Source organism: Streptomyces caatingaensis, assembly GCF_001187435.1.
Lineage (GTDB): Bacteria > Actinomycetota > Actinomycetes > Streptomycetales > Streptomycetaceae > Streptomyces > Streptomyces caatingaensis.
This window is the reverse complement of record NZ_LFXA01000012.1, coordinates 1-57,671: the sequence shown is the minus strand read 5'-3', so window position 1 is coordinate 57,671 and position 57,671 is coordinate 1. Positions and strand designations below refer to the sequence as shown.

The 57,671-nt window shown below is 74.1% G+C and carries 38 protein-coding genes and 1 pseudogene (1 of these 39 running past the window's edge); 24 read left to right on the top strand and 15 right to left on the bottom strand.

Annotated features, from left to right (window positions below):
* The 5 genes from AC230_RS19225 to AC230_RS19205 form a co-directional block, all read left to right on the top strand.
* Nucleotides 1-581, top strand: the 3' end of a protein-coding gene (locus AC230_RS19225; RefSeq protein ID WP_241833285.1) for an AMP-binding protein. 916 nt of this gene lie to the left of the window's left edge; 581 of the gene's 1,497 nt are visible here — the last part of the coding sequence; its start codon lies beyond the left edge, outside the window; the stop codon is at nt 579-581.
* Nucleotides 578-1,834: a type III PLP-dependent enzyme domain-containing protein gene (locus AC230_RS19220; protein ID WP_049717530.1), complete on the top strand. Its 1,257-nt coding sequence runs from the start codon at nt 578-580 to the stop codon at nt 1,832-1,834. The genes AC230_RS19225 and AC230_RS19220 overlap by 4 nt, the downstream gene beginning before the upstream one ends.
* A 65-nt stretch (nt 1,835-1,899) precedes the next feature.
* Complete coding sequence (locus AC230_RS19215) at nt 1,900-12,954, top strand: SDR family NAD(P)-dependent oxidoreductase (protein ID WP_422125607.1); 11,055 nt, start codon at nt 1,900-1,902, stop codon at nt 12,952-12,954.
* Between the two features lie 165 nt (nt 12,955-13,119).
* On the top strand, nt 13,120-14,286 hold the full coding sequence (locus tag AC230_RS30385; RefSeq protein ID WP_053161259.1) for a sensor histidine kinase: 1,167 nt from the start codon (nt 13,120-13,122) through the stop codon (nt 14,284-14,286).
* Between the two features lie 92 nt (nt 14,287-14,378).
* On the top strand, nt 14,379-15,092 hold the full coding sequence (locus tag AC230_RS19205) for a VC0807 family protein (protein WP_049717529.1): 714 nt from the start codon (nt 14,379-14,381) through the stop codon (nt 15,090-15,092).
* Nucleotides 15,093-15,164: 72 nt separating this feature from the next.
* Here AC230_RS19205 and htpG read toward each other — a convergent pair whose 3' ends face one another.
* Nucleotides 15,165-17,066: a molecular chaperone HtpG gene (htpG, locus tag AC230_RS19200; RefSeq protein ID WP_049717569.1), complete on the bottom strand. Its 1,902-nt coding sequence runs from the start codon at nt 17,064-17,066 to the stop codon at nt 15,165-15,167.
* Between the two features lie 298 nt (nt 17,067-17,364).
* Here htpG and AC230_RS19195 point away from each other — a divergent pair, with 298 nt between their 5' ends.
* Complete coding sequence (locus AC230_RS19195; protein ID WP_049717528.1) at nt 17,365-18,678, top strand: nucleotide sugar dehydrogenase; 1,314 nt, start codon at nt 17,365-17,367, stop codon at nt 18,676-18,678.
* Between the two features lie 22 nt (nt 18,679-18,700).
* Here AC230_RS19195 and AC230_RS19190 read toward each other — a convergent pair whose 3' ends face one another.
* Nucleotides 18,701-19,525 carry a universal stress protein gene (locus tag AC230_RS19190; protein WP_078871390.1) on the bottom strand — a complete coding sequence of 275 codons (825 nt, stop codon included), beginning with the start codon at nt 19,523-19,525 and terminating at the stop codon, nt 18,701-18,703.
* Between the two features lie 286 nt (nt 19,526-19,811).
* Between AC230_RS19190 and AC230_RS19185 the strand changes: the two genes are divergently transcribed.
* From AC230_RS19185 to AC230_RS19180, 3 genes are read left to right on the top strand one after another with little or no spacing between them, the layout of a single operon-like run.
* Nucleotides 19,812-20,012: a hypothetical protein gene (locus AC230_RS19185; RefSeq protein ID WP_049717568.1), complete on the top strand. Its 201-nt coding sequence runs from the start codon at nt 19,812-19,814 to the stop codon at nt 20,010-20,012.
* 36 nt (nt 20,013-20,048) lie between these two features.
* A complete protein-coding gene (locus tag AC230_RS33080; RefSeq protein ID WP_198535564.1) occupies nt 20,049-20,216 on the top strand; it encodes a hypothetical protein in 168 nt (55 codons plus the stop codon).
* A gap of 6 nt (nt 20,217-20,222) precedes the next feature.
* Entirely contained in the window at nt 20,223-20,435 is a 213-nt protein-coding gene (locus AC230_RS19180; protein ID WP_049717526.1) for a hypothetical protein, read from the top strand.
* A gap of 46 nt (nt 20,436-20,481) precedes the next feature.
* Here AC230_RS19180 and AC230_RS19175 read toward each other — a convergent pair whose 3' ends face one another.
* Together AC230_RS19175 and AC230_RS19170 are read right to left on the bottom strand one after the other, a co-directional pair.
* A complete protein-coding gene (locus AC230_RS19175; protein WP_241833284.1) occupies nt 20,482-21,486 on the bottom strand; it encodes a polysaccharide pyruvyl transferase family protein in 1,005 nt (334 codons plus the stop codon).
* Nucleotides 21,487-21,495: 9 nt separating this feature from the next.
* A complete protein-coding gene (locus tag AC230_RS19170; protein ID WP_049717525.1) occupies nt 21,496-21,897 on the bottom strand; it encodes a ChaB family protein in 402 nt (133 codons plus the stop codon).
* Nucleotides 21,898-22,172: 275 nt separating this feature from the next.
* Between AC230_RS19170 and AC230_RS19165 the strand changes: the two genes are divergently transcribed.
* Together AC230_RS19165 and AC230_RS19160 are read left to right on the top strand one after the other, a co-directional pair.
* Nucleotides 22,173-24,188: a hypothetical protein gene (locus AC230_RS19165; protein ID WP_157868606.1), complete on the top strand. Its 2,016-nt coding sequence runs from the start codon at nt 22,173-22,175 to the stop codon at nt 24,186-24,188.
* A gap of 57 nt (nt 24,189-24,245) precedes the next feature.
* Nucleotides 24,246-25,766: a type 1 periplasmic-binding domain-containing protein gene (locus tag AC230_RS19160; RefSeq protein ID WP_049717523.1), complete on the top strand. Its 1,521-nt coding sequence runs from the start codon at nt 24,246-24,248 to the stop codon at nt 25,764-25,766.
* Between the two features lie 8 nt (nt 25,767-25,774).
* Here the strand turns inward: AC230_RS19160 and AC230_RS19155 are convergent, their stop codons facing one another.
* The 5 genes from AC230_RS19155 to AC230_RS19135 are packed head-to-tail and all read right to left on the bottom strand — an operon-like array spanning nt 25,775 to nt 31,549.
* A complete protein-coding gene (locus AC230_RS19155; RefSeq protein WP_049717522.1) occupies nt 25,775-26,923 on the bottom strand; it encodes an MFS transporter in 1,149 nt (382 codons plus the stop codon).
* 38 nt (nt 26,924-26,961) lie between these two features.
* Nucleotides 26,962-28,044, bottom strand: a complete 1,083-nt coding sequence (locus AC230_RS19150; protein ID WP_078871388.1) for an FAD-dependent oxidoreductase — start codon at nt 28,042-28,044, stop codon at nt 26,962-26,964.
* 37 nt (nt 28,045-28,081) lie between these two features.
* Entirely contained in the window at nt 28,082-29,728 is a 1,647-nt protein-coding gene (locus AC230_RS19145) for a methionine--tRNA ligase (RefSeq protein ID WP_049717520.1), read from the bottom strand.
* Between the two features lie 45 nt (nt 29,729-29,773).
* Nucleotides 29,774-30,124, bottom strand: a complete 351-nt coding sequence (locus tag AC230_RS19140) for a cupin domain-containing protein (protein WP_049717519.1) — start codon at nt 30,122-30,124, stop codon at nt 29,774-29,776.
* 21 nt (nt 30,125-30,145) lie between these two features.
* Nucleotides 30,146-31,549, bottom strand: a complete 1,404-nt coding sequence (locus AC230_RS19135; RefSeq protein WP_078871387.1) for a lysine N(6)-hydroxylase/L-ornithine N(5)-oxygenase family protein — start codon at nt 31,547-31,549, stop codon at nt 30,146-30,148.
* 217 nt (nt 31,550-31,766) lie between these two features.
* Here AC230_RS19135 and AC230_RS19130 point away from each other — a divergent pair, with 217 nt between their 5' ends.
* The 3 genes from AC230_RS19130 to AC230_RS19120 all read left to right on the top strand — a co-directional run bounded on the left by AC230_RS19130 (nt 31,767) and on the right by AC230_RS19120 (nt 35,784).
* Nucleotides 31,767-32,462, top strand: coding sequence for a pyridoxamine 5'-phosphate oxidase family protein (locus tag AC230_RS19130; RefSeq protein ID WP_049717518.1), 696 nt, complete (start codon nt 31,767-31,769; stop codon nt 32,460-32,462).
* Nucleotides 32,463-32,536: 74 nt separating this feature from the next.
* Nucleotides 32,537-33,913: a diaminobutyrate--2-oxoglutarate transaminase family protein gene (locus tag AC230_RS19125; RefSeq protein WP_049717517.1), complete on the top strand. Its 1,377-nt coding sequence runs from the start codon at nt 32,537-32,539 to the stop codon at nt 33,911-33,913.
* Nucleotides 33,910-35,784, top strand: a complete 1,875-nt coding sequence (locus tag AC230_RS19120; RefSeq protein ID WP_422125606.1) for a pyridoxal phosphate-dependent decarboxylase family protein — start codon at nt 33,910-33,912, stop codon at nt 35,782-35,784. Before AC230_RS19125 ends, AC230_RS19120 begins: the two co-directional genes overlap by 4 nt.
* A gap of 180 nt (nt 35,785-35,964) precedes the next feature.
* Here the strand turns inward: AC230_RS19120 and AC230_RS19115 are convergent, their stop codons facing one another.
* Both AC230_RS19115 and AC230_RS19110 read right to left on the bottom strand, forming a co-directional pair.
* Nucleotides 35,965-36,402 (bottom strand): Hsp20/alpha crystallin family protein, encoded by a 438-nt coding sequence (locus AC230_RS19115; protein ID WP_049717516.1) that lies wholly within the window; start codon nt 36,400-36,402, stop codon nt 35,965-35,967.
* 243 nt (nt 36,403-36,645) lie between these two features.
* Nucleotides 36,646-36,984: a transposase gene (locus AC230_RS19110; RefSeq protein ID WP_049717564.1), complete on the bottom strand. Its 339-nt coding sequence runs from the start codon at nt 36,982-36,984 to the stop codon at nt 36,646-36,648.
* Between the two features lie 150 nt (nt 36,985-37,134).
* On the opposite strand from AC230_RS19110, the gene AC230_RS19105 reads away from it, so the two are divergent.
* From AC230_RS19105 to AC230_RS19090, 4 genes are all read left to right on the top strand, one after another.
* Nucleotides 37,135-38,037, top strand: coding sequence for an SDR family oxidoreductase (locus AC230_RS19105; protein ID WP_049717515.1), 903 nt, complete (start codon nt 37,135-37,137; stop codon nt 38,035-38,037).
* 584 nt (nt 38,038-38,621) lie between these two features.
* The gene (locus AC230_RS19100; protein WP_049717514.1) at nt 38,622-39,503 is read left to right on the top strand and encodes a TIGR03620 family F420-dependent LLM class oxidoreductase; all 882 of its coding nucleotides are present in this window, start codon (nt 38,622-38,624) and stop codon (nt 39,501-39,503) included.
* Between the two features lie 95 nt (nt 39,504-39,598).
* Entirely contained in the window at nt 39,599-39,793 is a 195-nt protein-coding gene (locus AC230_RS34560) for a hypothetical protein (RefSeq protein ID WP_049717513.1), read from the top strand.
* Between the two features lie 748 nt (nt 39,794-40,541).
* Nucleotides 40,542-43,196 (top strand): hypothetical protein, encoded by a 2,655-nt coding sequence (locus AC230_RS19090; RefSeq protein ID WP_198535563.1) that lies wholly within the window; start codon nt 40,542-40,544, stop codon nt 43,194-43,196.
* A gap of 48 nt (nt 43,197-43,244) precedes the next feature.
* On the opposite strand, the gene AC230_RS32655 is transcribed toward AC230_RS19090, so the two are convergent.
* Both AC230_RS32655 and AC230_RS19080 read right to left on the bottom strand, forming a co-directional pair.
* Complete coding sequence (locus AC230_RS32655; protein ID WP_157868604.1) at nt 43,245-43,430, bottom strand: hypothetical protein; 186 nt, start codon at nt 43,428-43,430, stop codon at nt 43,245-43,247.
* An 879-nt stretch (nt 43,431-44,309) separates the two neighbouring features.
* Nucleotides 44,310-44,813 (bottom strand): annotated as a pseudogene (locus tag AC230_RS19080) (dihydrofolate reductase family protein); the annotation flags it as partial.
* Nucleotides 44,814-45,034: 221 nt separating this feature from the next.
* Between AC230_RS19080 and AC230_RS32650 the strand changes: the two are divergent.
* The 4 genes from AC230_RS32650 to AC230_RS19065 all read left to right on the top strand — a co-directional run bounded on the left by AC230_RS32650 (nt 45,035) and on the right by AC230_RS19065 (nt 52,511).
* The gene (locus AC230_RS32650; protein WP_157868603.1) at nt 45,035-45,205 is read left to right on the top strand and encodes a hypothetical protein; all 171 of its coding nucleotides are present in this window, start codon (nt 45,035-45,037) and stop codon (nt 45,203-45,205) included.
* Nucleotides 45,206-45,920: 715 nt separating this feature from the next.
* Nucleotides 45,921-46,154, top strand: coding sequence for a DUF5988 family protein (locus tag AC230_RS19075; RefSeq protein ID WP_049717510.1), 234 nt, complete (start codon nt 45,921-45,923; stop codon nt 46,152-46,154).
* Between the two features lie 12 nt (nt 46,155-46,166).
* Complete coding sequence (locus tag AC230_RS19070) at nt 46,167-51,464, top strand: type I polyketide synthase (protein WP_277816917.1); 5,298 nt, start codon at nt 46,167-46,169, stop codon at nt 51,462-51,464.
* 66 nt (nt 51,465-51,530) lie between these two features.
* Entirely contained in the window at nt 51,531-52,511 is a 981-nt protein-coding gene (locus tag AC230_RS19065; protein WP_078871383.1) for a spirocyclase AveC family protein, read from the top strand.
* Nucleotides 52,512-52,857: 346 nt separating this feature from the next.
* Here the strand turns inward: AC230_RS19065 and AC230_RS19060 are convergent, their stop codons facing one another.
* Nucleotides 52,858-54,648, bottom strand: coding sequence for a hypothetical protein (locus tag AC230_RS19060; RefSeq protein WP_078870844.1), 1,791 nt, complete (start codon nt 54,646-54,648; stop codon nt 52,858-52,860).
* Nucleotides 54,649-54,727: 79 nt separating this feature from the next.
* Entirely contained in the window at nt 54,728-55,609 is an 882-nt protein-coding gene (locus AC230_RS19055) for a hypothetical protein (protein ID WP_241833283.1), read from the bottom strand.
* Nucleotides 55,610-55,696: 87 nt separating this feature from the next.
* On the opposite strand from AC230_RS19055, the gene AC230_RS33075 reads away from it, so the two are divergent.
* Together AC230_RS33075 and AC230_RS32645 are read left to right on the top strand one after the other, a co-directional pair.
* Nucleotides 55,697-56,227: a helix-turn-helix domain-containing protein gene (locus AC230_RS33075; RefSeq protein WP_206743349.1), complete on the top strand. Its 531-nt coding sequence runs from the start codon at nt 55,697-55,699 to the stop codon at nt 56,225-56,227.
* A gap of 887 nt (nt 56,228-57,114) precedes the next feature.
* Entirely contained in the window at nt 57,115-57,339 is a 225-nt protein-coding gene (locus AC230_RS32645) for a hypothetical protein (RefSeq protein ID WP_157868467.1), read from the top strand.
* The last annotated feature ends 332 nt before the right edge of the window (nt 57,340-57,671 follow it).

Sequence of the window (57,671 nt, the reverse complement as noted above, 5' to 3'; positions counted from 1 at the left end):
GCATCATGCCCCCCGACCAGGACCGGGAGCGGCCCGGCTCCGTCGGCCTGCCCCTGCCCGGCACCCGCGTGCTCATCCTCGACGAGGACGGCACCGAACTGCCGCCCGGCCGCACCGGCGAGATCGTGCCCGTCGGCCCGCACGTCATGGCCGGCTACTGGCGCGCCCCCGAGCTGACCGCCCGCACCTTCCGACCCGACCCCCGGACGGGCGAAACGCGCCTGCACACCCGGGACTTCGGGCACCTCGACGAGGACGGCTACCTCTACTTCGACGGCCGGCGCGACGACATGTTCAAGCGCAAGGGCATCCGGATGAGCACCATCGAGATCGAGGCCGCCGCCACCGACATCCCCGGCGTCCGCAACGCCGCCGCGCTCCAGCCCACCGAGGACCGCGACCTGGTGCTGTGCGTCGTCACCGACCTGGCCCCCGGCGTCGTCCTGCGGGAGCTGGCCAAGCGCCTGGAGGCCGCCAAGGTGCCCTCCGTCTGCCGCGTCCTCGACGCCTTCCCGCTCACCCCCAACGGCAAGACCGCCAAGGACCGGCTGGCCGCCCTCGTCGAGGAGGACCCCCGATGACCGGCACCCCCGCACAGCGCCCCACGGCCGCCGACCTCGCCCGCCGCTACGGCACCCCGCTGTACGTCTACGACCTCGACCGCGTCGTCGCCGCCCGGCGGGACCTGCGCGCCGCGCTGCCCGAGAGCTTCACCCTCTACTACTCCTTCAAGGCCAACCCGCACCCCGAACTCGCCCGCGCCCTGCGGGAGATACCCGACGGACCGTGCCGCGCCGAGGTGTGCTCCGAGGGCGAACTCGACTCCGCCCTCACCGCCGGCTTCCCCGCCGCCGAGATCCTCTACGGCGGCCCCGGCAAGACCGACGGCGAGATCACCCACGCCGTCGCCGCGGGCGTGCGCACCTTCTCCGTCGAGTCCCTGGGCGACCTGCGCCGCGTCGGCGCCGTCGCCCGCGAGCACGGCGTGACCGCCGACTGCCTGCTGCGCGTCAACGACACCTCCTCCGCGGGTGCCACCAGCCTCCGCATGACCGGCGCGCCCTCGCAGTTCGGCATCGACCGCGAGACCCTGGCGGAGCAGGCCGCCGAGCTCTCCGCCGTCCCCGGCACCCGCCTGGTGGGCCTGCACTTCTTCCCGCTGAGCAACGCCCGCGACGAGGACGGCCTCATCCGGGAGTTCCGGCAGAGCATCGCCACGGCCGCCGCCCTGCACACCGAACTCGGGCTGCCGCTGCGCGTCCTGGACCTCGGCGGCGGATTCGCCGCCCCCTACGCCGTCCCCGGCGAACGGCCCGTCTACGGCAGGCTGCGGGCGGCACTGGAGGACGCCCTCGACACCCACCTGCCGCGGTGGCGGACGGGGGAGATCCACCTCGCCTGCGAGTCCGGCCGCTACCTGGTCGGCGACTGCGGCGAGCTGGTCGTCGGCGTCACCAACGTCAAGGAGAGCCGCGGGAGGACCTTCGCCGTCGCCGACGGCGGCGTCAACACCCTCGGCGGCATGGCCGGCCTCGGCCGGCTGCTGCCGCTGGCCGTACGGCTCGACGAGGAGCCCGGCCGCGCGACGCGCACCGCCACCCTGGTGGGCCCGCTGTGCACCCCCGGCGACATCCTCGGCCGGGACGTCGAACTGCCCGACCCGGCCCCGGGGGACCTCGTCACCGTCCCCAACGTGGGCGCCTACGGCGCCACCGCGAGCCTGCTGCTGTTCCTCAGCCGCCCGGCGCCCGTCGAGGCGGTCGTCCGCGGCGCGGAGACCGTCTCCGTCACACGGCTCGTGGCCCAGCGCACGCCGGTCGGGCCCGGCAACTGACCACGCCCCGGGGCCACGCGCCCCCGGGGCCGATGAACCATGAACTGTCGCAGCAGGAGCGGTGAGTGCGGATGAGCGGGTCCGAAGGCGTCGTCGAGACCACGGCCGGCACGCGGGACGGGGCGACGGGCGAACAGCCCGCCGCCGCGGCCCGCCTGGCCGGACTGCCGGCGGTCGAGCAGGAACGGATCCTGTCCGTCCTGGTCGCCGCCGAGACCGCCGGGGTCCTCGCCGACCTCGCGCGGGAGGCCGGACGCGACGCGGGGGAGGCCCCCGGCGCGGACGAGGTGGCCGAACGGCCCGAACGTCCCTTCAAGGACCTCGGGTTCGACTCCCTGGCCTCCGTCGCCCTGCACCGCCGCCTCACCGCGGCCACCGGCGCCGACCTGCCCGTCACCGTCGTCTTCGACCACCCCACCCCCCGCGCCCTCGCCGCCCACCTGCGGACCGTGCTGACCGGCACCGGCACCGGCACCGGCACCGCCCCGGCAGCGGCGCCCGCCCCCGCGCCCCGGGCCGCCGACGAGGACGACCCGGTCGCGGTCATCGCCATGAGCTGCCGCTACCCCGGCGGCGTCACCAGCCCCGAGGAGCTGTGGCAGGTCGTCCACGAGGGCCGCGACGTCGTCTCCGGCTTCCCCACCGACCGCGGCTGGGACCTCGACGGACTCTTCGACGAGGACCCCGACAGGCCCGGCACCGCCTACGTCCGCCAGGGCGGATTCCTGCACGACGCCGGGCAGTTCGACGCCGCCTTCTTCGGGATCTCCCCGCGCGAGGCCCTGTCCATGGACCCGCAGCAGCGCCTCGCCCTGGAGACCGCCTGGGAGGCCTTCGAACGCGCCGGCATCGACCCCGCCACCGTGCGCGGCGGCCGGGTCGGCGTGTACGTCGGCGCCGAACCCCAGGAGTACGGGCCCCGGCTGCACGAGGCGCCCGAGGGCTACGAGGGCTACCTCCTGACCGGCAACGCCACCAGCGTCGTCTCCGGCCGCGTCGCCTACGCCCTCGGCCTGGAGGGCCCCGCCCTCACCGTCGACACCGCCTGCTCCGGCTCCCTCGTCGCCCTGCACCTGGCCGCCACCGCGCTGCGCCGCGGCGAGTGCTCGCTGGCCCTGGCCGGCGGCGTCTCCGTCATGTCCACCCCCGGCACCTTCGTCGCCTTCAGCCGGCAGCGGGGCCTGGCCCCCGACGGCCGCTGCAAGGCGTTCTCCGCCGACGCCGACGGCACCGGCTGGGCCGAGGGCGCCGGCATGCTCCTCCTGGAACGGCTCTCCGACGCGCGGAAGAACGGCCACCGCGTCCTCGCCGTCCTCCGCGGCTCCGCCGTCAACCAGGACGGCGCCAGCAACGGCCTCACCGCCCCCAACGGCCTCGCCCAGCAGCGCGTCATCCGCGCCGCCCTCGCCGACGCGGGCCTGACCGCCGGCCAGGTCGACGCCGTCGAGGCGCACGGCACCGGCACCCGGCTCGGCGACCCCATCGAGGCACAGGCCCTGCTCGCCACCTACGGCCAGGACCGCCCCGCCGACCGCCCCGTCCGCCTCGGCTCCATCAAATCCAACATCGGCCACGCCCAGGCCGCCGCCGGCGCCGCCGGCGTCATCAAGATGGTCATGGCGATGCGGCACCGGCTGCTGCCCCGCACCCTGCACGTGACCGCCCCGACCCCGCACGTCGCCTGGGACTCCGGCGCCGTCGCGCTCCTCGGCGAACCCGTCGCCTGGCCGCCCGCGGACGAACCCCGCCGCGCCGCCGTCTCGTCCTTCGGCATCAGCGGCACCAACGCCCACGCCATCCTGGAGGAGGCCCCCGCCGAGGCCCCCGCGGAGGCCGCCACCGAGCCCCCCGCCGCGGACGCCCTCGTCGCCTGGCCGCTCTCCGCCCACAGCGAACCCGCCCTGCGCGCCCAGGCGGAGCGCCTGCGCGCCCACCTCGCCCGGCACCCCGCCGCGCGCCCCGCCGACGTCGCCCACACCCTCGGCACCGGCCGCGCCGCCCTCGCCCACCGGGCCGTCGTCCTCGGCACCGGCACCGACGACCTCCTGACCGCCCTGGACGCCCTCGCCTCGGGCGGCTCCTCCCCCGCGCTCGTTACCGGCACCGCGGCCGCCGACGCCACGCTCGCCTTCCTCTTCACCGGCCAGGGCGCCCAGCGCCTGCGCATGGGCCGCGAACTGTACGCCGCCGAGCCCGTCTTCGCCCGCGCCTTCGACGCCGCCTGCGGACACCTCGACCTCCAGCTCGAACACCCGCTGCGCGACGTCGTGTTCGCCGCCGACGACAGCCCCCTCGCCGCCCTCCTCGACGACACCGGCTACGCCCAGCCCGCCCTCTTCGCCGTCGAGACCGCCCTGTTCCGCCTCCTGGAGTCCTGGGGCATACGCCCCGGCCTCCTCGCCGGGCACTCCGTCGGCGAGATCGCCGCCGCCCACGCCGCCGGCGTCCTCTCCCTCCAGGACGCCTGCCTCCTCGTCGCCGCCCGCGGCGTCCTCATGCGGGAACTCCCGCCCGGCGGCGCCATGATCGCCGTCCAGGCCGGCGAGGACGACGTGGCCCCCCTCCTCGCCGGCCGCGAGCAGGAGGTGACCGTCGCCGCCGTCAACGGCCCCCGGGCGCTGGTCCTCTCCGGCGACGAGGACGCCGTCACCGCCGTCGCCGACGCCCTCGCCGCCCTCGGCCGCAAGACCAAGCGCCTGCGCGTCTCCCACGCCTTCCACTCGCCGCGCATGGACGCCATGCTCACCGAGTTCCGGCAGATCGCCCAGGCCCTCGCCTACGCGCCGCCCACGATCCCGGTCGTCTCCACCGTCACCGGCACCCTGGCCGGCGAAGCCGAACTCTGCTCGCCCGACCACTGGGTCCGCCACGTCCGCGACGCCGTCCGCTTCGCCGACGGCGTGCGCACCCTCGAACAGCACGGCGTCCGCGCCTTCCTCGAACTCGGCCCCGACGGCGTCCTGACCGCCATGGCCCAGGACTGCCTGACGCCCCGTCACGCCGAACGCTCCCTCCTCGTCCCGGCGTTGCGCGCCGGACGGCCCGAACCGGCCGCCCTGCTCACCGCCGTGGCCCGGCTGCACACCCACGGCGTGCGCCCCGACTGGGCGGCCCTCCTCGCCCGGCACGCCCCCCGCACCGTCGACCTGCCCACCTACGCCTTCCAGCGCAGCCACTACTGGCTGACCGCCCCCGCCCGCACCGACGCCGGCGCCCTGGGCCTGGGCACCACCGCCCACCCGCTGCTCGCCGCGGCGGTCGCCCCGGCCGGCGGCGGACTCCTGCTCACCGGCCGGCTCTCCCTCCACTCCCACCCCTGGCTCGCCGACCACGCCGTCGACGGCGACGTCCTGCTGCCCGGCACGGCCTTCCTCGAACTCGCCGTCCACGCGGGCGACATGACGGGCTGCGGCCGCATCGAGGAGCTCACCCTCCAGGCCCCGCTGGTCCTGCCCGAGCGCGGCGCCGTCCGCGTCCAGGTCTCGGCGGGCGACCCCGACGACACCGGCCGCCGCGCCCTCGCCGTCCACTCCCGCCCCGCCGACGCCCCCGACGACGAACCGTGGACCGCCCACGCCGCGGGCTTCCTCCTCCCCGGCGCCGGGCCCGCCCCGGACGCCCCGGCCGGCTCCGCCGCCTGGCCGCCGCACGACGCCCGGCCCCTCGCCCTCGACGGCCTCTACGAGCGCCTCCGGGAGCAGGGTTACGGCTACGGGCCGCTGTTCCAGGGCCTGCGCGCCGCCTGGCGGCGCGGCGACGAGGTGTACGCCGAGGTCGCCCTCCCCGCGGACGCCTCCGGCCCCGGCGCCGACGCCTTCGGCCTGCACCCGGCCCTCCTCGACGCCGCCCTGCACGCCATCGGCCTCGACGAGGACCGCGGCCTCGAACTCCCCTTCGCCTGGACGGGGACGACCCTCCACGCGAGCGGCGCCGCGCACCTGCGCGTCCGCATCGCCCCCGCCGAGGGCGGTGCCGTCTCCCTGACCGCCACCGACCCCGCGGGCAGCCCCGTCGCCACCGTCGACGGCCTCGTCCTGCGGCCGCTGTCCCACCGGCCGGCCGGTGCCGCCCGCGACTCCCTCTTCGCCCTCACCCCCACCCCGGTCACCCTGCCCGCCGGGGACGCGCCCCTCCCGGTCCTCGTCACCGGCGACCCGGCCGCCTGGGGCCTCGGCCCGGCCGACGCCACCCACCCCGGCCTCGCCTCCCTCGACACCCCCGCCGACACCGTCGCCCTGCTGTGCGACCCGCCCGGCGCGGACGCCGGCACCACCCCGCCCGGGACCGCCCGCGCCGCCCTCGCGCACACCCTCGCCGCCGTCCACGCCTGGCTCGCCGACGACCGGTTCGCCGCCTCCCGGCTCGCCCTCGTCCTGCCCGGCGCCGACACCGGCACCGACGCCGACCTGACCTGGGCCCCCGTCCGCGGCCTGATCCGCTCGGCCCAGCTGGAGCACCCCGGCCGCCTCGCCCTCCTCACCACCGACCCCGCCACCCCGCCCACCCCCGCCGACCTCGCCGCCGCCCTCGCCACCGGCGAACCCGAACTCGCCCACACCGACGGCGTCTGGCACGCCCCCCGCCTGACCCGCGCCACCCCCGGCACCCCCGCCGACGGCCCGGCCCTGCGCACCGACGGCACCGTCCTGATCACCGGCGGCACCGGCGGCCTCGGCCGCGTCGTGGCCCGCCACCTCGTCACCGGCCACGGCGTCCGCCGCCTGCTGCTCACCAGCCGCCGCGGCCCCGACGCCCCCGGAACGGCCGAACTCGCCGAGGAACTGGAGGCGTTGGGCGCCCGCGTCACCGTCGCGGCCTGCGACGCCGCCGACCGCGAGGCGCTGGCCGCGCTGCTGGCCGCCGTCCCGGACGAACACCCCCTCACCGCCGTCGTCCACACCGCCGGCGTCATCGACGACGGCCTGGTGACCTCGCTCACCCCCGACCGCCTCGACACCGTCCTGCGGCCGAAGGCCGACGCCGCCTGGCACCTGCACGACCTCACCCGCGGCCTCGACCTCGACGCCTTCGTCCTGTTCTCCTCGGCCGCCGCCACCCTCGACAGCGCCGGACAGGGCAACTACGCGGCCGCCAACGCCTTCCTGGAGGCACTCGCCCGGCACCGCCACGCCCTGGGCCTGCCCGCCACCGCCCTCGGCTGGGGCCTGTGGGCCGAGCGCACCGGCATGACCGGCGGACTCTCCGACGCCGACGTGCGGCGCATGGCCCGCTCCGGCCAGGGCGCCCTGCCCACCGCCGACGGACTCGCACTCCTCGACGCCGCCCTGACCGCGGACGCCCCCGTCCTGCTGCCCATGCGCCTCGACCTCGCCGCCGTCCGCCGCCGCGCGGCCGACGACGGCGTCCCCGCCGTCCTGCGCGCCCTCGTCCGCCCCGGCGCCCCCGCCCGCCGCGCCGCGGGAACCGGCACCCCCGCCGACGGCCCGGCCACCCCGCCCGGCGGCCGGCTCGCCGCACTGCCGGAGGCCGAACGCGCCGAAGCCGCCCTGGAGTTGGTACGCGGCCAGGTGGCCACCGTCCTCGGCCACGTCGACCCGTCCGCCATCGACCCCGAGAACGCCTTCCAGGCCATCGGCTTCGACTCGCTCACCGCCGTCGAACTCCGCAACCGGCTCAACACCGCCACCGGACTGCGCCTGCCCGCCACGCTGATCTTCGACTACCCCAACCCGCAGGCCCTCGCCGAGTTCATCGCCCGCGGCCTGGCCGGCACCGCCGAACGCGCCGCCGACACCGCCCCCGTGCGCGCGGCCGCCGCCGACGAGCCCCTGGCCATCGTCGCCATGAGCTGCCGCTACCCCGGCGGCATCACCTCCCCCGAGGACCTGTGGCACCTCGTCGCCACCGGCGGCGACGGCATCACCGGCTTCCCCACCGACCGCGGCTGGGACCTGGCCGGACTCTACGACCCCGACCCGGACACCCCCGGCACCACCTACGCCCGCGAGGGCGGCTTCCTGCACGACGCCGCCGCCTTCGACGCCGACTTCTTCGGCGTCGGCCCCCGCGAGGCCACCGCCACCGACCCCCAGCAACGCCTGCTCCTGGAGACCACCTGGGAGGTCCTCGAACGCGCCGGCCTCGACCCGACCTCCCTGCGCGGCAGCCGCACCGGGGTGTTCGCCGGCGTCATGTACCACGACTACGCCGCCCGCCTCGGCGGACAGGTGCCCGAGGGCATGGAGGGCTACCTCGGCAACGGCAGCCTCGGCAGCGTCGTCTCCGGCCGCGTCTCCTACACCTTCGGCCTGGAGGGCCCGGCCGTGACCGTGGACACGGCCTGCTCGTCGTCCCTGGTCGCCCTGCACCTGGCCGCACAGGCGCTGCGCGGCGGGGAGTGCTCGCTCGCCCTGGTCGGCGGCGTCACCGTCATGGCCACCCCCGACACCTTCATCGACTTCAGCCGCCAGCGCGGCCTCGCCCGCGACGGCCGCTGCAAGCCGTTCGCCGCCGCGGCCGACGGCACCGGCTGGTCGGAGGGCGTCGGCATGCTCCTCGTCGAACGGCTCTCGGACGCGCGCAGGAACGGCCACCCCGTACTCGCCGTCGTCCGCGGCTCGGCCGTCAACCAGGACGGCGCCAGCAACGGCCTCACCGCCCCCAACGGCCCCTCCCAGCAGCGCGTCATCCGCCAGGCCCTCGCCAACGCCGGTGTCCCCGCCGCCTCCGTGGACGCCGTCGAGGCCCACGGCACGGGCACGACCCTCGGCGACCCCATCGAGGCCCAGGCCCTGCTCGCCACCTACGGCCGGGACCGGCCCGCCGACCGGCCGCTGCGCCTCGGCTCCATCAAGTCCAACCTCGGCCACACCCAGGCCGCCGCCGGTGTCGCCGGCATCATCAAGATGGTCATGGCGATGCGCGCGGGCGTCCTGCCGCGGACCCTGCACGTGGACGAGCCGACGCCGCACGTCGACTGGTCCGAGGGCGCGGTCGAACTCCTCACCGAGGCGATGCCCTGGCCGCGGACGGACGGCCCGCGCCGCGCGGGCGTCTCGTCCTTCGGCATCAGCGGCACCAACGCGCACGTCATCCTGGAGCAGGCACCGGTCGCCGCCGAGGACGAGCCCGTGGTGCACACCGCTCCCGGCGTGGTGCCGTGGGTGCTCTCCGCCAAGTCGGCGGCCGCCCTGACGGAACAGGCCGGGCGGCTGCGGACGTTCGTCGCCGACCACCCGGAACTCTCCCCGGCCGACGTCGGGTTCTCCCTGGCGACGACGCGCGCCGCACTGGAGCACCGCGCGGTCGTGTCGGGCGCGGACCGTGGGGAACTGCTGGAGGCCCTGGAGGCGGTCGCGGGTGAAGCGGCCGTCAAGGGGAAGCTGGCGGTGCTGTTCACGGGGCAGGGCGCGCAGCGGCTCGGGATGGGACGTGAACTGCGCTCCGCCTTCCCGGCTTTCGCGGAGGCGTTCGACGCTGTGTGCGCCGAGCTGGACGTCCACCTGGAGCGTTCGCTGGTCGAGGTGATCGACGAGGACGGGGAGGCGCTGGACCGCACGGAGTTCACGCAGGCCGCCCTGTTCGCCGTCGAGGTGGCCGTGTTCCGTCTGGTCGAGTCGTGGGGGATCCGTCCGGACTTCCTCGCGGGGCACTCGGTCGGCGAGATCGCCGCCGCGCACGTGGCCGGTGTGTTCTCCCTCGCCGACGCCGCCCGCCTGGTCACGGCCCGTGGCCGTCTGATGCAGGCGCTGCCGGCCGGCGGCGCCATGGTCGCCGTCCAGGCGTCCGAGGAGACGGTCCTGCCGCTGCTCGTCGGCCGCGAGGACGAGGTCGGCGTCGCGGCCGTCAACGGCCCGCTGTCCGTGGTCGTTTCAGGGGCCGAGGCCGCCGTCCTGGAGATCGCCGAGGCCCTGGCGGCGGACGGCGTGAAGACGAAGCGTCTGCGGGTCTCGCACGCGTTCCACTCGCCGCTGATGGACCCGATGCTGGACGACTTCCGCCAGGTCGTCTCCGAACTCACCTTCTCCGCCCCGGCCGTTCCGGTCGTCGCCACCGGCGACGTCACGTCCCCCGGCTACTGGGTGGACCACGTCCGCGACGCCGTCCGCTTCGCGGACGGCATCCGTGACCTGGAGAGCCGCGGCGTCCGTACGTTCCTCGAACTCGGCCCCGACGCCGTCCTGTCGGCCATGGGCCCGGACTCCGCGCCCGACGCGGTGTTCGTCCCCGCCCTGCGCAAGGACCGCGACGAACAGCGCACGCTCGTCGAAGCCCTCGGCCGCCTCCACACCCGCGGCGTCGCCGTCGACTGGCAGGCGTTCTTCGCCCCCCACCACGCCCGCCGCGTCGACCTGCCCACCTACGCCTTCCAGCACCGCGCGTACTGGCTGATCGCCCCGCCGCCCGGCGGTGACGCCACCGGCCTGGGGCAGGACCCGGCCGAGCACCCGCTGCTCATGGCCGCCGTCGCCCCGGCCGACAGCGACCAACTGCTGCTCACCGGACGGCTGTCGCTGGACTCGCACCCCTGGCTCGCGGACCACGCGGTGTCGGGCACGGTGCTCGTCCCCGGAGCCGCGCTCGTCGAGCTGGCCGTCCGCGCCGGTGACGGCGTCGGCTGCGGCACGCTGGACGAACTGACCCTGGAGGCACCCCTGGTGCTGCCCCCCACCGGGGGCGTGCACCTCCAACTGCGGGTGGGGGAGGCCGAGTCCGACGGGCGGCGCGCCCTGACCGTGCACTCGCGCGCCCAGGACGCCGGTGCCGGTGCGCCCTGGACCCGCAACGCCGTCGGCCGGCTGGCCCCGGGTGCCGAGGAGCCGTCGTTCGACCTGTCCGCGTGGCCGCCCGCCGGGGCGGAACCGGTGGACACCGACGGCCTGTACGGCGATCTGCTCGCCACCGGCCTGGCCTACGGCCCGGTCTTCCGGGGCCTGCGGCGGGCGTGGCGCCGGGGCGAGGAGGTCTACGCCGAGGTCGTGCTGCCCGAGGGCAACGGCCCCGAGGCGTACGGGCTGCACCCCGCGCTGCTGGACGCCGCGCTGCACGCCGTCGGGCTCGGCGCCCCCGACCGGGCCGACCGCGCCGAACTGCCCTTCGCCTGGAGCGGCGTGACCCTGCACGCCACCGGCGCGGCGGCGCTGCGGGTGCGCGTCGCGCCCGCCGGGGGCAGCGGGGTCTCCCTCGCCCTCGCCGACGGGACCGGCGCCCCCGTGGCGTCGGTGGCGTCGCTGGTGCTGCGGCCTGTCTCGGACGAGCAGATCGACGCCGCCCGCGGGGGCGTCCACGAGTCGCTGTTCCACCTGGAGTGGCCGGCGCTCGCCGTGGACGGAGCACCCGGACGGCGGCCGCACTGGGCCGAGTTCGCGCCCGGCGGCCCGGACGGGCTGCCGGATCCCGGGACCGCCGTCCCGGACGCGGTCGTGGTGCGCTGCCGCGACGCGGCGGGCGCGCTGTCCGCGCAGTCGGTGCGCGAGGCCGTCGGGCGGGCCCTGGCCGTGGTCGGGGCGTGGCTCGGCGACGAGCGGTACGCGGCCTCCCGGCTGCTGCTCCTGACCCGCCGCGCCGTGTCGGCGGGCGAGGGGGAGGACGTGGCCGACCCGGCGCACGCCGCCGTGTGGGGGCTGGTGCGGGCGGCGCAGGAGGAGAACCCGGGCCGGCTCGTCCTGCTGGACGGCGACGGCACCGAGGACGACCGCGCGATCGCCGCGGCCCTCGCCTCCGGCGAGCCGCAACTGGCGGTGCGCGGCGGCGAGGTGCGGGTACCCAGGCTGGCGCCGGCACGGGCGGGCGGTGCCGGGTCCGTGTTCGGTCCCGGGGGCACGGTGCTCGTCACCGGCGGCACGGGCGGACTCGGCCGGGTGATGGCCCGTCACCTGGTCACCGCGCACGGCGTGCGGAACCTGCTGCTCACCAGCCGGCGCGGGCCGGAGGCGCCGGGCGCGGCCGAACAGCGCGCGGAACTGGAGGCGCTGGGGGCGCGGGTGACCGTCGCGGCCTGTGACGCCGCCGACCGGGAGGCGCTGGCCGGGGTCCTCGCGGACGTCCCGGCGGACCGTCCGCTGACCGGGGTCGTCCACTGCGCCGGCGTCCTCGACGACGCGCTGGTGACGTCCCTCGACGCCGGGCGCGTGGACACGGTGCTGCGGCCCAAGGCCGACGCGGCCCTCCACCTGCACGAGCTCACCCGCGACCGCGGACTGTCGGCCTTCGTGCTGTTCTCCTCCGTCGCCGGCACGCTGCACAGCGCCGGACAGGGCAACTACGCGGCGGCCAACGCCTTCCTCGACGCCCTGGCCCACCGCCGGCGCGCCGAGGGGCTGCCCGCGGTCTCCCTCGGCTGGGGGCTGTGGGCGGAGAGCGGCGGCATGGCCGCCGGGCTGTCCGAGGCGGACCTGCGGCGGATCGCCCGCTCCGGACTGCCGGCCCTGGAGACGCCGGAGGCGCTCGCGCTCTTCGACGCCGCGCTCGGCGCCGGATCGCCCGTGCTGTTCCCGATGCGGGTGGACCGGGCCGCGCTGCGGGCCCGCGCCGACGGCGTCCCGGCGCTGCTGCGCGGCCTGGTGCCCGCCCCCGTCCGGCGGGCCGCCGCCCGCGAGGAGGCCGCGGCGGCCGGGGAACGGACGCTCGCCGAGCGCCTGGCCGGGCTCGCGGCGGCGGAGCAGGACCGGATGCTGCTGGACCTGGTCCGTACGCACGTGGCCGCCGTGCTGGGACACGCCGCCGCGGAGGACGTGCAGCCGTCGCGGGGCTTCACCGAGCTGGGCTTCGACTCGCTCGCCTCGGTCGAGCTGCGCAACCGGCTGGGCACGGCCACCGGGCTCCGCCTCCCCGCCACGCTGATCTTCGACTATCCGAACCCCGAGGTCCTCGCGAAGTACCTGGGGTCCGAGCTGATCGAGGAACCCGAGCCGGAGGAGCGGGGGTTCACGGCCGAGCTGGCCCGCCTGGAGGCCGCCCTCGACGGCGCCCTCGGCGCCACGCGCGCCGGGGACCCCGAGCACGCGGCCGTCGAGGGCCGGCTGCGGGCCCTGCTCAACCGCTGGACCCGGGCCGCCGCGCCCGAGGCCGAGGAGGACGGGAAGGACCTGACCGGCGCGACGGCGGACGAGGTCTTCGACATGCTCGACACCATGCTGGAGGGCGAGCTCGACCTGTAGCGGCCGGTCACCGGCCGGCGCGGCGGGCCGCCGCCCCGGCCGGTGCGAGAATTCCGGGAGCCGGTCCCTCGGCGCGCGCACGTCCGCCGGTCCGAGGCCGGTGCACCTCGCGGCGCCGAACGGAAGGAGACGGGGGAGCGGGCGCGGCCCGCACCCCCGCAGGGCATGGACGATCTCTCACGCCACCACGGTTACCGGTTCGATCCCACGGGCTGGCCGTCGCGGCGCGCCCCGGAGCGGCGGCCGACCCCCGCCGCGCGGCTGGGCGGCGGCGCGCTGTCCGTGAGCTTCCTGGGCTTCCTCGCCCTGCCGGCCGTCGCCGCCCTCGACGGCACCTACGGGTCCGTCCGCTCGGCGCTGCTGCTCGGCTGCGTCATCGCCTACGGGCTGAGCTTCCTGCTGGTCTTCTGGTGCGGCTCGCGCGCCGGCCGGGCCGGGCGGGTGGCCATGGTCGGCTGGCTGGTGCTGCTGGGGGCCGGCATCGTGGCGCTCACCGGGGAGTTCAACACGCTGTTCCTCCTCGGCTACGCCCTGGCCGGGGCGATGCTGCTGCTGCCGCCCTGGGCCGGACCCGCCCTCGGTGCGGCCGCGGCGGCCGCGGGCCTGGCCCTGTCCGCGTCCTCCGCGAACGGACCGCAGTGGCTGGGCTCGGCCCTGCTGCTGCTCGCCGCCCTCTCCGTCACCTCGACGTTCCTGCTGATCGACGCGCTCGTCCAGCTCAAGGCCGCCGGCGCCCGCATCGCCGAACTGGCCATGGCGCAGGAGCGCTCCCGGCTGGGCCAGGACCTGCACGACGTCCTCGGGCACAGCCTCACCGTCATCACCGTCAAGAGCGGCCTGCTGCGCCGGCTGCTGGAGAGCGGTGCGGGCGAGGAGCGGGTCCGGGCCGAGGTCCTCGACATCGAGGAGCTCTCCCGGCGGGCCCTCGCCGAGGTGCGGGCCACCGTCTCCGACTGCCGGCAGCTGACCCTGGCCGGCGAACTGGCCGGGGCGCGCCGCGCGTTGGCGGCCGCCGGGATCGCCGCCGACCTCCCGCAGGCCGTGGACGAGGTCCCGGCCCGCCTCCAGGAGGTCTTCGCGTACGTGGTGCGCGAGGGCATCACCAACGTCATCAAGCACAGCGGGGCCGGGCGGTGCACGGTGCGGCTCGGCCCGTCCTGGGTCGAGGTCCGCGACGACGGCACCGGGGCCGGGGGCCCGCACGGGGGCGGCGGACACGGGCTGTCCGGGCTGGACGGCCGGCTGCGCCGGGCGGGCGGGACGCTGACCGCCCACCGGCTGCCGGACGGCGGCTTCCTGCTCCGTGCGGCCTGTGACGACGGCCGCCCATGACAGATGTCATGGGCCGATCGTGAGGAATCGCCGAGGTGGTCCGGGCTGCGGTCCGCCAGGCTGGTGTCGTACCGAACAAGGAGAGGTGTGGAATGGCCGCCGGAAGCACGCGGGTGAACGACGGGGAGACGCAGGGTTCGCTGCTGAGGACGCTGGTGCCGATCCTCGTCGACGTCGTCCTGCCGCTCACCCTCTACTACACCCTCCACCTCGGCTTCGGCGTCTCCTCGTTCTGGTCGCTGGCCGCGGGCGGTGGCGTCAGCGCGGCGCACGGCCTCTACGAACTGCTGGGCAACCGGCGGCTGGAGACCCTGCCCGTGGTCGTGACGGTGAGCAGCCTCGCGGGCATGGGCCTGTCCGTGGTCAGCGGCAGCGAACGCTTCATGATCGCCAAGGATTCGTTCGGCAGCGGCATCGTCGGCCTGGCCGTCCTGTGGTCGGTCTTCACCACCAAGCCGATGATGACGCAGGGGCTGCGCCCCTTCTTCACCCGGGGCGACGCCCAGCGGCTGGCCGCCTGGGACCGGATAGCGGTCCGCCCCCGCTTCCGGCAGGTCGAGCGGCGCACCACCCTGGTGTGGGCCCTGTCGCTGATCACGGAGTGCGTGGCGCGGGTCGTCCTGGCCTACGTCCTGCCCGTGGACACCATGGTGTGGCTCTCCACCGTGCTGCTGGTCAGCGCCATCTCCTTCGCCTGCGTCGTCGGCGCCGCGGTGGCCGGCCCGATCCTGCACATGCTGGACGCCGAGGTGGCCGCCGAGAACGGGGCCGGGCCCCGGCCCGCCGCCGGCGTGTCCGGCCGCTGAGACTTCCGTCCCCCAGGAAGAAGACACCGCCCGGGCTCCCCGAGGAGCCCGGGCGGTGTCTGTGTCCGGAGGCTACAGCGTGCGCTCCAGGCGGTCCGCCATCAGCTTGACGAACCGGGCCGGCTCCTTCGGCTGGCCGCCCTCGGCGAGCACCGCCAGACCGTGCAGCACCTCGGCCGTCTCGGCGAGCTCCGTCCGGTCCTCGCGCTCCTTGAAGGCCCGGTTGAGGCCCTTGACCAGCTGGTGGTCCGGGTTGAGCTCCAGGATCCGCTTGGCGCGCGGCACTTCCTGGCCCATCGCGCGGTACATGTTCTCCAGCGCCGGCGTCAGGTCCTGCGCGTCGGAGACCACGCACGCGGGGGAGACGGTGAGGCGGGAGGACAGGCGCACCTCCTTGATGTCCTCGTCCAGCCGCTCCTTCATCCAGCCCAGCAGCTCGGCGTACTCCTCGGTCCGCTGCTCCCGCTCGTCCCCGGAGGCCTCCTCGCCCTCGGCCGCGAGGTCGATCCGCCCCTTGGCGACGGACCGCAGCTTCTTGCCGTCGAACTCGCCGACGGCGTCCGCCCACACCTCGTCCACGGCGTCGGTGAGCAGCAGCACCTCGATGCCCCGCTCGCGGAACGCCTCCATGTGCGGGGAGTTCTCGATGCTCTGCCGGGACTCGCCGGTCAGGTAGTAGATGTCCTCCTGGCCGTCCTTCATCCGCTCCACGTACTGCTTGAGCGTGGTCGGCTCGGTGTCGTGGTGGGTGCTGGCGAACGAGGCGACGGCGAGGAGGGCGTCGCGGTTCTCCGGGTCGGTGACCAGGCCCTCCTTGAGGACCGTGCCGAACTCCCGCCAGAACGTGCCGTACCGCTCCTGGTCCTTGGCCATCATGTCCTTGACCGTGGAGAGGACCTTCTTCGTCAGGCGGCGCCGCATCATCTCGATGTGGCGGTCCTGCTGGAGGATCTCGCGGGACACGTTGAGCGACAGGTCCGCCGCGTCGACGACGCCCTTGACGAAGCGCAGGTACGGCGGCAGCAGCGCCTCGCAGTCGTCCATGATGAACACGCGCTTGACGTAGAGCTGTACACCGCGCTTGAAGTCCCGGGTGAACAGGTCGTGGGGGGCGTGCGCGGGGAGGAACAGCAGGGCCTGGTACTCGAAGGTGCCCTCCGCCTGGAGCCGGATCGTCTCCAGGGGCTCGCGCCAGTCGTGGCCGATGTGCTTGTACAGCTCGTGGTACTCGTCGTCGGACACCTCGTCGCGCGGCCGCGCCCACAGCGCCTTCGTGGAGTTGAGCGTCTCCGGCTCCGGCGTCCCGTCGTCCTCGCCGGACGTCTCGGGCACCATGCGGATGGGCCAGGTGATGAAGTCCGAGTAGCGCTTGACGATTTCCCTGATCTTCCAGGGCGAGGTGTAGTCGTGGAGCTGGTTCTCGGGGTCGGCCGGCTTGAGGTGGAGGGTGATCGCGGTGCCCTGCGGGGCGTCGTCGGTCCTCTCCAGCGTGTACGTGCCCTCGCCGCGCGACGTCCAGCGGGTGCCCTGCTCCTCGCCGGCCCGGCGGGTCACGAGGGTGACCTCGTCCGCCACCATGAAGCCGGAGTAGAAGCCGACGCCGAACTGGCCGATGAGCCCCTCCGCCCCGGCCTCGTCCTTGGCCTCCCGCAGCTCCTGGAGGAACTTCGCCGTGCCCGAGTTGGCGATGGTGCCGATCAGCTGCCCGACCTCGTCGTACGACATCCCGATGCCGTTGTCCCGCACGGTGAGGGTACGGGCGTCCTTGTCGATGTCGATCTCGATGTGCAGGTCGGACACGTCGGCGTCGAGCGCGTCGTCCCGCAGCTTCTCGAGGCGCAGCTTGTCCAGGGCGTCGGACGCGTTGGAGACGAGCTCCCGCAGGAAGACATCCTTGTTCGAGTAGATCGAGTGGATCATCAGCTGGAGCAGCTGACGGGCCTCTACCTGGAACTCAAACGTTTCGGCCGGCATGTTGGCGGACACCTCACAGGTCCAGTCGTCGGAACTGATCGGCAGTAACTGTAAAACACCACGTCAGGGCGGTGGGGTGGATCCGGTCCCGGGCAGGGGCGAGCTGGGGGTCCGGGGGGCCCGGGCGGGGGTGCGCGCCGGTGCGGCACCACGTGGGGCCCCGGCCCGGACGTTACCGTCGGGAGGTCTCGCCCGTCGCGGGGCGAAGCGTTCCGTGCCCGCCGTACCGACCGCGCGGCGGGCGCCGTTCACCGGGCGGGCACACGAGAGGGGCTGGACCAGGGTGCGGGTAGCCGTCGTGGGACAGGGGTACGTCGGGCTGACCGCCGCGCTGGGCCTGGCCGAACAGGGCCACCGGGTGACCGGCGTCGAATCCGACCCCGCGCGGCTGGCGGCCCTGGAGGACCGGCGCATCCCCTTCGACGAACCCGGCATGGACGGCCTGCTGGACCGCCTCCTGGCCGGCGGCGGCCTGCGCTTCGCCGCCACCCTGGCCACGGCCGGCCCCGGCCCGGACGCGGTGGTGGTCGCGGTCGGCTCCCCGCCCACCCCCACCGGCCGCCCCGACCTGCGCCACGTCCACGCGGCCCTCGCCCAGGTCGCCGCCCTGGACCCGGCGCCGTCCCTGGTCATGGTCAAGAGCACGGTCCCGCCCGGCACCAGCGCCACCTGGCTCGCGGGCGCGCGGGGCGCGCCGCTGCGCGACCGCTACGTCTACAGCCCGGAGTTCCTCAACCAGGGCGCCGCCCTCGAGGACTGGCGGCACCCGGCCCGGCTGGTCGCCGGCCTGTCCGGCCCCGGCCCGCTGCCCCTCGTGCGGGAGCTCTACCGGGGCGTCGAAGCCCCCTGGGTCGTCACCGACCCGACCTCCGCCGAGGTGATCAAGTACGCGGGCAACGCCTTCCTGGCCACCAAGGTCAGCTTCGCGGCCGACCTCGTCACCCTCTGCGAGGGCACCGGCGCCGACATCGACGCCGTCCTCACCGGCACCGGCCTCGACCCCCGCATCGGACCCGCCTTCCTGCGCGCCGAGGCCGGCTACGCCGGCTCCTGCCTGCCCAAGGACACCCGCGCCCTCGCCCACTGGGCCCGCCTGACCGGCCACCACCTGCCCGTCGTCGACGCCGTCGCCACCTCCCACCAGACCCAGCTCCTGCGCCCGGTGCGCATCCTCACCGAACACCTCGGCGCCGCCCGGCTCCTGGCCGGGGAGACCACCGTCGCCGTGCTGGGGCTGCGCTACCAGACCTGGACCGACGACCTGCGCGACGCGCCCTGCCAGACCCTCCTGCCCGAACTCGCCGCGAGCGGCGCCCGTTTGAGGGTGTGGGAACCGTCCCTGACGCCCGAGCGGATCACCGCCCTGTTCCCCGTCGCCGAGGTCGCGCCCGGCCCCGACCGGGCCCTGGCCGGCGCCGCCGCGGCGCTCGTCCTGACCGACTGGCCCGAACTCCTGGGCGCCGACTGGTCCGCGCTCGCCCGGCTGATGCGGCCGCCCCGGCTGCTGGTCGACACCAAGAACTGCCTGCCGCCGGCCGCCCTGACGGCGACCGGCCTCGTCTACCGCTCCATGGGTCCGCGCCGCCCGGCGGCCGGGACCGGTCCCGGGTGACGGGCGGCGCGCTGGGGCGAGTTCAGTCGCACGGCACCACGGCGACGGGGCACCGGGCGTGGTGCAGGACGCCGTGGGTCACGGGACCGACGGGCGAGCCGGGGAAGGGGCTGTTCTCGCGCCGTCCGACGACGAGCAGCTGGGCGTCGTCCGCGGCCTCCACCAGGCGGGGCGCCGCGGGGCCGGTGGAGAGCCACTCCTCCACCTCGACGGCCGGCCACCGCGTCCGCCAGGGGCGCAGGGCCTCGGCCAGCGCGCTGGCGTCGTGCGGTTCCCGCTCGCCGGTGGGCGCCCGGTCCGCGGTGCGGACGAGGCGGAGGACCGCGCTCCGGAGGGCGGCGGCCTCGAAGGCGAAGTCGAGCGACGGGACGTGCGGGTCACGGTGGCCGAGGCCGACCACGACCGGGCCGCTGTCGGCCGGCGCCGGCTCCTCGGGTTCGTGGACGACCACCACGGGTGCGGGCGCGCCCCCGAGCACCGGCAGGCTCACCGAGCCGAGGAGGAAGCCCTGCCGGGTGCCCAGACCGCGGGAGCCGACGGCCAGCACGGCGGAGTCGCCCGCGGCGTCCAGCAGCGCCCGCGACGGCAGGTCCGCGACCCGGTCCACGCCGATGCGCAGCCCGGGGCGGGCCTCCAGGAGTTCGTCGGCCAGGGCCTCGATCCGGCTCTCCGCCCACTCGCGCCGGTCCGCGGCGTCCGCGGAGAACGGCTCTTCCCGGGACTGCGGCTCCAGGGCGTGCACGATGCGCAGCGGTCCGTCGCGCAGCGCCGCCTCGCGGCCGGCCCACACGGCGGCGGCCAGGCTCTCCGGGGATCCGTCCACCCCCACGGTCACGGGTCGCACCACGGGCGCACCTCCTGCCGTTCTCCGGCGCGGACGCCCGCGGGACGCGGGCCGGCCGGACGGGAGGGAGGCCATCCACTTCTCGCGGATCCCGATTGCGCGGTGCGCGGCCCGAAGCCGCTTCCCCGCGCCGTCCAGGCATCCCTCCCGCCACTACCATCACACCACTCCGGGGGGCGGCCTGCCAGGGGCGGCCCGCCGGGCGACGCCGCCCGGCGCCGCTTACGCTGGAGGGAGGGAAGGGCCTTCCCGCTGCCCGGGAGGGCCGACGTCACTCGTGGAGGACACGATGACCAAGAATCCCCAGCAGCCCGCACTGCGCCGCGGCAAGAAGGGCGCGGCCGTCCAGGAATCCGCCGGGTCGAAGGCCGGACTGGACCGGAAGGTGGGGCCCGGCGGCCCCGAGCGGGCGCACGGAAGCGACAAGGGCCGCAAGGGCGGCGGCCGCGGCGGCGGAGTGCCGCCCGAGCAGAGCCCCCGGCACCCGTAGCCGCGGACGAGGACGCAGACGAGGAGCGGCGCCGTCATGGAGCGGAGCAGCAAGCATGGTCCGAAGAAGGACGACGAACTGAAGCGGGCGACCCGGCACCAGGCCCGCACCGGCCGCATGACGCGGTCGCAGGAATGGCGTGATCCCGAGGCGCTCGAGCGCGACGAGGACTCGCCCCGCAAGCAGCGGCCCCGGAAGGAGTGAGGCGGCATGACCAAGCAGTCGGTCGCGCCGGTCCTCGTCCATCCGTTGATGGACGGCATGCGGCTGGTGAAGATCCACGGTCAGTCGGCGGGCAAGGCGCGGTCGCTGGAGGACCTCAAGAAGTTCCTGGACCAGGCCGGCCTGCGGGACGTCGACGTCGACAACCCGGCGATCGTCGAGTGGCACGGCGGCGGCAGCGGCGTGTGGAACGTCCCCTGAGGCCCCCCGGCCCCTGAGGCCCCCGGCGCCCACCCCGGCCCACCGCTCAGCGGCCCCGTCCGCCGCGCCCGTCGCACCCGTCGCGCCCCTCGCGCCCCTCGCGGGGGAGTTCCCCGGTGAGGGCGGCGACGAGGTCCCCGACGGGGTCGTCGTAGCCGCCGCCGCGCATGCGGTCCCGTATGCGGGCCGCCCGCGCGCGGCCCGGTTCCGAGCGGCACCACGTCCACCACCGGTCGAGCTCGGCCTCGGTCAGCCGCCCGGCCGGGACCACGGCCGGCCAGCCCAGCGCCCGCGCCTGGGCGCCGACCTTGGCGCCGCCCTCGACCGGGTCGACGGCGAGCACCGGCAGGCCGGCCCGCAGCCCGAGCACCAGCCCGTGCAGCCGGGTCGTCACCACGCCGTCCAACCGGCGCAGCACCGACCAGAGTTGCGCGGCCGTGGCCGGGAGCCGCCAGTCCCGTCCGTCCAGGCGTGTCTCCAGGGGGACGCGGGCCGCCGGGGCGTGGCACAGCCAACCGCCGAGCACGGCGTTGACCGCGTCGTGCCGCCGCCGGCCGCCGTACTCGCCCTGACCCGACGTCAGCAGGACGCCCACCACCGGGAGTTGCTCCGGCTCCGGGGCGTGGCAGCTCAGGTCGGCCGACGGCGGCGCGTGCCCCGCCCCGTCGCGCGCCAGCACGCGGTGGAACGCGGTCACCGCCGGGTCGTCCGGGTCGGGGACGGACACCCCGACCGCCACGCGGCGGGCGTGCGCGAAGCGGCGGTGCAGCTCCAGCAGCGGGCTCGGCAGCCCGTCGCCCGCCGGGGCGCCGTGCAACGGGCCGCAGACGAACACGAGATGCGAGTAGGCGGCCGGGTCCAGGCCGTCCAGCACTGGGCCCGCGGGCCGCAGCACCGGCGACCAGGCCACGTCGTGGCCGATGCCCGCCGCCGCCAGCGCCCCGCAGACGTGCTCGGCGGCCAGGACGTCACCCGCCGTCGCCTCGCCGTGCACGAAGCTGAACCAGCCGGTCACCAGCACCCGCCCGGGGCGCGGCCCGGTGCCGCCCACCGCGCCGCCTCAGCGCCGCGCCGCGGCGGTCGCCCGCGCGTTCGCCTTGCGGATCGCGTCGACCAGCTCCTCCTTGGACATGCGGGAACGGCCCTCGACGTCCAACTCCCTCGCCACCTCCTGCAGATGCTGCTTCGTGGCCCGGGTGTCCACCCCCTCGGCGGACCTGTCGCTGGTGCCGCGCGGGAGCCGCGACTGCTCGTCCGACGGGCCCTTGCGCCCGTGCTCCTTCGGCTGCCAGTGGTCGCCCACCTTCTCGTGCGTGTGCTTGAGCGCGCCGTAGGCCACCCGGTGGGCGCGCTCGCCCTCCCCGTACTGTTCGACGGCGGAGTCATGGGCCTTGGCCCAGGTCCGCCGCGCCTTGGCGTCGGACCGCCGGACGGGCTCCGGCAGCACCTCGCGTCCCGGCATGGGAGATCACCTCCGCTGGTCGCTCCCCACAGCCTCCTGCTTCCCAGTGTCCTCCCGCCGCCCTCCCGTGTCCCGGCGGGTGGCGCCCCACCGGGGAGGGCGGCCGTCCGGCGGGCGGGCCTCCGCATCCGCACCCCGCGTCACCCGGGCAACCCCCTGGGCTCACGGCCCCGTTGTGACTACCCTCGACCCACCGCGGACATATTCCCGCGGACGCTGCCGGAGCGGCGCGGCCGGACCGGCGGCTGGGGGGTCGCGCATGCCGGGGGGTACGCATGTACGGTCGTGATGCTCTGCTCACGGGGCTGGTGCCCCGCCTCGTCGGAATGACACCCGCCCACCGGCGGGCCGCCTTCGAGCACGACGAGGACCTGCCCGTGGTGGTCCTCACCGGGGCCCGCGGCACCGGCAAGACCGCCGTCCTGGAGCGGCTGCGCGGCACCTACCGGCACCACGTCCCCGTCGCCCTCCTCGACTGCGAGGCACCCGACCTCACCGCGCCGCCGCACGCCGGCCACGCCCCGGGCACACCGGTGACCGAGGCCCTGTACGCGCTGGCCGAACAGCTCGTGCCGAGGGTGCGCGGCGCCGGCGAGGTCCGCTTCCCCCGGCTCGCCGCCGGCCTGCTGGCGGCGGCCAGCGGCGGCTGGGGGCCCGACGAGGACGAGCGCATCCAGGCCGAGGCCGCGCGGCTCGGCCTGCTCCTCGCCCCCGGCTCCTGGTGGGAGAACCAGGGCCGCGCCTGGCTGAGCAAGGTCGTCACCAAGCTGAGCAACCTGGCCACCACCGGCATCCCCGCCGTCGACATCGTCGTCGAGGCCACCGTCGAGTCCCTCCTGGAGGAGCTGTTCAACCGAAGACAGCGCAACGCCGCCACCTGGTACGGGACCTACCCCGACGCGGGCGGCAACGCGGCCCGCGGACTCACCCTCCTCGGGCGGCACTTCCACCGCGGCGACGGGCACCGCGCCGTGGCCGAACGCCACTTGATCGGCGCCCTGCGCGCCGACCTGGCGGCCGCCTACGCCGGCACCGGACGGCTGCGCCGCGTCGGGCGCCCCCTCGTCCTGCTCGACAACGCCCACGCCGCGCCCGGCCGCCGGATCCTGGAGTGCGTGCTGCGCGACCGCCACGAGGGCCGGTACGACCGGACGGTGGTGATCGCCGCGCAGCGCGGCGCGCCCGCCGCGGCACCGGAGCACGCCGTGGCCCTGCGCTTCGCCGAGCTCGCCCACCGGGGCCGCTGGCGCCGCGGCCCCCAGCCCGGCTCCGGGGCGGTGGCCGCCGGCCTGCCCGCGCTGGAGCCGGAGGACGTACGGCGCATCCTCGAACGGGCCGACACCGAGGGGGCCACCGTCGCACCCCGCGGTCCCGCCGGCCTGTACCGGGCCGTGCACCGCCTCACCGGGGGCCGCCCGCTGGGCGTGCGCCTGCTGGCCGAGGCGGTGCACCGCGTGCCGGAGGACCGGGAGGTCACCCCGGGCGCCCTGCTCGACGCGCCCGCCGCCGGCGGCACGCACACCACCGGGGAGGAGCTGCTCCGCCGGCTCGTCCCGGCCGACTGCCTGGAACGCCTGGTGATCCTCGCCGCCGCCCGCGACCCCGGCGCCGCCGAGGCCCTGGCCACGGCCCGGCTCCAGGCCCACGGCGGCGCGGGCGGCATGCGGCACGCCAGGGACGTCCTGCGCCGGGAGGGCTGGCCGGAGGACCCGCACCTGTTCGTCGCCGACCCGCTGCTGCGCTCCGCCCTCCTGCACCGCCTCCACCACCAGGACCCCGACGCCGCGAGCTGGCGGGCCGTCCACCACACCCTGCGCGACTACCACGCCGGCGGCGAGTGGCGCGGCCGCCGGCACCCGCCGTCCCCGCCCCTGTTCCTCCACCACGAACTGGCGCTCGGCCGGACCGAGCCGGCGGTGGCGTACCTGTGCGACACTTTCCAGCGGCCCGACGTACCGGCCCGGCAGTGGCTCGACGAACTGCTCGTGATCACCGCGGCGCCCCACTTCGCCGCCCCGGACCGGCGCCGGGCGACCGCCCTGGGCACCCCCGACCCCCGGCAGCCGGTCCCGGGCCAGACGGCCGACCCCGTCCTCCACTTCCGCGTCGAGCGGCTGCTGCACGCCGTGTGGCTGGTCCGCGACCCGCTGGCACTGCTCGACACCGAGGTCGTCGAGAGGATGGCCTACGAACTCGGACACCTCTCCGACCTGCGGCGCAACGGGAACGACGTCCTGTGGCAGGCGTCCCGGGAGTGGCCGCGCGACGCCCTGGAGTGGCGCGCCTTCTGACCGCGCCGCCCGCCGACCAGCCGGAACCGCACATCACTTCACACGGGAGAGTGCGCGATGCGCAGAGCGATCGACGCGGTCCGCGACCTGTTCGCCCCCAACCTCCTCACCCGGATCGTCGCCGTCGTCGTGGCCCTGGCCGTCCTCGGGGCGGGCGCCTGGTTCGCGTGGGACTCCTTCCACCCCGACCGGTCGTGCGCGGCGGGCGTCGAGCGGACCGGGCCCGACGACGAGTGCGTCGGGGTGTCCGGTGACGGATTCGCCTTCGGCAACGAGCAGTTGAAACCGGTCAGCGAGGCGATCGCGCGGGAGAACGACACCCTGGAGCCGGGCACGTACGCGACCGTCGCCGTGATGATGCCCTTCGACTCGGACGACCCCGTCCGCCGGGCGAAGATCGTGCACTCTGTGGAGGGGGCCTACCTCCAGCAGTACCGGGCCAACCACGAGTCCAACGGGGAACGGCCGCCGATCCGCCTGGTGCTCGCCAACACCGGCAAGGAGGACGCCCATTGGCGCCCGGTCGTGGACCGGCTCGTCGCCATGACCGACGGGCCGGACCGGCTGCGGGCCGTGACCGGCGTCGCCACCAGCGGCCAGGGCACCAAGGACGCCGTCGCCGCGCTCACCGCCCGGCACGTCCCGGTCGTCGGGACGACCATCACGGCCGACGACATCGCCAACAACGACCGGGAGGAGCCCTTCCCGGGCCTCGCCCGCGTCGTCCCCACCAACCGCGACGAGGCCCGCGCCCTGACCCACTTCGGCCGCACCGACCCCAGGAAGTCCCTGCTCGTCCACGACCGCAACCCCGGCGACCGCTACGCGGGCACCCTCCGCGACGTCTTCAACCGCCTCCTGGCCGACTCCCCGTACCAGCCGCAGCCCATCGACTCCACCGACCTCGGCAGCACGGCGAGCACCGCCCGCCAGATCGCCCTCTTCGTCTGCGGCGCCAAGGACGCGGAGAACGTCTTCTTCGCCGGACGCCACGCCCAGCTGCGGGAGTTCATCAACGCGCTGAGCGGCCGCCCCTGCCAGGACCGGCCCGTCACCGTCCTCACGGGCGACGAGGGCTCGTACCTCGGCGGCGACCCCGGGCTGGACCGGTCCGCGGTCCGTCACAAGGTGACCGTCCGCTACACCGCCCTCGCCCACCCCGACGCCTGGCGCGGCTCCTCGGCGCCCCCGTCCGGCGGCTCGCGCGGCGCCTACGAGACCTTCGCCCGGCTGGCCGCCAAGTCCGCCGACCTGGGCATCGGGCCGCTCGGCCACGACGACCTCACCGACGGGCAGGCCATCGTCGCCTACGACGCGATGGCCACCGTCGTCCAGGGCATCCGCACCCCCGACCCGGGCCACCTGCCCAAGCTCGTCAGCGTGGCCAACGAGTGGCCCCGCCTCATGGGCCCCCAGAAGGTCGAGGGCGCCGGCGGCTGGATCTGCCTCGACGTGCACGGCAACCCGTACAACAAGGCCGTCCCCATCATGGAGTTGTCGGCGGACGGCACCCCCGTCTTCGTCCGGCTCTCCTGGCCCGAGGGCCGCCCGCCCACCGACTGCATCCCGCCGCGGTGAGCGCCGCCTCACGTGGCGCGCGGCGCCTCGCGGTAGCCCGTCGCGGCCGTCACCAGGGCGAGCGCGCCCAGCAGCACGGCGGGCACGGCGAGCCGGGACGGCGCGGCGAAGTGGAGGACCGCGCCGCCCAGCGCGCCGCCGAGCGCGATGCCCAGATAGAGGACGGAGCTGTTGAGGGCGACGGCCAGCGGGCCGCCGGGGCGGGCGAGGACGAGCAGCCGGTGCTGCTGGGGGACGACGTACATCCACCCCGTCAGCCCCCACCAGAACATCGCCGCCCCGGCGGCGGGCAGGCTCCGGCACCACCACGGCAGCAGTGCCAGGTCCGCGGTCATGCCGCCGACCGCCACGAGCAGGGTGACGCGGCTGCCGAACCGGTCCGTGCCCCAGCCCGCCACCGCGTTGCCGACGACCGCGCCCAGGCCGAAGACGAACAGGAGCACGGCCAGCACCCCGGCCCGGTCCCCCGTGGCGGGCGCCAGCGCGGTCCCGACGTAGGTGTAGACGAGCTGTTCGGAGGTGACGGTGAACAGGGAGACGGCGAGCACGAGCAGCACCGCCGGGTTCCGCAGGCCCGCCAGCCGCCGGGCGAGCGGCAGCCGGGCCCCCGGCGGCAGGGCCGGCAGCCGCGCGGCCGTCCCCGCGAGCGCCACGAGGCCCAGCACCGCCACGGCGCCGAGCGTGGCCCGCCAGCCCAGCGCCCCCGCCACCAGGGTGCCCAGCGGCACGCCGAGCGCGGTCGCGGCGGTCAGCCCGCCGACCACGGCGGCCAGGGCCCTCGCCCGGTGCCGGGGCGCCACCAGGTCCGCGGCCGCCGCGGAGGCCGCCGGCGTGAACCCGGCCGCTCCCACGGCCGCGACCACCCGGCCCAGCATGACCAGCCAGTAGCCGGGCGCGGCGGCGGTCAGCGCGTTCCCCGCCACGAACGCCGCCAGCGCGGCCGACAGCGCGCCGCGCCGGGAGAGCGCGGCGGTGGACGAGGCGACGACCGGAGCGGCCAGCGCGTACACCGCGGCGAACACCGTGACGAGCTGCCCCGCCGCGCCCACCGTCACCCCCAGGTCCCGGGCCAGGTCGGGCAGGACACCGGCGATCACGTAGGCGTCCGTGCCGACGGTGAACGCGCCGGCGGTCAGGATCCACAGGACGGGCGGCACGGGCTCTCTCCGGGGGGCTGTCGGGTGGTGGACGGGCGTCAGCGCAGGGCGAAGCGCGGCGGGGCGGCGCGCCGGCCCTCGACGACGTCGCAGACGAACGCGCCCCAGGCGGGCCCGTGTTTGAAGCCGTGCCCCGAGTCGCCGCCGACGAGCCAGACGCCGGGGCGGCCCGGGTGGCGGGCCAGGACGAAGTGCTCGTCGGCGGCGAGGGCGTACGAGCACACCTCGCGGTGGGTCACGGGGGCGCCGGCGAGGGCGGGCAGGCGGGCGCGGAGATAGGCGCGCAGTGCCGGGGGAGCCTCGCCGGGCCGGGGGTCCGCGGGGGCGCCGGGGGGCGTCTCCACGTCGGGGACGACCTTGACGCCGTGCGAGGCCACGGCGGGGATGCCGTAGCAGCCGTGGGCCCGGTCCAGCCAGGCCGGCTGACGGCCGTCGGCCGCCCACGGGCCCCCGGGCCGTACGTACCAGCAGTCCTGGCGCACCGGGCGGACGGTGGTCAGCCCGGGGAACAGGGCGGGCAGCGCGGTGCCGACGGCCCAGACGGTGAGGTCCGCGGGCCAGGGCTCGCCCCCGACGACGGCCGTGCCGCCGTCGCGGGCCGTGGCCTCGGCCCGGATCAGCTCGGCCCGGTGGGCGGTGGCGGACGCGGCGAGGGCGGCCGTCGCCTCCCGGGCGAGGAGCACCCCGGCCTCCGGCTCGAACAGGGCGGTGCCGCCCGGGGATCCGGGGCCCGGGGCGAAGCCGGGGAAGCGGCGGGCGGCCGCTCCGGCCGTGAGCAGCTCGGCGGGGACGCCGAGGCGCGTCAAGTGCCCGTGCGCGGCCCGCTCCCAGCCGTCGTCGGCGGCCGGGCCCAGGGTGAGCACGCCCGTCGGCAGGAGCAGCCGGCGTCCCGACTCCCGTTCCAGCGCCCGCCATTGCGCGGTGGCCCGGCGGGCCAGCTCCGCGTACCAGGGGTCCGTTCCGTGCGCACAGCGCAGGATGCGGGTCTCCCCGGCCGAGGGGCCCCGCGTCCCCGGCGGGCGGGGGTCGACGACCCGTACCGACCAGGAGCGCAGGGCGAGTTCGCGGGCGACGGACAGGCCGAAGACGCCCGCCCCGACCACCAGGGCCGTTCCGCTCACGGCGCGGTCACCGGGCCCCCGCCGTACCGGCGCCCGGTCATGAGGTCATGACCCGCTCTTCGAGGTCGGCGGGCAGGGGCTCGAAGAAGCGGGCCGCGGTGGCGACGCGCCGTCCGGCGGCGGGCGGCCGCACACCGTCCCACAGCGGGGTGCCCGTCTCGCCGAGCGCGGTCCACAGCCGTTCGGCGAACTCGGGCATGACGGGGTAGGAGAGCTGGGCGAGGAGACGCGCGGCGGCGGCCTCGGCGGCGAGCGCGGCCGCCGTCCGCCCCGAGTCCCGGGTGCGGGCCTGGGCGGCGGCGAAGTCCCGCGCGCAGGTGACGAGTTCGCACAGCAGACGGGTGGCGCGCCGGGGGGAGAAGGCGGCGGGGGAGTAGGCCGCCAGGCACTCCTCGGCGATGCCCTCCAGCAGGCGCAGGAACCGCTCCTGGGAGGGCAGCGGCGTGCCGTCCGGCACCGTGCCGCCGGCCTGCGTCTCCAGCCGGGCGAACAGGCCGGTGAGCCAGGACTGCCAGCGCCCGGCCAGCTCTTCGTCGGCCAGCTCGTGGAAGCGGTCCCAGGAGAAGGACGTCCGCTCGTTCTCGGGCCGGTCGTGGGCGAGGACGAAGCGGGCGGTGCTCGCCGGGACGGCGGCCAGCAGGTCGCCGGCCCAGATGGCATGGCGCCTGCTGGTGGAGAACTTGGAGGCGCCCAGCTGGTAGAACTCGTTGGTCACCAGCGCCGTCGGCAGCCGGAAGTCCGGGTCGTACGCCATGAGCAGGGCGGGCTGCAGCAGGGCGTGGAAGTAGCCGTTGTCGAAGCCGAAGAACTGGACGATCTCGGTGCGGGGGTCGTTCCAGACCGTCCGCCACTCGTCGGGGTCGCGGCCCGTGGCGCGCAGGCCCTCGGCCAGCTCCGCGAAGTAGCCCGGCATCATCTCGGCCCACACGTAGACGCGGTGGCCCTCGAAGCCGGGGACGGGCATCGGCAGGCCCCAGTCGGTGGGGTGACCCACCGGGATGTCCGGGAGCCCCCGCTCGATCATGTCCGCGCACAGCGCCTCCAGTTGGGGGCTCATGGCGGTGGCCGCGTGGAAGGCGCGCAGCCGGTCGGCGTACTCGCCGAGCGGGAACACCAGCCGCTCCACGGGGCGTTCCTCCGGCCGGCCGCCGCACGCGTTGCACACGGGGGCGACCAGGTCGGTGACCTCGTTGGGCAGGGCGCAGTTCTCGCAGGAGTTGCCGTCGCTGCCGGCGCCGCAGTGCGGGCACTTGCCGGTGAGGTGCGCCTCGAAGAGGTAGCGGTCGCAGCCGGCGCAGAACAGGGCCTTCTCCGTGCGGACGCGCAGCGCGCCCCGGTCGTGGAGACGGGTGAAGAACTCGCGGACGAGGGTGGTGTGCAGGTCCGAGCGCCAGGGCCGGACGTAGGCGTCGGGGGCGAAGCCGGCCGAGGCGAAGATGCGGGCGATCTCGTCGGCGAAGCCCTCCGCCATCTCCAGCGAGTCGGTGCCGTCCCGCCGGGCCTTCACCGGCACATAGCTCTGGTGGAGGTCGGAGCCGGTGACGAACAGGCCCTCGCCGCCGAGCAGCCGCCGGGCGCGGACGGCGGTGTCCGCGCCCGAGTACGGGCCCGACAGATGGCCGAGGTGGAGATCGCCGTTGGGCGTGGGCGGGGCCGCGGTGACCAGGGTGAAGGTGGAGGGCATGGGGGCTCCGGTCGGAGGCGCGCTGGGGGCGGCGTGCGGGTGGGGTCAGAGGTCGATCGGCCCGTGCGGGACGGGCCAGTACACCGAGAGGAAGACCAGCCGCTCGGTGTCGCTGCTGTTGCGGACGTGGTGCACGCTGCCGCCCGGCATGAGGGCGGTGACCTCGGGGCCGACCTCGCACTCCTCGCCGTCGACGGTCAGCACGCCGCGCCCGGAGAGGAACACGAACATCTCGTGGTCGTCGTGGCTGTGCGGCTCGGTGGCCCCGCCGGGTTCGACGACGGCGCGGCCGACGCCCCAGGGCGCCAGCTCCTCGCCGCCGTGCGGGTAGATCTGCTGGTAACGGATGCCGTAGGCGTCGACGAGCTGGTCGTCGCCCGTCTTCCTGATCAGCATGGCTGTCTCCTCGGTAGGTCGTCAGGTGGCTCGCGCGGTGGATCCGGCCGCCCGGCCGGCCGGGCCGTCGGCGGACGGCCCGGGGTCCACGGGGATCCCGAAGGTGGTGAAGGCCGTGCGGGCGGGCAGCCGGTGGACCTCCCGGCCGGTCAGCGCGTTGAGGATGACGGCCGAGCGCCAGGCCGCGAGCCCGAGGTCGGGAGCGCCGACGCCGTGGGTGTGGCGCTCGGCGTTCTGGACGAACACCGAGCCGCGGACCGGGCCTTCGAGGACGAGCCGCTGGTCGGCGTCGACCACCGGCCGGCCGGAGGAGTCCCGGACCAGGAAGGGGGCGAGGCCGCGCAGGAGGGCGTCGGCGGGGCGCTCGGCGTAGCCGGTGGCGAGGACGACGGCGTCGGTGGCCAGCGTCGTCCGGCCCCCCTCCTGGGTGTGCTCCAGCTCCAGCTCGACGCGGCCCTCCCGGCGGCGGGCGGCCACGACGTCCGTGGCGGGGCGCAGCACGGCCGCGGGCCAGTCGCCGCCGACGGTGCGGCGGTAGAGCTCGCCGTGGATGTCGGAGATGGTGTCGGCGCTGATGCCCTTGTACAACTGCCACTGCCGGGGGAGCAGTTCGTCCCTCGTCCGCTCGGGGAGGCGGTGGAAGAAGCGGGTGTAGTCGGGGGTGAACTGCTCCAGGCCCAGCTTGGAGTACTCCATGGGCGCGAAGGCGGGGGAGCGGCTGACCCACTGGAGGCCCTCGGCGCCGGCGGGCCGGGCGCGCAGCAGGTCGAGGAAGACCTCGGCGCCGGACTGCCCGGAGCCGACGACGGTGATGTGCCGCTTTCCCAGCAGTTCCTGGCGATGCGTCAGGTAGTCGGCGGAGTGCACGACGGTGACCGACGGGTCGCCGGTCAGGGGGCGGAAGACCGGGGGGACGGTGGGTTCGGTGCCGATGCCGAGGGCGAGGTTGCGGGCGAACTGCCGCCCGGCGGAGACGACTTCCCCGTCGGCGCTCTCGACGGTGTGGTCGACGGCGAACGCGCCGTGCTCCTCGTCCCAGGACACCGCGTCCACCTGGTGGCCGAAGCGGCAGTGGGGCAGGGCCTCGGCGGCCCAGCGGCAGTAGGCGTCGTACTCGGCCCGGTCGATGTGGAACCGCTCGGCGAAGTAGAACGGGAAGAGCCGCCCGGTGGCCCTGAGGTAGGCGAGGAACGACCACGGGCTGGTGGGGTCCACCAGGCTCACCAGGTCGGCCAGGAAGGGCACCTGGAGCGTGGTCCCGTCGATCAGCAGCCCCGGATGCCACCGGAATTCGGGGCTCCGCTCCAGGAACGCGGTGCGCAGGCCGGGGACTCCGTCGGCCAGCGCCGCCAGCGAGAGGTTGAACGGGCCTATGCCCACGCCAACAAGGTCGAGCGGCTCGGCCGCGGAATGGTTGTCCGTCATCCCCGTACTTCCGTCGTCGAGGCGCCAAGCGGCGGTATCGCTCGAACACCTTTGCGTAGTCGGGGGCCAATGGCAAGCGTTCTCCGGTGACTTGATCGAATATTGGCCCGCCGGTCCGGGAGCCCGGGGATCCCTTGCCAAACCGGCCTTCCTGCGGGCAGTCTGGCGCTCGTCTTCGAACGGCCCGTTCGGGTCGCACCGATGAGAAAGCCGCGATATGACCGAGCAGGCGCAGCATGTGCCGCCCGACGTCCTTTCCCCGACCGAACGCACCCGGCACCGCCGCCTGCGGGAGCAGGGCAGCGACCGCCGGGCCGATCTCGACGCCGTGCTGCGCGACGGCTTCCTGTGCCACCTCGGCGTGGTCGTCGACGGCACCCCCATGGTGGTGCCGACCGTCTACGGTGCGACGGCCGACACCCTCTACTTCCACGGCTCGGTCGCCAGCCGCAGCCTGGCCGCCTCGCCGCGGGCCGCCGTCTGCCTCACCGTCACCCACGTCGACGGACTCGTGCTGGCCCGCTCGGTCTTCGAGCACGGGATCAACTACCGCAGCGCCATGGTCTACGGCGTCCCGCGGCTCGTCACCGACCCCGAGGAGAAGCTCGCCGGCCTGCGCTGTCTCACCGAGCACGTCACCCCCGGCCAGTGGGACTACGTGCGCGGGCCCAGCCGCAAGGAGCTCGCCGCCACGGCGCTGCTCGCGCTGGAGCTGACCGAGGCGTCGGTGAAGATCCGCACCGGGCCGCCGGACGACGGCGACGGCCCGGACGCCGCTCTCGGCCTCTGGGCCGGCACCCTGCCGCTCCACCAGCACTGGGGCGCCCTCGAACCCGACCCCGCGCTGCCCGAGGGCATCGAGCCCCCGCACCACCTCGCCGCCCGGGCCCGGCAGCCGCTCGGCCGGCCGTAGACCCCCTCGCCCCTTCCCCCTCCCCTCGGCACCACGGGCGCCCACCCCTGCCCGGATTCCCAGGAGTTACCGCGATGACCCTCGCCACCGGCGTCTCCCCCGACACCCGCGACGCCGTCCTGCACCGCCAGAACGCCCGAGAGTCCGCCGCGCGGACGTACGCCCGCTCCTTCCCGATCGTGCCCGTCCGCGCCGACGGCATGACCGTGGAGGGCGCCGACGGCCGCCGCTACCTCGACTGCCTCTCCGGCGCGGGAACCCTCGCCCTCGGCCACAACCACCCCGTCGTGCTCGACGCCGTCCGGCGCACCCTCGACAGCGGGGCCCCGCTCCACGTCCTCGACCTCGCCACGCGGGAGAAGGACGACTTCACCGACGCCCTCTTCGCGAGCCTCCCGCCGGCCTTCGCCGACCACGCCAAGGTGCACTTCTGCGGGCCCGCCGGCACGGACGCCGTCGAGGCCGCCCTCAAGCTCACCCAGACCGCCACCGGCCGGCGCGGGGTGCTCGCCTTCACCGGCGCCTACCACGGCATGACCGCCGGAGCCCTCGCCGCGACCGGCAGCGTCGCCGTCAAGCAGCCGCTCCCCAGCGCCGGCGAGGTGACCCGCCTGCCCTACCCGTACGCCTACCGCTGCCCCTTCGGCGTCGGCGGCGACCGCGGGGCCGAACTCTCCGCCGCCTACGTCGAGCGGCTGCTCGACGACCCCTCCGGCGGCGTCCTGCCCCCCGCCGCCATGATCCTCGAAGCCGTCCAGGGCGAGGGCGGCGTCATCCCCGCCCCGGACGCCTGGCTGCGCGCCATGCGGCGCATCACCGCCGAACGCGGCATCCCCCTCATCGTCGACGAGGTCCAGACCGGCGCCGGACGCACCGGCACGATGTGGGCCGTCGAGCACAGCGGCATCGTCCCCGACGTCATCGTCGCCTCCAAGGCGATCGGCGGCAGCCTGCCCCTGGCCGTCGTCCTCTACCACGAGGACTACGACGGCTGGCGGCCCGGCGCGCACACCGGCACCTTCCGGGGCAACACCCTCGCCATGGCCGCCGGCGCGGCGACCCTGCGGCACGTCGCGGACGCCGGACTGGCCGCGCGCGCCGCACTCGTCGGCGCCCGGATGACCGCCCGGCTCGATGCCCTGCGCGGCGCGCTGCCGGTCATCGGCGACGTCCGCGGCCGGGGCCTGATGATCGGCGTCGAACTCGTCGACCCCGCCGCCGCCCCCGACGCCGGCGGCGCCCACCCCGCCGACCCCGCCCTCGCCGCCCGCGTCCGCGAGGGCTGCCTCGCCCGCGGCCTCATCGTCGAACTCGGCGGCCGCCACGACGCGGTGCTCCGCCTGCTGCCTCCGCTGACCATCACCGACGAGCAGGCCGAGACCGTCCTCGACCGCGTCACGGACGCGATCGCGGAGGCCGCCGCGGCGACGCCCGAGGGCGGCCGCCCGTGACCGCGCACGACCGGGGCGGCATAGCCGCCGGCCCTGGGGCTTCGGTGCCGGCTGCCGGGTCGGGTATCGGTTCGGCCGGCGGTTCCGGTACCGGTTCGGGCGCCGGCTGGGCCGGTGGTTCGGGCGCCGGGGTGCCGGCCCTCGCCGGTTCCGGCGCCGCGGCACCGGCCGCCGACGACCCCGCCCCGGGAACGCCGGCCCCCGCCGCACACCCGGCCGCCGCGACACCGGCCCTCTCCGGCGGCGCCGGCGGGCCGGACGCCCTGCGCCCGCTGCTCGACGCCGTCCTCGACGGCCTCGCCGAGGGCGCGGCGCGGCGCGGCGGCCCACTGCCGGCCGGCGGGCCGGGCAGGGTGGCCGCGCTGGTGGCCGACGCCCTCACGGCGGGCGCGCAGCCCGGAGCGCATCCCGACGCGGGGCCGGATGCAGGATCGGACGTCGGGACGGGCGCAGGCTGGTACGCAGGATCGGATGCTGGGCCGGACGTCGGGACGGGCGCAGGCTCGTACGCAGGTTCGGCCGCCAGGACGGACACAGGACCGGCCGCCGGAACAGGCGTGCTCGGGCGCCTCACCGCCCTGCTCGCCGAGGGCAGCGCCGACCCCGCCGACCCGGCCTGCGCCGCCCACCTGCACTGCCCGCCGCTCGCCGTGGCCGTCGCCGCCGACCTGGCGGTCAGCGCCCTCAACCCCTCCCAGGACTCCTGGGACCAGGCACCCGCCGCCACCGAGCTGGAGACCGCCCTCGTCCGGGAGCTGGCCGCGCTCGTCGGCTACGACCCCGCCCGGGCGGCCGGGGTGATCACCTCCGGGGGGACCGAGTCCAACCTCATGGGGCTGATGCTCGCCCGCGACCAGATCCTCGGCCGTGAGAGCGGAAGACGTGAGAGCGGAAGAGCGGTCGAACTCGACGGAGTGCCGGCCGAACTGACGCCCCGTCTGTTCGCGTCGTCCGCCGCGCACTTCTCCGTACAGCGCGCCGCCGCCGTGCTCGGCCTCGGCGAGAGGGCGGTGACCTCCGTCCCCGTGGACGACGACCTGCGGATGGACGCCGAGGCGCTGGAGCGGCGGCTCAAGCAGACGGTCGCCGAGGGCGGCACGCCCGTCGCGATCGTCGCGACGGCGGGCACGACCGACACCGGCGGCATCGACCCGCTGCCGCGCATCGCCGGCCTCGCCGCCGAGTACGGCGCGTGGCTGCACGTGGACGCCGCCTATGGCGGCGGTGCCCTGCTCTCGGACCGCCTGGCACCCCTGCTCGACGGCCTCGAACGGGCCGACTCCGTCTCCCTGGACTGGCACAAGCTCGGCTGGCAGCCGGCCCCCGCCGGCGTCTTCCTCGTCCGCCGGGCCGAGACCTACGCGCCACTCGCCCGGCGGGCCGTCTACCTCAACCCCGCCGACGACGAGGAGGCGGGCTACCCCAGCCTGCTCGGCCTGTCCTTGCGCACCACCCGCCGCCCCGACGCCTTCAAGATCCTGGCGACCCTGCGGGCGCTCGGCAGACCCGGCCTGGGCCGCCTCGTCGACGCCTGCCACGACCTGGCCCGCCACGCGTACGCCACCGCCGGGGACCATCCACAGCTCGAACCGCACACCGCCCCCGTGCTCACCACCATGGTCTTCCGCTACCGCCCGGCCGGCGCCGGCCCCGAGGAGACCGACCGGATCAACGCGGCGCTGCGGCGGCGCCTGCTGGCGGAGGGCCGCGCCGTGGTCGGCCGCACGGAGCTGCCCGGGGACGGTCCCGGCCGCGTACGGCTCAAGCTCACCCTGCTCAACCCGCACACCACCCCGGCCGAGGTGGACGCCCTGCTGGGCGCGGTCGTGGCGGCGGGGCGGGCGGAGGAGGACGCGTCGTCCGGCGGGTGATGCGGCGGGGGAGGGGCGGGTGCAGCGCGCGACCGGGCACGGACCGCTGGCGGGCCGTCGCGATCGTGGTGAGGCCAGCGGCCCGAGGACGGCTCCGGGCCCTCGGGCCCTCCCGGCCCGGCGGGGCGGCCACCGGGCCGGGCCCCAGGCCCGTCCCCGCACATCAGCCCCGGCGGCACCTCACCCCGTCCGCCGCACCGCGATGGTGCGCGGGCCGGATTCCTTCTTCTCCGGCTGCGGCACCCGCACCGTGAGGATGCCGTCCCGGTAGTCGGCCGTGACACCCTCCTCGGGTATCGGCGCCGGCAGCCGTACGGACCGCTCGAACGAGCCGTAGCGGAACTCCGAGTGCCGCTTGTCCTCCCGGCATTCGGTGTGCTCGGCCTTGACGGTGAGGGTCTCGCCCTCGGCGGAGATCTCGATGTCCTTCTCCGGGTCCAGCCCCGGCATCTCCGCCCTCAGCACGTACTGCCCGCCCTCCTCGGAGATCTCGATGGGGATCGGGTGCGCACCCGCGGCCGCCGCCCAGACGGCGGGGAACCCGGGGACGCCTCCCTCCAGCCACTCCCTCAGATCGGGGAAGAGCGAACGATGCCGTGGCGACAGTGCTCCTGCCATGGTGCGGTTCCTCCCTCGTCCGCGTCGGGCGGGCCGGCGTGGCCCCCACGCCCACCGGGCCCGTCACGTCATCGGTCTCCGCGACCGTCCCCCGGCCGCCGCGCCGCGCCGAGACGTACGCGCCCACGACACGGGCCCGGGCGGCGGGCCGGAACGGCAGTCGTCTCCTCCCTTCCAGTCTCGCGCACCGGTTCCCGGGGCGACGCCTCGCCGGGAGCGGCGCCATGTCTCGTTTGGTGATTTTCAGGGGTGGACGCGGCGGGCCGCGCACTCGTGGATCACCTTGGTCCAGGCGGCGAGCGCCGGGATGCCGGATGTCGTCTCGCTCAGCCTCCGCCACAGGTCCGCGCCGCTCCACCGGGTGAACCAGCGGTGGGCCGTCGGCACGCTCACCCCGAACGAGGAGGGCAGGTGCTGCCACGCACACCCGCTGGTGACCACGTAGACGACCGCCACCATGACCCTGCGCGCGTCCGCCGCGGCCCTCCCGCCGCCCTGCGGCCGCGGCGGCACGTCCGGCAGCAGCGGGCGAACCGCCTCCCACATCTCGTCCGGGACCAGGCGCTGAGCGAGTGCCTCCATGCGCGTGATCGTACGCACCCCGCCACGGGCTCCGCCGCTCCGCCCAACGACCCGCCAAACGAGACGTGGGCTCATATGCGGGCGGGAGCCGGGTGGGCTTATCGTCGGCCGCCCACCGACGAGTTCGGCACCGGCCAAGAAGGAGAACCCATGACCATTCTTGTAACGGGCGCGACGGGAACGGTCGGCCGCGTCCTGGTCGACCGGCTGCTCGCGGCCGGCCAACGGGTGCGGGCCCTGACCAGGAATCCGCAAGCGGCCCGACTGCCCGGCGCCGTCGAGGTGATGACGGGCAGCCTCACCCGACTCACGGGCGTCACGGCGGCACTTGAGGGGGCGCACGCCGTCTACTACATGTCCGGGATACTCGACCCGGACGATGCGGTACGGCAGGCCCGCACCTTCATGGAACTCGCCGCCGACGCGGGCGTCGGGCGCGTCGTCGACCTGTCCGGACTCGCCGTCACCGTACGGCGGCCGGGCAGTCACGAGATGCTGCGCGACGTCGAGGAGGTCATCGAGGCATCCGGCCTGGCGTGGACCCACATCCGGCCGGGCGAGTTCGCCGGCAACAAGCTGGACATGTGGGGCCCCTCGATCCGCGCCGAGAACACGGTGCGCAGCGCCTTCCCCGACGCGCTCGGCGTCCCCGTCCACGAGGCCGACATCGCCGAAGTGGCCGCCGCCGCCCTCCTCTCGGACGGCCACGCCGGACACGCCTACTCACTGAGCGGCCCTGAACGGCTCACCCAGAGGGAACAGGCCGCGGCGATCGCCCGGGGTCTGGGCCGGCCGCTGCGCTTCGAGAAGGTGACGTACGGCCGCGCCCGCGCGGCGTACATCGCGGCCGGGATGTCCTGGGACATCGCCGAATACCTGCTGGGCTACCAGGCCGAGTACGCGGAGGAGCCCCCCGAGGTCCGGCCCGACGTCCAGCGGGTCCTCGGCAGGCCGGGCCGCACCCTGGCCCGGTGGGCCGCGGACCACGCGTCCGACCTTGCGGAAGATCCCGCGCGGGGGGTGAGGGACGCGGCGGGGACGGTCGCGGTCTGAACCGGCGCGGGCGGGGCCGGTACGGGTGTCCCGTTCGTCCTCGACGCCGAGGGCGTTCGGCGCAGGTGGCGGCCTGCGCACCCACGCAACGCATCCGGTGAAGAATCGTCCGCGGGCTGCCGACGGCCGGCCGTCGGCAGCCCGCGGACGCGGCCACATCCCGCCCAACGCAGCCCCGCCGAAGGCCGGTCGGGCTCGTCCGTCCAATCCAGGAGCGTGTGAACGGTGTTGTAGTCCCTGCGGACATCCACCTCGACGCCGCAGGGGCTGGCGAGCGTCGTCACGCGTCGTCCCAGCCCTGAAGTACTCGTCCGGCGGGAAGGGGCCGAGGAGCGGTGAATCCTTGCGGTTTCACGGGAGTTCGCCGATCGTCGGTCACGTTGTGCGGCGGCCACGGACGTGGCCGCGTGAACTGCCCGGTAGCAGACGCCAGTCGGCTATGTGGGCGCATCGTCGGCTGACTACGCCGGGCTAACAGGATGTCCGCCGGAAGGCGTCCGGGCTTCCGCCCGTCGCCGGGTGCTCTGGCGGTGGTGCAGTCCGATCGGATACGAAGGACCGCATCGGAGCGAGGGAGGGGCCCCATGGAGCTGGGGACGTTCGGGATCTGGAGCCTGGCCTTCACCCACGGCGACCCCGGTGAGGCCGCGGACGCCGCCGCGGAAGCCGAGGAACTCGGGTACGGAACACTGTGGCTCGGCGGTGATCCCGGCGGCAATCCGCGGGGCGACCTGCGCAGAGCGGCTCACGTGCTGGAGGCGACGCGTCGGGTCACCGTGGCCACCGGCGTCGTCTCCATCTGGGGCCAGCCCGCGGGCCGACTGGCCGGCGCCTACCGCGCGTTGCCGGTGGACCAACGGCAGCGGCTGGCGGTCGGCATCGGCGTCAGCCACGGTGAACTGGTCGGCACCTACCGGCGCCCCTACACCGCGATGGACAGCTACCTCGACGCTCTGGACTCGCCGGCCGCCGCGATTCCGGCCTCCGCACGGCTGGTCGGAGCGCACGGACCCCGGATGACCCGGCTGGCGGCCCGCAAAAGCCTTGGGGTCCACCCGTACCTGGTCGCCGTCGACCACGTCGTCAGGACCAGGGAACTCCTGGGGCGAGGGCCGTTACTCGCCCTGGCGCAAGCCGTCATCCTGCACACCGACCCCGGCCCGGCCCGCGCCGCGGCGCGCGCCGTACTCGCTCCGTACCTTCCCATGGCCAACTACCGCTCCGCCTGGCTGCGTTCGGGCTTCACCGAGGACGACCTGGCGGACGGAGGCAGCGACCGCCTCATCGACGCCCTCTTCCTCTGGGGCGGTCCGGAGGACGTAGCCGCCGGGCTGGACGAGCGGCGCAAGGCCGGCGCCGACCACATCGCCGTGCAGGTCGCCGCCGGCTCGCGCCGTACGTTCGCCCGCAGCGGCTGGCGTGAACTCGCACCGGCGCTCCTCGCCCCCCAACAGCCCACGTCATGACGCCCGGTGGATCAACGGAGCCGGTGCGGATGTCGGTGGCCTCCACCGTCGCGCCGGTGAGCCGTTGGGGACCGCTCAGGTGGCATTGGCGGTAAGTGCTCGACGATCCGAGCCCCGAGCCGGGCCATCTGCGGCAGCAGGTTGCCGTGGCGGCCGGGTTGATCGAGTCGCCGAACAAGTGGGTGCCCGGCAGGCCCAACGCGAGGGCCATCAGCTCGGGTTCGAAGTCGGCGTCCAGGCCGTTCGGCACGAGGGACGCGATCGCCCGCACCGGGTGGTCGGTCAGCTGACCGGCTGGGTGCACGGTGAGCGCGTCGGGAAGCGGTGGTGACCGGGATGCCGGCCTGGGTGAGCAAGTCGGCCGGCAGCCGGATGTCCGGAGCGCGCAGGCACCCGCCCTGCCCGGCGCCGCCGGTGGCCACGAGGGCACAGGCCAGGATGCCCGCCTCGATAGACGCCCCCGCCACCGGCGGCTGCGGCACTTCCGGTACAGCCACCATCGTGAGCGCACGAGTCGCGGGCGGCGGGAAAGCCGAGGGTTGCGCCATGGCGGCCTCGGCCTCCTCCGCAGGACCTCCTCCCGGCCGATCCGCCCGCTCTCCAACCGTTCCTGGTGAGCAGTCACCTGTTCCTGGGCCTCGCGCAGCAGCTTCTGCCAGGCATTCAGCTCCTCCCGGGCCCGCGCTTCACGACGCTCCAGCAACACGATCACTCAGTCGGCCGCCCGGCCCACCGCCGGGCGGCCGACTGCCAGGGGTCGGTTGCGGGCGGCCTTGTAGCCGGTGATCACGGCCGGGTCGGCATGCAGAGGCGCACATAACGACGTAGGGTGGCGAGAGGCGGACATTTCTCCAGCGGATGATGACTTCAGTAAAGTCGTTGGCGGTGGGTCGGATGGCGGTATTTCCGTTCGTGCAAATTGAGTTCAGAGCTCAGACGTACCTGAGTTTGGTCCGCTCGACCTTGAGTCGCGCGCCTCGAGCGGTCGGAGAAAACTTCTTCGCTGGAGGTTCGGAGTACCAGATAGAGTCGGTTAATGTGCTTCTGAACAGCACTCTGCGAACGAAGAAAACTTATTCCTGGACGTATGAGTCGGAGACATGGGTCGGCGCCGCACCGCCTGAAACCATCCAAGCGAGGTATGTCGAGGTGCTGCAGCGCATCAAGATTTCGCTCAGCCGGGTCGTGAACAATGGTAGCTCCAAGACGTTTGAAGACGCAGGAGATTACGAAGGTGACGCCATCGTTTCGTTGAAGGCTTGGCCCAACGAAAACAGCGCCATGTTCGATCTGACGGTTACAGACTTCGAGCCGGTCGGCACCCTGGCGGACGACTTTAGAGCAGGTCTTCATCGAGTGGTCCGGTTCGCGCTGCGGAATGCGTCGATCACCTCGCAGCTCCCCAATCCGCTGGCAAGCAGTGGGACACGGATCGTCAACGTTGGTGTCGCGGCAGCCAGCGATGGCTCACGTATTGCCATCCGACAGCAAATCGGTGTCCCGGCGGGGCTGTCGGCGTTCAACGAGTGGCACCGTTTCCACGCAGGTGATTTCCCCGACACGTTGGCCAGTTCTGGTGGTTCTCCCAATGACTGGGCGGTCGTGCTGTCCAAGCCGGTCGCCGAAAGCTTGGTTGTTCGGAGCATCGAGTCGGCAATGCAGGCCCACGCGAGTGAGATTCGTCTACAAGGTGGTATCGGCGCGGCCTGGGCTCCAGAGTCCGGCGAGGCTCGCGTTAATGCCAGTTGGCAGTGCGAGCTCATAAATGCTTGCATCGGTCTCGGGAACATAGACGCCGACCTGTCGGCAGTCGTTCGCTTTTCCGTGCCCGGTGCGAACACTCTTCAGACGGACAGCGATGTCGACTGGGATCTAAACGATCTTGAGGTGCTCGGCTGCTCCTTGGCCGCCGCGACAATCGGACTCATCAGTGGTAACGCGATAGGCATCGCCATTGGCGGGTTTCTTGGCGCGGGCATCGGAGCTTTCGTTGGAGGCATTGGCGCATTCTTCGGTGCGATCGTCTTTGCATCTAACTACGTGCCTGACCTAAATGCGCCCAACTGCAGCCAGAGCGACAAACGAGTCACCTGCACAACAGCGCTCAACACCCAAATTCAGGTCGGCGTCAACGCCGACGGCAGCGCCCGGATGATGCAGCTCAACCCCAGCCGCGTCGGCGGCCACGCGGATGGGCTGTTCCTCGCCGGGCGTCTGAACGGCATACCTTCCGCGCTGGGCACTCGGGCCTTCATCACGGGCGAACCGTTCGGCTGGAGTGGACCCTCGACAGACTGCGGCGTGTCTGGCGCGTTGGTGATGATCCTGGCCGACCACATGGCGGATCTGGCCGCACCGGTCGCGACCGTCTCGGTCGTTCAGGACGCGGAGCCGGGTGATCCGCCTCTGGAGCTCTCCGCGATAACGAGGGTTTCGGCCGATCCGCTGGGCGTCTTTCCTGACTCAGGTATCCAGATACGCCGCTTCGGCACAACGCTCAGTGTCCTCATAGTGGCGGCTCCGACGCCGGAGTACTACCGGCATCCCTACAAGCTCAGTGTTCGGGTGGTCACCAGCGGCGGCACCAAAGTGATCGATCTCGGCCAAGTTCCGCAACTCACCGAAGAGACGACACAGGGGCTGAAGCGGGAGATGCTGGGAAGGATCAGCGACTGCTATGTGCGGCTCGACGACTTCACCCGGAAATTCGGCCGGCTGAACCCGCGCTGGCTGCCCGACCCGCCACCCGACGAGCTAGTGGCTCGTGAACGCCGGTTCTGGGCGATCCAGGTGCACGGCCTCGAGCCCGGTGAAGTCCTCGCAGTGGAGGCCGAGGACAAGCACCTTGCCTTCACCGCCGACCAGCGGGGCCTTGCCGAAATTCGGCTACTCTCCGGGGCCGGTGATGTAGCACTTCAGCGAGTCGCTGTGAGAGGCCACACAGCCGCAGACGGCGAGCTCCCCCAAGACATGCCTCAGCTGAGCTACCTGACGAACCAGGTGTCGCTGATCGAACAAGCGGAGCTCCCCGGATTCAGCAATGTCACTGCGATGGACCTCGGGTGGAGCGACGGGCGGCCTGTCCTCGCAGTAGTGGCCAACGGTGAGGTCTTCGGTTTCGACCTCGCCCATCCCGTCAGCCCACGGCTGGTCCATCGCAGCGTCGCCCCGAACGCGATGAGCGTGCTGGTCACCTCGGACGATGTCTATGTCGGAGCCAGCGACGGTCTCACCCGTTGGTCGCTCTCCGAGGGCGCGGTCACCCGCCTATCGGACCAGCCGATCGTGACGCTCCTCAGGGAAGGCGGAGCGGTTGCCGCACTGCAGGGCGATCGTCGGCGACTGCTGATCGGGCCTGGGGAGCTGCCGGTGGACGCCAAGAGCGACTCGATCCTGGCCGACCGTGAACGAGCCGACCAACGACTGCGCTGGCCTGCGCAGCTCGTTGGTTCGACGTGTGAGGTAGTCCAAGGCGACGACGCGAGGTACGTGCTCTACCGCAAGCGGCCATCGGGCAACGAGGTGCTCGGGACATATGATGACCTGCCAGAATTCGCAAATACGGCGATGTATGGTGACTTGCTTGTTCAGCCGGACGAGCAGGCAGCGGTGCTTCGGATCTATGCGCGGGGAGCGACCGCGAGCAACTTCCCGGCGGCCGCATGGCCGCTGCTCACGGCTCCGGACGTCTGACACGGACAGCTGGTAGCGAGGCACCGATTCCCCAGGGCATCGGCGTAGTCACACGAGGTCAGGTTCGTGATGACCTGTCGGGCAGGCGGCCCCCAAGACGAGCGACCTCGCTGCCAGCTGGTGCGGGTCCCAGACCTCCAGCGAGCCGAGGTCGCCGAGATTGAAGCGGGGCGGGGTGGCGGCGAGTTCGTCCCCGTCGTCAGGAGTGGGGTCGGGGACGACCTTCGGCGGCATGTCCTGGAGGCGGCCGACGTCGGCGTCGTGGGCGGCCCGTGCGGCGCGGTGCTGGTCCGGACGGCGCTGCGGGCGCGTTCGGCTTCGGGGGCCCGGCGCCTGTAGGCCCGGCTCTGGCCCCGGACTCACCGTTCGGCAGATCTTCGCCCCGCCGCGTGACGGCACCGCTCCGCGATTGCCTCCGGGCAGGCCCGCCATCGGCATCGACGCGCTGCGGGCGGAGATCCGCTCGGATCCGTTGCCTCCCGCCCGTCCGCCGGCCCGTCGTGACCTCGTTTTATGGCAAGTATTCTGACATGAACGGTAGTTGGTGCCGGCTAGGAACGCGACAGCAGGGGCGAAGTGAGAAAACGCTTGGGAAAAGATGCGCCAGGATGCCGTGGTATCGCGGGAGTTGGCCGATCGTCCGCCAAGTTGTGGCCAGCCCAAGAATCCGACCGTCACTCGGCACGGCGGGCCCAAGGACTCCGCTGCGCCGGCCCCAAGAACCGCGTCCTTGTCCGATAACTCAGCGGAATCCTCACCGAGTACACGCGAACCCGCACCGCATGTGCAACTCGGCGTGCTGCCCATCACCCTCTGCCACCGCCCCGTCTGGGCCGAGCACGCCGCATGCACCGAGATCTTCATTGGGCAGCTTTCCGCACCGAGTTTGAGCGCCGCCTCCAGGCACTGCAGCGGGTCGGCGAGAACCCTGGCCCGCGTGAATCAGATCACCCGGCCCGAGGCAGCGAACGCGAAGCTGAAGGAGCGGCTGACCCAGGCCCTGGCCGGGCTCGCCGTACAGCACGAGGGGATCGTCCACCTCCGCGAAGTGGCTGACGCCTCGAACCTGGTCACCCGCCTCCCCAGCCCGCGCACGACCGCGGGCCCCTCGTGTCACTTTCGCCAGAACAGGTGGTGCGTCACCCCGCTCGGGCTGGGCACGACTTCCAGGTGGAACCGATCGAGCAGCTCGTCGGGGGACTCCCAAAGCCGCAGCCCCGACCCGAGCTTTACGGGCGAGACCGCCACGTGCATGGTGTCGACGAGATCCGCGTCAAGGAACTGCCGGATGGTGGTAACCCCTCCGCCGAGTCGGACGTCCTTGCCCACCGCTGCCTCCCGCGCCTGCTCGAGGATTGTGGCCGGGTCGCCGTCGACAAAGTGGAACGTGGTGTCGGAGAGCGTGAACGAAGGACGCTTGTGGTGCGTCATGACGAACACCGGGGTGCGGAACGGGGGCTCGTCACCCCACCAGCCGCACCATTCATGGTCGCGCCAGGGACCGCGCTGAGGCCCGAACTTGTTGCGGCCCATGATCTCGGCACCGATGTTGCGGGCGTAGTCCCGCGTGAGGTAGTCGTCGAGGCCCCGGCTCCCGCCGGGGTCGGTGCGCATAGGGCGGCGCGTCCGTTCGCCGCCCGGCACGGCGACGGCAGGGGCTACAGGCCGACGCCGGTCGCCGGGTACCGCCTTGAGCAGGGGCGGCGGCCATTGTGGTCGAGCGTGGCGGGCGCGGCGGAGGCGTTCGGTGAGGCGCTGTCCTCCTTCGCCGTGCGCACACCCGAGCTCCCGGTGCGGTCCAACCTCACGGCGACCCGCTACTGGAGGACCCCGCCGGGGTGCGCGCCCGCCTCGCCGGCCAGATCGCGGCGCCCGTGCGCTTCGCGGAACAGATCGAGTCGATGTACGCGGCCGGGGCGCGGGTCTTCTTCGACGCGGGCCCGGGAACCGTGCTCACCGGCCTGGTGCGCGCCATGCTCGGCGACTGCCCGCACCTGGCCGTCCCTTGACAGTCGCGCCCCGACGCGGGCCTGTGCGGGCACCTGGAGTCGCTGGCCCGTCTAGCCGTCGCCGGCGCGCCGGTTGGCGCCATGGCGCTGTTCGCGGGCCGGGACGCGGTCGTCGCCGATCCGCAGCGGATGCCGGAGCCGCCCGGTCAGGTCGTCAACGGCCACCTGACCCGTACCGCGGACGGCGCATCTCTTCCCGGATCGCTGCGTCCGGCCCGGCGGAACGTGACGTTGATATCGGCTGCCTCGTCACGGAACCGCCACAGCGCGACGCCGGTGAGTGCGCCGGTTTCAGGGAACGACAGGACGTAAACGACAGGACGTATTGGAACGCGGAGTTATCGAAGTTCCCCACATGCTGGCCCGGGGGACGCCCAGCCCCCGGGCGAAGGCTGACGCGGCCCGAGGCCGGCGCGACCTCCATCGCCTGGTCGAATGGCATGCCGAACCGTGGACGGGGGATTCACCGGCGCACACGTCGATGAAAATATGGCCATCGCATCGCGTGGGCCCGCCGATGGTACACGGAGCTTCTGACGGCGCGAGCCACCCGGGCCTTATGCGCGCCGTTTGCAACGAGCGCCCTTTTACTGCGTCTTGCGGGAGTCGGAACCCCACACGTTCACTGAAAGTGGAACCTGAGGCACTGGTTCCGCTCATTTTCCTTGCACGTGAGCCGTGAGGTGGTTCTGGGGAAGGGCAGGAGGTTTCCCAGATGGCCGACAAGAGGGTGACGGACGTGAGGCAGTGGGTCGTCCTCCTGGGAGGCCCACCGGAACTCCCGCGTGTCTATCGCATTCCAGACGGTGCCGATCTCACCTCTCCGTGTCTCGTCGTGGCTTTCTACGGGCGGCATCAGCATTTCACCGACACCGGCGTCAGGGAGCAGGTGCGGGGTCGTATGGTGCCCGTGTTCCGGTTCGCCTACAGCACGGCGATCGCGGAATAGCAGGGGGCTGCTGTGTCTGCGTCGAATGCGGAACCGATCGCGATCGTCGGTATGGGCTGCAGGTTTCCCGGCGGGGTGGAGAGTCCGGGCGGCCTGTGGCAACTGGCGGCCCAGGGACGCTCGACGGTGGGCCGGGTGCCCGCCGAGCGGTGGGACGCCGCACGGCTCGCGGCCTGCCACGACCCCGAGGAAGCGATGCGTGCGGACTGGGGTTGTTTTCTGGACGGTGATGTGTGGGCGTGGGACCCGCAGGCGTTCTCCGTGGCGCCGGCGGAACAGCGCTGGGTGGACCCGCAGTTCCGGCTGCTGATGGAGGTGGCCTGGGAGGCGGTGGAGCACGCGGGCATTCCCGTGGACCGTCTGCGGGGCTCACGGGCGGGTGTGTATGTGGGCACCTACGCTCCCGACAATCTCTTCCGCGAGGCCCGCCCGGTGGAAGACGCCCCCAACAGCCCATACCTCTTCGGCAATTTCACGGCCGGGGCCGCGGGGCGGGTGGCGTTCGCGCTGGATCTGCGCGGGCCGGTGATGGTGATCAGCACGCACTGCTCGTCGGGCCTGGTGGCGGTGGACACGGCGTGCGGCGCTCTGACGCTGGGCGAGTGCGACGTGGCGCTGGCGGGGGCGGTGCTGCTCATGTTGTCACCGGAGACCCACTACTACGAGGCGCCGCTGCTGCTGTCGCGACAGGGCGCCTGCCACGCCTTCGACGCACGGGCCGACGGATACGTGCGCGGGGAGGGCGCCGGGGTGCTGGTGCTCAAGCGGCTGGCGGACGCGCGGCGGGCGGGGGACCGGGTGCTGGCGGTGATCCGCGGCAGCGCGGTGAACAACGACGGGCAGTCGACCCGGCTGACCGCGCCGTCCACGCGGCTCCAACAGGAGCTGTTCCGCGAGACGGTGGCCAAGGCGGGTATCGAGCCGGGCGAGGTCGGGCTGGTGGAGGCGCACGGGCCCGGTACGGCGGTCGGCGACCCGGTCGAGTACACCTCGATCGACGCCGTCTACGGCCGGGGGAAGGGGCGGTGCGCGCTCGGTTCGGTCAAGACGAACATCGGGCACAGCGAGCCGGCCTCCGGCATCGCCGGGATCATCAAGGCGACGGAGTGCCTGCGCCGTGGACACATCCCGCCGAACCTGCACTTCAGCCAGTGGAATCCGGCGATCGAACGGCGGCCGTCCTCCCGGCTGTTCGTGCCCACGAAGCTCACCTCGTGGCCGGTCCCCGGAAAGGGCCGGCTGGCGGCGGTGTGCTCCTACGGGGTGACCGGGACCAACGCGCACCTCGTGCTGGAAGCTCCGCTCGGCAGGCCGAGGCGACGCCGCCGTGACACCGGCGGCCCGGGGGAGAGGGCCCGGCTGTTCCCGCTGTCCGGCCACTCGGCGCAGTCCCTGGCGGCGGCCTCGTCGCGGCTGGCGGACTGGGTGGAGGGAGAGGGCGCGGCCGTGCCGTTGGCGGATGTGGCGCACACCCTGGCCGTGCGCCGTTCCCACGCCGACCAGCGACTCGTGCTGATCGCCCGCGACCACCGGCAACTGGCCGGCCGCGCGAGGGCGTTCGCCGCCGGGAAGCAGGCGGACGGGGTGGTCGGCGGGGCCCGGGTGCTGCCGCCTGAGCACGCGGGCGCGGTGTTCGTGTTCACCGGGCAGGGCTCCCAGCGTCCGCGGATGTGCCAGGGTCTGCTGGCCGACGAGCCGGTGTTCGCGGCCGCCGTCGACGCACTGGAACCCCTCATCCGCGCCGAGGCCGGGTTCTCGCTCCGGCAGATGATCGCCGAGCCCGGCCGGCTGCGAGGGATCGAGCGGATCCAGCCGGTGCTCTTCGGCGTCCAGGTCGCGCTCGCCCGGCTGTGGCGATCGTGGGGCGTCGTTCCGGCAGCGGTGATCGGGCAGTCTCTCGGCGAAGTCGCCGCCGCCGTGGTCGCGGGCGTCCTCGCACCCGAGAACGGCGTGAAGATCATCTGCCGCCGCTCGGCACTGCTGGCCACCATCTCCGGCGGCGCCATGGCCTCGGTGATGCTGGATGCCGAAACCGTCCGCGCCGCGATCGAGGAGGCCGGCGCCCACGATGTGTGCCTGGGAGTGATCACCTCCCCGCGGAACACCGTGATCTCCGGCGCCGCGGCCCGGGTCACCGCCCTGGTGGAGGCGTGGAACGCGGCCGGGGCCACGGCGAAGACGATCGACGTGGAGGTGGCCTCCCACTCCCCGCAGGTGGACCCGATCCTGGACGCGCTGCGTTCGGCCCTGGCCGAGATCCCCGCGGCCGAACCCGGCAGCGGCTTCTACTCCACCGTCAGCGCCGACCCCCGTGCCCCCGGCCTGCTGGACGCCGACTACTGGGTGAGCAACCAGCGCGCCACCGTCCGGTTCCGCGACGCTGTCTCGGCGGCGCTCGCCGACGGCCACCGCCTGTTCATCGAATGCACCGCCCACCCGCTCGCCGTGCGCCCCGTCCTGGACACCGCCCAGGCCGACGGCGCCCACGACGCGGTGGCGGTCGGCACGCTGCTGCAGGGCAGCGACGACACGGAGGCGTTCCTCTCCCACCTGGCCGCGGTCCACTGCGCCGGATACGAAGGCATCACCTGGGCGGGGGACGGCGAAGGCGAGCTCGCCGATGTGCCCGGCACCGCCTGGCACCGCACCCGCCACGGCGGCGACGAGCCCCCGTACCGGCTCGTCGCACCGCACCTGGTCGGAGCCGCCCAGCACCCGCTGCTGGGCGGCTACGTCCAGGACCCCGACGCACCTGAGCGGCATCTGTGGCACACCCCCGTCGGCCCCGCCCGGCTGCCGTGGCTCGGCGACCACCAGGTCGCCGGCACGCCCGTGCTGCCGGGCACCGGGCTCGCCGAGATGCTCCTGGCCGCCGGCGCCCAGGTGTTCGGCACCGACCGCGTCGCGGTCGAGGACATGCGGCTCAAGGCCCCGCTGGTGCTCGAACCGGAGCCGGACGTCACCACCCGGCTCGTCGACAAGGGCGATCGTGCGCACGCCGAGGTGCTCACCCGCACCGGGGACGGAACCGTCGTGCACGCGCACGCCACGGTGCGGCCCCTTGCCGGGAGCAGCCCCGTCCCGCGGCTCGACCTGTCCTCGCTCACCACACCCGAGTGGAGCGACGCGACACCGGCCGACCTCTACCGGCACTTCCGCGAACGGCACGACGTCTTCCACGGCCCCGCCTTCACCGCCGTCGACCGCATCCGGCTCCACCCCGACCACGATCGCGCCGTCTCCCATCTGCGCGTCGCCGACACCGCCCGCATCTCCGCACACCGGCTGCGGCTGCATCCCGCGCTCGCCGACGAACTGGTGCAGACCGTGGTGGCCGCCTGGCTCGCCTACTGCCCCACCAGCCCCGGCCCCGTCGTCGTCGCCGGTATCGACGAAATCCGCCTCCACGGCCCCACCGGCCACACCCGCTACGCCTCGGTGCACCTGCGGGAAGCCGACGACCTGGCCTGCACCGCCTCCGGCGTCCTGGCCACCGCCGACGGCACCGTCGTGGCCGAGGTCCGTGGCCTGCGCCTGGCCAACATCACCCCGCCCGAGCAGCGCTACGCCGCACGGCTCGCCCACCTGGAGTGGGTACCCGAACCCGGCCGGCCGGCGCCGGAGCAAGAGCCGACGGACCAGCACTGGCTGGTCGTCGCCCCGGAGGAGACTCTGTGGGCCGACCGGCTGAGCGCTCTTCTCGGCACCCGCGCCGCGAGCAGCCGTCTGCTGACCCACCCGACCTCGGCCCGCACCGCCGTGCCCTCGCTGGCCGCCGCGCTCGACGACCCGACCGGCCCTCCGTGCACAGGAGTCGTCCTCGTGCTCGGCGGCCGCGAGAACGGCACCGCACCACCCACGGCCGCACGGGAGAACACCGCCCGTGCCGTCAGCGTCATCCAGCAGCTCGTGTCCCACGCCGATCCGCCCCGGCTGTGGCTGGTCCGGCGCGGCGACGAGACGGCCCTGGCCGGGGCGGGGCCGCACGGCCTGCTGCGCGTCGCCGCCTTCGAGCATCCCGAACTACGCGCCAGCAGCATCGAGCTGGACCGTGCCACCCCACTCGACCGGGCGCTCGACGATCTGCTGGCGGCCGACCAGCCGATCACCGAGATCGCCTGGTGGCACGGCAACCGCTACCTCGCCCGCGTACGTCCCGGCCCCGGGGCAGCAGGCGCGCCGCTGCCGCGGCCGGTCCGTCCGGGCGCGGCGTACCTGGTGACCGGCGGGCTCGGCGGGCTGGGCCTGCTCACGGTGCGCTGGCTGGCCGAACGGGGAGCCGCACGCGTCGTGGCCGTGGGCCGCTCCGCACCGTCCGCGGAGGCGGCACGGGAAGTGGCGGGACTGCGCCGGTCGACCGCGGCCGACATCGCGGTGCTCGGTGGCGACATCGCCGACCCCGCCACCGTCGGCCGGGCCGTACGCGTCGCCACCGACGGCGGTCCCGAACTGCGCGGCATCGTGCACGCCGCCGGGGTCGTCGAGGACGCCACCCTCGGCAGCCTCGGCGAGGACCTGCTGCGGCGGGTGTGGCGCGGCAAGGCCGATGGCGCCTGGGCCCTGCACCGGGCCACCCTCGACGCCGACCTGGACTTCTTCGCCGTCTACTCCTCCCTCGCCTCCCTGATCGGCTCACCCGGCCAGGCCGCGTACGCCGCCGCCAACGCCTACCTCGACGCGTTGGTGGCCCACAGGCTCGGCCAGGGCCTGCCGGCCACCGGCATCCACTGGGGCGCCTGGGGCCGGGTCGGCCGTGGCCGGCACCTCGCCCGGCAGGGCTTCGTACTGATCTCGCCGCAGGACGGCGTCCTCGCGCTCGAACGCATCCTGACCGACGGCCACCGGCAACTCGCCTACTCACCCATCGACGTGGCCCGGTGGACCGCGCCCTACCCCGCCCTGCGGCACTCCACCCTCCTGGCCGACCTCCTCACCGGCACCGGTACCCCGGCGGCGGTCACCGCCGCGCCCGTACGCGAGGACCTGCTTGCGGCCGACGGCGACGCCGAACGCCGCCGGATCCTGGAGGCGTTCGTCGTCGACCAGGTCCGCGACATCCTCGGCAACACCACCCGTCACATCGGGGCGCACACCAGCCTGGTCGTGCTCGGCCTGGACTCCCTCGGTGCCGTCCAACTGCAACAGCGTCTTCAGAACGCCCTGAAGGTCAGCATCAAACCCGGGGTCATCTGGGTCAGGCCCAACGCCGCCGGCCTCGCCGACTGGCTCCTGGAGCAGCTGGGCACCGGCCCGCAACCACCCGCATCCCCCTCCGCATCCCGCCCCCGGCCGGGCGCCCGGCAGGAATAGGCGCCGCCCACCGGCCAGAACACCCGCAGCTGATCACCACCGGCTCCCAGGAGAGGTGCCGTCCCCATGGCGCACACATCCTCGGCCTCACCCGCACCCTCCGCCCGCGCGGCCGCTCTCCCGCGGCGCTGGCGGTGCCCGGCAGTGGGCTGGGCGGCGATCGGTGCGGCGGGCGTCGCCTGCCAACTGTGGGTGTTCGCCCGCTGGGCAGCCGACGGAAACGCCCATGCCTACCCCGCCGGGGGCTATACGATCCCCACCGCCCTGAAGATCGCCACCCGTGTGGCGGAGGCCGTGCTCCTCGCGGGCTGCGCGGGGACGGCCTGGTGGTCCTGGCGGCGGTCCCGCACAGCCGGGCGCGTCACGCTGCCCGCCGCGCTGTTCGCCGGCTGCTGCCTGTCCTTCTGGCAGGACGGCTACCTCAACGCGTCCACCCACACCATCGGGCACAACCGGTACGGCCTCAACGTCCTCAGCTGGGGACCGTACCTGCCCGGCTGGTCCGGCCCGCAAGCCGGAGTGAGGGCCGAAGTGGAGAGCCTGCTCACCATCGGCGCCTACCTCGCCCTGATCCTCTGGATCTTCATGGGGGTGACGATCGCGACCCGTGTCCGGCGACGCCGGCCGCAGTGGAGCCGCGCCCGGGTGGCCACGGTCACGGCCCTGGCCTGTCTGGTGCTGGACATCCCCATGGAGCAGACCTATCAGCGCGTCGGCGGGTACGGCTACGTCTACGCCCTGCCGCACCTCACGCTCTTCGAGGGCCACTACTACCAACTGCCGCTCTCCTCACCCGTATCCATGATCTTCCTCGTGGTGATGCCCATGGTCCTGATGACCCTCTACGCCCCACCGGGCCGGGAAGTGTGGATCCTCGAAGGCTCCCTGCGGCTGCCGCGCCCCGCCCAGGGAGGTGTCCGGCTGCTGGCCGGGGTCGGGTACATGACCGTCGCCGTCGCGGCGGCCCTGGTGTTCATCACCGTGCCGGCGCTGACGATCGGCCACCCGGTGGGCTTCCCGATCTGGTTCAGCCCGCCCGCCACCTGAACCGTCGACGACCTGGCCGTTCTCCCCACCGAGCCGTCGCGGCCGGCCCGGTGGGGAGAACGGCCCCGCGAGGAGAACAGGAATGCACACGGCAGACGAACGACCCACGGCCCGGGGCCGTTCTTGAGTTAGCTCAGGATCGGTTGATGAAATCCCGTCTGATCGTTTTGATCGGGCGGGATTTCTGCGTTTCCAGGGGCCGTTCGATGTCTGTTCGGGGTGGTGGATGGCGGCGTGGTGGGGGTATCAGCCTTCTGATGCGCCGACTTGCCGTTGTGAGGGCAGGGGGGCGGGCCCCGGGTGGCCGGGGCTGGCGGTGCTGCTTTGTCGTTGTCGTGTGCGTGGGTCAGGTGACGCGCGGGGGCGGCCGTCCGGTGTTTCCCGGTGGTTGGGCTGCTGGGTGATCTGGCCCGGGAGTGCCGTGGGGTTCGCGGCTGAGGCCGGTGTCGTTGTCGAGGGTGGCCCCGGTGTGTTGGTAGAGCCAGGTTTCCAGGATGTCCAGGTTCCCGATGGTGGTCATGATGGCGATCAGGAGGGTCTGGGTGACCTGTCCGGGGGCGGGCCGGTGTTTCGGGTTGCCGATGTCCATGTCACCGCTCTTGAGGCGGCCGTTGATGCCTTCGTTGTGGGAGCGGATGGGTTTGTAGGTGTGGTCCCAGGTGGGGCTGAGGTAGTGCGTGTCCTGCCGGTACTTCGCGGTCTTCAGGTCGCCGCGGGCGTCGGCGGGGACGCTGATGGCGGATGCCCCGCAGACGGCAGGCAGGTCTTCTTGAGGGGGCAGGTCGAGCCACTCGTTGTCGGGGAGCTGGACCGTGGGCCGGGCGGCGGGATGAGCGGCCCGGGACCGGGTATCGGCCAGGTTGACCACCGTCGGGGGCGGCCCGGAGGAGCGTGGCTGGTTGGGGCGGAGGCGGTTGCGGCGGGGGCAGTTCACCGATGGGGACGGACCGGCGGCCGGGCACTGCAGCCGGACGGTGCCCCGGGCGTCGGCGCTCTCCTTGAGTTTGAGGAAGTACGGCCGGCGTTGTGCGATGGCTTCCTTGAGTTCGTCGCTGCGGATGCGTACGGCCTTGTCGTCCGCGCCGTGTGTGGCCTCGACCAGTGCGGTGGGCATGCGCGGGCAGGCGAGCGAGCCGTCGACCAGGAGAGCCCCTTGCCAGGTGCCCTGGAGTCCCCGTTCCTTGACCTTGTAGTCGAGGGCGAGGCGGTAGCCGAGGCGGCGGGCGGGGACCTGGAAGTGCTGTGGGCTACATCCGGTGTAGGCGCGGTCGGCCGCGCAGGTGCCTTTGGGCAGCTGGAGTTCGTCCAGCTGCCGCAGCAGGGTGATCGCGTTGGGGCCGGTGCGGACGGTGGGGGTGTCCAGGACCAGGCCGAGGCACAGCTGCGGGTAGGCCGTCGTCTTCGCCGGGGTCGTCCCGGTGACGTGTGCGGGGCGGGTGTGGGCGGCGACGAGGAAGGTGGCGCTGTAACCGAAGACGCCTTCGTCGGAGCCGCCGCTGAAGTGCAAACCCGCGGTGATCTCGACCGAGGCCGTGCCGGAGAACTCGCTGTCGGGCTTGGCCAGGACGGGGATGGCGGTCGCGTCGACTCCGATGTCGCCGCGCCAGCCGCGCAAGTGCCCGCGCTGCTGGGCGATTCTGACCGGAGTCAGGACGAGGTCGTTGGCCAGCTTCTGCAGACGGCCGGCAGCCTGGCGTCCGGCCGGGGTGTCCCATGCCGCCGCGTGGGCATCGGCGTCCGCCTGGGGCAGGCGTCGGCGCCGGTCGCAGCGGGCCGGGTCCAGGACCGTGGTGATGCGGTCCAGACCCCGGTAGAGACGGCGGCTGGCAGCGACGCACTCCCGGGCCGAGCCCGGCGGCGCCTGGGGAATGCCCAGCCAGACGCGGGCTGTTGGCCGCAGGCGGAAATGCAGTATCCGCCACGCTTCGGCGACGGTGGCCCGCCCGGTGTAGTAGACGGCGAGCATCAGCCCGGCCAGCACCGTGCGCGGCCGCACGCCCGGCGGCCCCGGACGGCCGTCCAACAGCTCCTCCAGCCGCTGGGGCAGGCCGGAGCGGTCCAGCACCGACAGCAGCTGCCCGACCTTGGAGTCGGGTATCTCGGTCAGCCGGCCGGGACGGAGCCTTGGCCGCAGCAACCGTGCCGCCAGCTCCTCACCTTCGGGCCGGGGCCTCACCGGCGGCGACCGCGCAGGAGCCGGACGACCTCCTTGTCCGTCAGCGGCGGGACCCAGCGGTGATAGGGGCCAGGCCGGCCGGGGAGACCATGCCCGCCGCCGATGCGACAACCGCCGGGCTGACACCTTCGGCCAGCAGCCGGACGATCCAGGTCGACCGCAGCCGGCGGGCCGACAGCGGCGGGAGACCGGCATGCGGGCGGTGACGGTGCGGCCAGGACGAGACGAGGTTCTTCGCCGCCGCCACCTTCCGGCCCGGCCGGAACAGGAAACCCGCCCCCGCCGTCTCCCTCAGCTCGGCGAGCACGGTCTCCCATCCGGTGTGGCAGGCCACCAGCCGGCCGAGCATCTCCTGGTCCAGCACCGCGACGCCGGATGTGGTGACGCGGATGTGGCTGCCCCGGACCCGGGGGACCTCGCCGGGTGCCAGGCCGCATCCGGCACCCAGCGCCATCAGCGCCAGGCCGTCCAGCCGGGCCTGTCCCGGCAGTTGGGCCGCCCAGGCCCGCAACCGCGACAACTCCCCGCGCTCGTAAGGAGGCTGTGGGTCGCGCGGCGAGGACAGCCGTGCAGCGGGCGCCTCACCGCGTTGCACCCACACCAGGGCCTCACGCACCCGCCGCAGCCAGGAGCGGTAGGTCTGCACGGTGGAGCCGTCCATGCCGGCACAGCCCGACAGCACGAACGCGTCGATCGTCTCGGTCCGCATCCACACCCCGGGATCCCGCGGGAGCCCGCAGCCGTCCGCCCACACCGCCAGCCGCCCCACCACATGCAGCAGATGCCCCGCCTCGTAGCAGGTGGCAGGAGCCGCCGCGGCCACCGTCGCTCTGACCTGGTCGGCGACCGGCGCCCACCGCCGGTGTGGCAGACGGGGACGGTAGTCGCGGATCCGCCGGGAAACCTCAGGGCTCAACGTCACGGTCCAACCAAATCGGCTGGACAAGCAGCCGGTGAAGGCATCGAAGCCGATCTTCACCGAGAGGAGTGCATCAACATGGTCGGAGGTTTGACCCGCAGCAGGCCGCCGCGCGATCTTGCCCGCGATCCGGAAACCTGGCCCCACGCCCTCATCGACGACCCCGCCGCCGCCGTCGTCCAGGACATCGCCCGCACCCTCGCCACCACCCTGGCGGACCAGGGCCGCAGTCTGCGGCGGGCCGCCGAAGGGTCGGGAGTCAACCGGCAGGCCATCGCCGACCTGATCGCCGGCCGCTGCTGGCCCGACATCGCCACCGTCGCCCGCCTGGAGAACTTCCTCGCCGTCACCCTCTACCCGCCCGGGGAGGAATGCGCCGTACGCATGGAAAACAGCCCTTCCGCCCCCCGGCATCGGCGGCCGAAGGGGCGACAAAATAGGCCACGCGCCCCCGAGGCGAGCCCAGTTGCTCTAGCCTCGGAGTGCGTGAGCCACTGCGAACGGGACCACGCCGCGCTCCCGTACGAGGGTGCCACCTCAGGGAGCTGGTTCCCTCCCCCGCCGAGGGGGAGGGAACACCCAATGAACAGGCTCTCGTTAGGCGGCCTCCTTCGTCGGTGAGCCGTTGGCCCTGGCGACGGCGAACATGCCCACCGGCTCCTCGACGACCCGGCCGTTCTTCACCAGCCGCTTGCACGTCCCGCGGACCGTCGCGAGGGCCCCCGCCCTGCCTTCCCCCGGGTCGGCCGCCCGAGCGCCTCCGTGATGTCCCGCACCGGCATCGACCGCCCAGCAGTCACCAGAATCCGCTCGACCGCCTCCATCAACTCGCCCGTCGCGGTCCGCTGGCCTGCGGCAACCTCTGTCCGGGGAGGCGGTGGATCGTCATCGGCCGGTGCCCTGTCCTGTTGTCCGGGAGGCGGGTCCGTATTGGGCCCGGACTCCGTCTGCGGGGAGCCGTCCCCCGCGGGCCGTCCGGGGCTGTTTCTTCGTTCACGGGTGGCGGAGCATCCGCGAGGATCTCCTCAAGCGCCTCACGCAACTGGTCACGGGTGGCGGATACCTTCGCCACCTCCGCGGCGACAAGGCGAGTTCGGCTTCGAGCTCCGACTTCCTCTGCAGCAGCCGCCCGACCTTGCCGGAGTAGAAACCGACAGCTGCCCGCAGCCCTGGTACCGCGGCTACCTCATCTGTGTCGACGGAGCCCATCCGCTCCCTCCCGATACCTGGCTGCCCATGCAACGGCAGCCATCGTAGGCAACGCCAGCCGCACCTGGCAGCCAATTCGCCAACTGTGCAAGACAGTTGCAAGACCTGGCATGTCGTTCCCGCGCATCCGAAGACCTGATGCACCTCGTTCGTGTGGTCAGTGCGGTAGCGACTGCGCACGTGCGGCTGCTCGCTTCGTGGCGGAGCCTGACACCTGCCGGCCGGGCCCGGCCTCGGTCGGCTGTCGGACCGGGCAGTCCAGGAATGAAGCATTCCGGCATGCCCCTATAGTCGCCCTCATGAGCGAAGGGAAACGAGAGTTACGAGGCAGCGGCGGTCTTCGGAGCGTGCTGTTCGCAGTCGGCGCGCTGGTGGCTGCTGGGCTGCTGGCAGCCCTTGCCTGGTGGCTGGGTTGGTTGACCCCCGGGACCGGATGGTTGTCGGCGAAGCTTGCGGCGAAAGCGGCAGTTGTTGTGCCCCTGGGAGTCGCGGCCTTGATCACCTGGATCAAGAAGCGTCGGTGACGCGCTCTCTCGACAACGCCCCCTTGAGGCCCTGCCTCAGGGCAGCCGGAACCCCACCCACGCCGTAGGGGAGCCCGTCCAAGATCGCAGGGCTGATCGCAAAGATCCCAAACGACAACAACGGCTCAAGCTCCGCTCGTTACGTCCGTGCGTGGACTGGTGAAGATCACGCCATGCAGGTCGGATCTGTTGCCCTTGCAACCCCAGGGCTCGCTTCGTCCTGCGATCGGCGACGCTGACCTGGGTGAAGGAACCACCTCCCGCTCCCGGTTCCTGAGCACCCGGGTCCCACTCCCGGCGGCACTGTTCGGAGGCGACAGTCGTCGGCCGGG

Coding starts and splice junctions, on each gene's coding strand:
- AC230_RS19220 (WP_049717530.1), top strand. CDS start 578: ATGACCGGCACCCCCGCACAGCGCCCCACGGCCGCCGACCTCGCCCGC.
- AC230_RS30385 (WP_053161259.1), top strand. CDS start 13,120: ATGGACGATCTCTCACGCCACCACGGTTACCGGTTCGATCCCACGGGC.
- AC230_RS19205 (WP_049717529.1), top strand. CDS start 14,379: ATGGCCGCCGGAAGCACGCGGGTGAACGACGGGGAGACGCAGGGTTCG.
- htpG (WP_049717569.1), bottom strand. CDS start 17,066: ATGCCGGCCGAAACGTTTGAGTTCCAGGTAGAGGCCCGTCAGCTGCTC.
- AC230_RS19185 (WP_049717568.1), top strand. CDS start 19,812: ATGACCAAGAATCCCCAGCAGCCCGCACTGCGCCGCGGCAAGAAGGGC.
- AC230_RS33080 (WP_198535564.1), top strand. CDS start 20,049: ATGGAGCGGAGCAGCAAGCATGGTCCGAAGAAGGACGACGAACTGAAG.
- AC230_RS19180 (WP_049717526.1), top strand. CDS start 20,223: ATGACCAAGCAGTCGGTCGCGCCGGTCCTCGTCCATCCGTTGATGGAC.
- AC230_RS19170 (WP_049717525.1), bottom strand. CDS start 21,897: ATGCCGGGACGCGAGGTGCTGCCGGAGCCCGTCCGGCGGTCCGACGCC.
- AC230_RS19165 (WP_157868606.1), top strand. CDS start 22,173: ATGTACGGTCGTGATGCTCTGCTCACGGGGCTGGTGCCCCGCCTCGTC.
- AC230_RS19160 (WP_049717523.1), top strand. CDS start 24,246: ATGCGCAGAGCGATCGACGCGGTCCGCGACCTGTTCGCCCCCAACCTC.
- AC230_RS19145 (WP_049717520.1), bottom strand. CDS start 29,728: ATGCCCTCCACCTTCACCCTGGTCACCGCGGCCCCGCCCACGCCCAAC.
- AC230_RS19140 (WP_049717519.1), bottom strand. CDS start 30,124: ATGCTGATCAGGAAGACGGGCGACGACCAGCTCGTCGACGCCTACGGC.
- AC230_RS19135 (WP_078871387.1), bottom strand. CDS start 31,549: ATGACGGACAACCATTCCGCGGCCGAGCCGCTCGACCTTGTTGGCGTG.
- AC230_RS19130 (WP_049717518.1), top strand. CDS start 31,767: ATGACCGAGCAGGCGCAGCATGTGCCGCCCGACGTCCTTTCCCCGACC.
- AC230_RS19125 (WP_049717517.1), top strand. CDS start 32,537: ATGACCCTCGCCACCGGCGTCTCCCCCGACACCCGCGACGCCGTCCTG.
- AC230_RS19115 (WP_049717516.1), bottom strand. CDS start 36,402: ATGGCAGGAGCACTGTCGCCACGGCATCGTTCGCTCTTCCCCGATCTG.
- AC230_RS19110 (WP_049717564.1), bottom strand. CDS start 36,984: ATGGAGGCACTCGCTCAGCGCCTGGTCCCGGACGAGATGTGGGAGGCG.
- AC230_RS19105 (WP_049717515.1), top strand. CDS start 37,135: ATGACCATTCTTGTAACGGGCGCGACGGGAACGGTCGGCCGCGTCCTG.
- AC230_RS19100 (WP_049717514.1), top strand. CDS start 38,622: ATGGAGCTGGGGACGTTCGGGATCTGGAGCCTGGCCTTCACCCACGGC.
- AC230_RS32655 (WP_157868604.1), bottom strand. CDS start 43,430: ATGCCGCCGAAGGTCGTCCCCGACCCCACTCCTGACGACGGGGACGAA.
- AC230_RS19075 (WP_049717510.1), top strand. CDS start 45,921: ATGGCCGACAAGAGGGTGACGGACGTGAGGCAGTGGGTCGTCCTCCTG.
- AC230_RS19065 (WP_078871383.1), top strand. CDS start 51,531: ATGGCGCACACATCCTCGGCCTCACCCGCACCCTCCGCCCGCGCGGCC.
- AC230_RS32645 (WP_157868467.1), top strand. CDS start 57,115: ATGAGCGAAGGGAAACGAGAGTTACGAGGCAGCGGCGGTCTTCGGAGC.